This is a genomic window from Nonomuraea sp. NPDC047529 (assembly GCF_040642995.1).
Lineage (GTDB): Bacteria > Actinomycetota > Actinomycetes > Streptosporangiales > Streptosporangiaceae > Nonomuraea.
The window spans coordinates 114,595-172,265 of sequence record NZ_JBEYTJ010000014.1; the positions used below are offsets into that span (position 1 = coordinate 114,595).

Genomic DNA, 57,671 nt, shown 5'->3' on the forward strand with positions numbered 1-57,671 from the left:
ATGCCGTACAGGTCGCGCGGGTCGTGGTGCGGCTCCTCGGGCGCGACGGTGTCCCAGGGGCGGGAGGCCCTGGGGGCCAGCGTCGAGACGATGTCGCGGACGATGGCCAGGGCGTGGGCGTCGTCCTCGGCCAGGTGGTCGGTGACGCCGCTGACCCGGGAGTGCAGGTCGCCGCCGCCCAGTTCCTCGGCCGTCACCTCTTCGCCGGTGGCCGCCTTCACCAGGGGCGGGCCGCCCAGGAAGATCGTGCCCTGGCCGCGGACGATGACGGCCTCGTCGCTCATGGCCGGCACGTACGCGCCGCCGGCGGTGCACGAGCCGAGCACCGCGGCGATCTGCGGGATGCCGCGGGCCGACATCGTGGCCTGGTTGTAGAAGATGCGCCCGAAATGCTCCCGGTCGGGGAAGACCTCGTCCTGTTTGGGGAGGAACGCGCCGCCGGAGTCGACCAGGTAGACGCAGGGCAGGTGGTTGTGCAGGGCCACCTCCTGGGCCCGCAGGTGCTTCTTGACGGTCATCGGGTAGTACGTGCCGCCCTTGACGGTCGCGTCGTTGGCCACGACCACGCACTCGCGCCCGGCCACCCGGCCGACGCCGGTGATGATCCCGGCGGCGGGCGCCTGGTCGTCGTAGAGGCCGCCGGCCGCCAGCGGCGACAACTCCAGGAAGCGGGATCCCGGGTCGAGCAGCCCGTCGACGCGGTCACGCGGCAGCAGCTTGCCCCGCTCGACGTGCCGCAGCCGCGACCGCTCGGGACCGCCGAGCGCCGCCGTGGCCAGCCGTTCGAGCAGTTCGGCGGCCAGGCGCTCGTTGAGCTCGGAGTTGCGCTTGTACGCCTCGCTCCCGGGCTCCACGGCCGACCTCAGCACCGGCCAGTCGCTCATGAGTCCCCTCTCGTCATGGCCGAGATGTTAGTCATCATTAACGTAACCGTCTAGCATGTGAGACGTGACCACTGCCTCCCCACCTACCCGCGAGCGCGGCAGAAGGCGCATGGAAATCCTCGCGGCGGCCGCCCGCCTGTTCGCCGCGCGAGGCTTCCACGGCGTCTCCATCGAGGACATCGGCGGCGCGGTCGGCGTCTCGGGCCCCGCGCTCTACCGCCATTTCAGCGGCAAGGACGCGCTGCTCGCCGAGATGCTGCTCGACGTCAGCTCGCGGCTGCGGGAGTCGGCGGTGGCGGTGGCGACCTCGTCCCGGAGCCCGGCCGAGACGCTCGACGCGCTGCTCGACGTGCAGATCACGTTCGCGCTCGACCAGCCCGCGCTGATCACCGTGCACGACCGCGAGCTGGGCAACGTGCCCGAGCCCGAGCGCCGCGGGATCAGGCGGCTGCAACGCCTCTACGTCGAGGAGTGGGTGACCGTGCTGGCCGAGCTGCACCCGGAGTGCCCGCCGGCCCGGCTGCGCGCGGCGACCCACGCGGTCTTCGGGCTGCTCAACTCCACGCCCCACAGCGCGGGCGAGCTGCCCGCGCACGCCATGCGCCCCCTGCTGCACGCGATGGCCCGCGCCGCGATCGACGCCAGTGTTAACGACCACTAACCGGCCGGCCCGCGTTTCACACCGCACACAGCACCCCGAAAGCCCGTGAACTCTGACAAACGACCATGGATCAGGGTTAAACGGACGGACCACAATCTGTCATGGACTCCGGCAGACGGCGGCGGCGATGACAGACATAATCAGGGGTGTGGCGCGCGACACTGTTGAGACACATTTCATCCAATCCGTTGCGGCGCTGAAGGCAGGCCCCGCCCGAGATCCCGGCGGCCCGGTGCGCGAGGGCACGTCGCTGACCGGCGACCGGTGCAGGACCCTGTTCCAGCGCCAGCTCGACAGCCGCCTGCTCGACATCGCCGCCCGCTGGCTCCGCGAGCAGGACGAAGGCTTCTACACGATCGGGTCGGCGGGCCACGAGGGCAACGCGGCGGTCGCCGCCGCGGCCAGGGCGAGCGACCCGGCGCTGCTCCACTACCGGTCCGGCGCCTTCTACCTGACCAGGTCCGAGCAGGCCGGGCGGCTGCCCGAGCAGGGGCTGCGCGACGTGCTGATGGGTCTCACCGCGGCGGCCGACGAGCCGATCGCGGGCGGCCGCCACAAGGTGTTCGGCCACCCCCACCTGGCCGTCATCCCGCAGACCTCGACCATCGCCAGCCATCTGCCGCGCGCCGTGGGCGTCGCCTTCGCCATCGAGCGGGCCGCCGCGCTCGGCGACCGGTCGGCCTGGCCGCCCGACGCCATCGCCGTGTGCAGCTTCGGCGACGCCTCGATCAACCACGCCAGCGCCCTGTCCGGGTTCAACACCGCCTCCTACGCGACCTTCCAGGGGCAGCCGCTGCCCATCCTGTTCGTGTGCGAGGACAACGGCATCGGCATCAGCGTCCGCACCCCCAAGGGGTGGGTGGAGGCGGCGGCGCGGCGGCCGGGCATCGCGTACTTCGCCGCCGACGGCTGCGACCTGCCCGACGCCTACGACGCCGCCATGCTCGCGGTCCAGCACGTCCGGGCCAACCGCTCCCCCGCGTTCCTGCACCTGTCCACCGTGCGGCTGATGGGTCACGCCGGGTCCGACGTCGAGTCGGCCTACCGCACCCAGCGGGAGCTGCGGGCCGACATGGAGCGCGACCCGCTCCTGCGCACCGCGCGGCTGCTGGTCGAGGCCGGGCTCGAGACGCCGGAGGACCTGCTCAAGGCGTACGAGTCGGCGCGCGAGCACATCCTGCGCATCGCCCTGGAGACCACCCGCGCCCCGCGGCTCGGCTCGGCCGCGGAGGTCATGGAGCCGATCGCGCCGCGCCGCCCCGACCTGATCGCCAACATCAGCCCGACCGCCGGCGAGGGCCCGGTCAGGGAGAAGGCGTTCGCGGGCTCGCTGCCCGAGCTGGAGAAGCCGCTCACGTTGTCGCAGACCATCAACCGCACGCTCGCCGACGCGCTGGTGGTCTACCCCGAGATGACGGTCTTCGGCGAGGACGTCGCCAGGAAGGGCGGCGTCTACGGCGTCACCCGGGGGCTGCAGAAGCGGTTCGGCGGCTCGCGGGTGTTCGACACGCTCCTCGACGAGCAGGCCATCCTCGGCCTCGCGCTCGGCTCGGCCGTGTCCAACCAGCTGCCGGTGCCGGAGATCCAGTACCTGGCCTACCTGCACAACGCGCTCGACCAGATCCGCGGCGAGGGCGCCACGCTGTCGTTCTTCTCGCGCGGCGCCTACACCAACGGCATGGTCGTCCGCGTCGCCGGCTACGCCTACCAGAAGGGCTTCGGCGGCCACTTCCACAACGACAACGCGGTGGCCGCGCTGCGCGACATCCCGGGCCTGGTCGTGGCCTCGCCCGCGCGTCCCGACGACGCCGCCGCCATGCTGCGCACCTGCCTGGCCGCCGCCCGTACGGCCGGATCGGTCTGCGTGTTCCTGGAGCCGATCGCGCTCTACCACACGCGTGACCTGTTCGAGGAGGGCGACGGCGGCTGGCTGGCGTCGTACACGCCGCCGGCACGCTGGCGCGAGACGCACGTGCCCGTCGGGCGGGCGCGCTCGTACGGCGAGGGCCGCGACCTGACGATCGTGACGTTCGGCAACGGGCTGCGCATGAGCCTGCGGGCCGCCGTCCGGCTCACCCAGGAGGGCTACGGCTGCCGCGTCCTCGACCTGCGCTGGCTGGCGCCGCTGCCGGTGGACGACCTGCTGCGGGCGGCCGAGCTGACCGGCAAGGTGCTGATCGCCGACGAGACCCGGCACTCCGGTGGCGTGTCCGAGGGCGTGACGACCGAGCTGCTCGACGCCGGGTTCACCGGGCAGGTGGCCCGGGTGACCTCGGCCGACAGCTTCATCCCGCTGGGCGACGCGGCCAACCACGTGCTGCTGTCGGAGGAGGAGATCGAGCAGGCGGCGCGCAAGCTACTGGGCTGAGCGCGCCCCTCTGATGCAGGCCGGTCTCGACCAGGCGACCGTGGAGTCCGCCGAGATGCGCAGCGGCACGCCCACCAGGAAGCAGTAGCCGGTGTCCGGGTCGAGACCGGCGACGCGGGTGGTGGTGGCGCCCTGGCCGAGAGCGGTGACGGCCTGCTCGCCCGCGCCCGCGGGCGAACGTTGCAGGACGACCGGGTAGCGGCGGGCGTCGGCCGGGAGCGTCCAGCTCAGCTCCACCAGGGCGCCGCGGTCGGCGGTGACCTTGAGCCTGCGGGGGGCGAGCGCGGCGACGTCCCGCTTGCTGATCGGCGGCGGGGTGGTGGCGGCGGTCCTGGCCTCGGGCTGTCGCGTGGCGGCGGAGGTCGGGCCGGTGGGTTGCCGGAGCGACAGGTGGATGGCCAGGGCCGTGCCGCCGATCGCCACGACCGCGACCGTGCCGCCGATCAGCAGGCGTTTCCTGAGGCTCCCCGCTCCGGTGGGCGGCGTCGTGGGGGCCTCCGGCCGGGGGCCGCCGGGGTGGCCCGCAACGCCGGGCGAGTACGGGCCGGGGCCGGAGCCGGGGCCAGGGCCCGGAGGCAGGTGGCTACCGGTCGCGGGCAGGTGGCTGCCGGTCGCGGGCAGGGAGGGGTCGCCGGGGTGCGGTGGGGCGTCCGGGCCGCCGTGCGGGCGGCGTGGGACGGTGGACATCGCGGGCCCCGGCCCCGGGTCCTGGCCCACCAGGTCGGTCACCGACAGCCCCAGCTCCGCCTGCACCTCCTGCAACCGCCGCGCCAGCTCCCTGGCCGAACCGGGCCGCGACCCGGGTTGCCTGGACATCGCCCGCAGGATCGTCCCGAACACCACCGGCGGCACGTCGGCCCGGTTGATCGGCGGCGGGTCGAGGCTCAGCACCCGGTACATCAGCGGCGCGATCGACGGGTCGGCGGGGTTGTGGAAGGCGGGCTGTCCGGCCAGCAGGTGGTAGAGCGTCGAGCCGAGGGAGTAGATGTCGCTCGCGGCCGAGTGCGGCTGCCCGGTGAGCACCTCGGGGGCGGCGTGCAGCGGGGTGAACGCCTGCGAGGTGGCCGAGATCTCGGCGGCGTCCACGACCCTGGCCACGCCGAAGTCGGCTACGGCGAGCTCGCCGTAGCGGGAGATGAGGATGTTCTGCGGCTTGATGTCGCCGTGCAGCACCCCGGCCTCGTGCACGGCGGCCAGCGCGCCGGCGAGCTTGACGCCCGCGCGCAGCACGTCGGGCACCCCGAGCGGCCCCTCCTTGCGGATCTTGTCGCGCAGCGAGCCGTTCTCGAAGAAGTCCATCGCGATGTACGGCTTGCCCGAGCGCGTCACGCCGGTGTCGAAGACGGTCACGATGTTGGGATGGCCGGTCAGGCGGCCGGTGAGCTGGAGCTCGCGCTGGAAGCGGCGCATGGTGCGCTGGTCGACCCGGTCGACCGACAGGACCTTCAGCGCCACGACCCGGTCGAGGCGCTCCTGGTAGGCGCGGTAGACGACGGCGAACCCGCCCTGGCCCGCCTGATCGAGCACCCGGTACCCGGGCGCGTCTTCGGCTGGCAGCACGGCACACACCCCCTGTTGCCGGTGAGTTTAATGTGAAATTTCGGCTTTCAGGGGGTCAGCGGGTTCATCAAGTACGCGCCGAACACCACCGACACGGCGGCCACCAGCAGGAAGAAGAACACGTAGAAGCCGCCGGGCAGGAACGTCAGCCGGGCGAGCTGGTCGGCGTCGGAGTCTCTGGCCTGCCGCCTGCGCCGCTTGCGCTGCAGCTCGACGATCGGCCGGACGCCGCCGAACAGCAGGAACCACGTCGCGACCATGGCCACGGCCTGCTGGACCTCGGCGGGGGCGTACATGGACAGGGCGAACACCGCGCCGCCGGTGACCAGCAGGATCAGCGCGCCGTAGAGGTTGCGGATCAGCAGCAGCATGCACACCAGGAAGAGCAGCACGCCCCAGATCAGCAGCGTGATGCGGCCCTGCTCGGTCAGCCACGCGGCGGCCAGCCCCAGCAGCGACGGCGCCAGGTAGCCGGCGAGCGCGGTCAGCACCATGCCGGGACCGTTGGGGCGGCCCCTGGTCAGCGTGACGCCGGAGGTGTCGGAGTGGAGCCGGATGCCTTCGAGCTTGCGCCGGGTGAGCAGCGCCATGACCGCGTGACCGCCCTCGTGGGCGATCGTGATCAGGCCCCTGGACACCTGCCAGGGTGTGCGGAACGCGACGACCGCGAGCGCGGCCAGAGCCGAGACCAGCACGACCCAGGGGTCGGGGTCAGGCTGAACCTTGATCAGGTGGGCCCAGAGCATGTCCATCGAGGAGAAACACTAGCCGGGTAAAGTCCCGGCTGTGGCCGCAGAACTGCATTCTGACGCGGGCGTTCCGGCGTGGTGGCGCGAGCTGGGGCTGCCGGGCCTGATCGACCTGCATGTGCACTTCCTGCCCGGACGCATGGAACGCCGGGTCTGGCATCACTTCAACCACGGCGGCCCGCTGATGGGCGCCGGCTGGAAGATCGAGTACGAATGGCCGGTCGAGGAGCGGCTGACGCGCTTGCGCGAGATGGGCGTACGGCGTTTCCCGGCCCTGGCGTACGCACACAAGCCGGACATGGCGCGTGACCTCAACGCCTGGACCCTCGACTTCGCCCGCCGCAACCCCGACTGCCTGCCGTCGGCGACGTTCTACCCCGAGCCTGGCGTCGCGGACTACGTGCGCGCGGCGCTGGCGGAGGGCGTCAAGATCTTCAAGGTGCACCTCCAGGTCGGCGGCTTCGACCCGGCCGCGCCGGAGCTGGCCGGGGTCTGGGGGCTGCTGGCGGAGTCGGGCGTGCCCGTGGTCGTGCACGCCAGCTCGGTGCCCGTGCCCGGCGGCCACGTGGGGCCGGGGCCGATCGGCGCGGTGCTGGCCGCCCATCCCCGGCTGCGGGTGGTGATCGCGCACCTGGGCATGCCCGAGTACGAGCCGTTCTTCGAGCTGACCGTCCGCCATGAGCGGGTCGCGCTGGACACCACCATGGCCTTCACCGACTTCTCCGAGCGCGGCATGCCGTTTCCCGCCCGATTGCGCCCGGTTCTGCGTGATCTCGGACTTTCGGGGAAGGTGGTGCTCGGCAGCGATTTCCCGACGATCCCGTACCCCTACGCGCACCAGCTCGACGCCCTCGCCCGCCTGGATCTCGGCGAGGAGTGGCTGCGGGCCGTGTGCTGGGACAACGGTGCGGCCATGATTCGATAGCAAGGTGAACGATCGGCACGTGGCGCTCATCAGCGCCTTCTACGACGCTCTCGGCCGCGGGGACTTCGCGGCCATGGAGCGCTGCTATCACCCCGACGTCAGCTTCGGCGACCCCATCTTCCAGGAGGTCGAGGGCCGGGATCGGGTGATGGCGATGTGGCGGTTGCAGCTCGGCGTGCGCAACGGGCTGAGATCCGGCTACCGCGACGTCCAGGCCGACGAGTTCAGCGGCTCGGCCCACTGGACGGCCAGCTACACCTTCTCCAGCACCGGCCGGGCGGTCGTCAACGAGATCGACGCGCTGTTCAGGTTCGAGGACGACCTCATCGTCCGCCACCACGACGAGTTCGACTTCAGGCGCTGGTCCAGAATGGCTCTCGGCAGACCGCAGGGGCTGCTGTTCGGCTGGACGCCGATGTGGCGCAAGACCATCAGGGATCGGGCGACCCAGGAGCTCAACGGCTTCGCGGCGACCGGGCAGTCATCGCAGTAGACCGGAACGGAGGGGTGCATGGCCAGGGCGAAGGGGTTCAGGCGCAGCGGTGACAACCGCGAGGAGGCGCCGGAGCACTCGATGGACCCGCGTGCCACCGAGGAGCACCCCTATCGGCCCACCGTCATCGACAACGCGATCTACCAGAACGGCGAGCGGGTCGACAATCCCGGCTCGCTCGCCGACGCCTTCGAACGCCTCAAGCAGATGCCGGACAGCATGGCCTGGATCGGCCTCTACCGTCCGAAGGAATGGGAGCTGGTCAAGCTCGCCGAGGAGTTCGAGCTGCACGAGCTGGCGCTCGAGGACGCGATCGTCGGCTCCCAACGGGCCAAGGCCGACCGCTACGGCGACACCCTCTTCGTGGTGCTGCGCGCCGCCCGCTACCTCGACGACGTGGAGGAGGTGGCCTTCGGCGAGCTGCACGTCTTCATCGGCCCCAACTTCGTGATCACCGTGCGCCACGCCGAGGCACCCGACCTGCAGGGCGTGCGCAAGCGCATGGAGTCCGACCCCGAGCTGCTGCGTCAGGGCCCGCAGGCCGTCCTGTACGCCATCCTCGACGCCGTGGTCGACGGCTACGCCCCGGTGGTGGCCGGGCTGCAGAAGGACATCGAGGAGATCGAGGTCGAGGTCTTCAGCGGCGACCCCTCGGTGTCGCGGCGCGTCTACGAGCTGTCCGGCGAGGTGATCGAGTTCCAGCGGGCCACGGCGCCGCTGGTGGGTATGATCCACGCCTTCATCGCCGGAGCCGCCAAGTACGGCGTCAACGACGAACTGCAGAGCTACCTGCGGGACGTCGCCGACCACGCGATCACGGTGACCGAGCGCATCTCGGCCTTCCGCCAGATGTTGCAGAACATCCTGGTGGTCAACTCGACACTGGTGACCCAGGCCCAGAACGCGGAGATGGCCCGCATGACCGAGGCCAGCATCCAGCAGGGCGAGGAGGTCAAGAAGATCTCGGCGTGGGCGGCCATCCTGTTCGCGCCGACGCTGGTCGGGACCATCTACGGGATGAACTTCGACTTCATGCCCGAGACTCATTGGGTGTTCGGGTATCCGTTCGCGATCTTGTTGATGGCGGCGGTGTGCATGGTGCTCTACATGGTCTTCAAACGCCGCGACTGGCTGTAGGTGCGCTTGGCCTGGTGCGCTTGGCCTGGTGCGCTTGGCCTGGTGCGCTTGGTGCGGTTTGCTCGGCCGTGAGGTGGGTGACGGTCGGCTGGTCGTGGGGAGGCCGACCGGTGCGCTGTGGCGTGCTCGGGTGGTGCGGTTCTCCGGTCAGGGGGCTGGGCATCGGTGCGTGCGGTGTTGCTGGTGCACCCCCTGCCGGTAGGCCCGCTCGGTCCGCCGGGTGTCGTTGAAGCGTCCGATCTTGCCCGACCAGCCGACGAAGACCTGACCACGCCCGGCCGGCCTACGCCGAAATCTGGTCCGGTGAGACCGTCACCACCATTGCCGTGGTCGTCCCACCTGCGGCATCACCTCAGGTATTACCTGGGGCATCACCTGCGGCGAGCCGGTGATGACCGGCGACGCGCCGGGTCCACCCCTGCCGGGCCGCCTTCGCCGCCGCCATCGGCCGGCTCGCCGCCCGTCACCCACCGGTCCGGCCACACCGGGCGTCACCCAACGGCGAGAACGTGCAGGTGGGCGTTGCCGATGCCGCGTCCGCAACATCGGCCCTGTTGTCTGCGGCCGTGTGCGGGCCGGCCCTCACCAACCGCCGCGGAGACGCCACGGTTGCGGCCGGCCCGGATCATCGTCCCGGTCAGTAGGTCGCACTCGGCCAGGCCTGGCGCCTCGCAACGGGAGGCGCAGGAGCGGCGGGAGGGCCCGCTCGGGCCCGCCGGTCGCCGTGGCGATGCGCGCCGGTCCGCGCCACTGTTCCTGAAGGGCCGCAGGGTACGGTCGCCCCCTCCGGTGCAGCCATCAGGAACAGGCCCGCATGCCTCAGGCCCGCAGACGCCCGCAGACGCCCGCAGCCATGCTCGTCGAAGCCGCGTACCCCCGCCCACACCCCTGCTCCCCCTTTTCCCTCTCCCTCTCATTCAGCAAATACAACGACATCAAGCGCTTTTGCGCATTTACCGCCATAACCCTCCAATGCAATTCATCCCCATCAAAGCCGAATTGCGCGATGCCTCAATTTCCACTTCGCCTGCACCGACGCGGCGGGCTAATATTCATGGACCCACCCCTCCCCCAAGCGCAACGAAATCGGGTGATGATGGCGACGCAGCAAGAAATAACCGCCGCCCGGCGTCACATCGAACGACTGCGCGACGAACACGCCAACGACCTGACCGCACTCGTCCACCTGGTGGACGGCGGCGCGCTCAAGGGCCCGGCCGGTGACCGCCTCGCCGCCGACCTTCGCACCTGGGACCGCGGCTACAAAGACCTCTTCGCCCGGGCATTGAGGCTGCTCGACACGCTGCACCCGTCCGAGCCGGCCTCATGACCCCTCCCGTGGGCATCGACCCCGCCCTGATGACCCAGCTCATCAACGGCATGAAACGAGCAAGCCACACACTCCCCGACATCGGCCTCCAAGTCGAACGAACCCTCACCGACCTCGGCATATCCCTATGGGGGCCGGCCCACCTGTCATCCATAGGCCGCCAGCTGAACGACCGCGTCCCCACACTCCAGGGCCGTCTCGACCTCATCCTCGCCACCCCCGACCGACGTCTCGGCGAACGCGGCCTCCTCTGGGCGGATGAATCCCCATGGCTGTCGAAATCCCCCGCAGAAGGCACGACCGCCGCCACCGCACTGGCCGCGCGACTCCGTACGAAGATCGCATCCCATTCGCTCGACGCAGAATCCGTCGCCGAACTCGAACGCCACAAGAACGACCCGTTCTTCGCCGTGGCCTTCCTCACCCTGGTGCCGCCACGCGAACTCAAATCTCTCATCGCCCGTACATACTGCTCGGACCTCCCGCCCGGCGACCGCCCCCTCCTCTATGACACGGCCGTCCAGGACCGGTTCCTCACCATGCTCAGCACCCTGCTCGGCACCGCCTCCCACGGCGTCGGACGGATGCGCCTGGCCGCCGACTACGCCGACCGGCTGATCGAGGACATCGACCACCCCCAAGACGCGTTCGCCGTGAAGAGGCTCCTGCAGGACGGCGACTTCGACCACACCTTCCTGCTCACCCTGGTCCGCAAACTCCACGACAAGGACCTGGCCCATCCCCCCGACCTGTCCCTCCCCCGAGACCCCTGGACCCTCCCCGGCCCCAGAGACGTCTCCCCCGGCGACCTCAGCCCCATGGGCACCGCCCTGATCGCCCTAGCCCATCACCCCGCCGTCGCCCAGGACTTCTTCACCGACCCGGCCCGCAAACCCCTCGCCTACCTGATGCGCACCCACCCCTGGCTCGGCGACGCCGACGCCGACCTCGGCTGGGCCCTCCAGGCCGCCACCACGGAGTTCCGCGACCACGACCTGCCACCCGGCGGATCACGCGGCTACAAGTCCGCGCTGATCGCGTCCTGGGCGGTCCGCTTCTGGAGCGACCCCAAGGTCCAGTCCAACCTCCCCTCCACCCGCCCCCACCTCGGCACCCTCCTCAGCCAGTACATCGCCGACGTGCACCGCTCCGCACAGCTCTTCAGCAAGGAGGTACCCGGCGTTGTGAGCGGCCTCGATCCCGACAAGGATCTGCATGGCTGGAAGCCTTACGGTTCAAGGTTCGACGCGGATGAGGCCAAGAAGGCCATGGCTTGGGCCTTCGAAGACGACGAAACCTTCAAAGCCGTCACCGCCGCACATGGTTTGTACGCCGCCAGAATGCTGGACGAGCTCGCGGCCAAGGTGGCCACAGAGGTTGAGCGCGGCTTCACGGCATGGCAAGAGGTACATCCAGAGGCAACACGGCAGCAGCGCGACAACATGCGCCAGGACATCTTGGAGGAGCGCATGGTGCGCAGCGGAGGGGCAGAGTTCGCCGCAGCTACGGGCAGTCTCGGCGTAACCACGTGGATAATCACCAACAGCGCCAACATTTCGTCAATTGCGAAGGCGAAAGCGGACGACATTCGCCTGGGTATCTTCAAGAAGCTGACCGAGCAGGTCGTTGGACTGCTCCCGATGCCATCGGGAAAGTTCGTCGGACTTATGGCCGACACTGCTAAAGGATTCATCTTCGACAAGGTTTCGCCGACTCATGAGGAGCAGGCCCGTTTGGACGCGGACACTGCGCTGGGCGCGACCAAGCATATGTTCACCGATCTGACGGCATCCGTCATGATGCGCCATGGTTTGTTCGGAGAACCGTTCGCTCAGACACATCCGTATTACTTCAAGGATTTCTCTCCTGGAGCGCCAGGTCACTTCATCGAAGATGGTGCCATCAAACCTTGGGGCGAGATGAACGCCGATCAACGTTCCGCCTACGAGGAGTGGCTGTCACTGCACGTGACCGGCCGCGTCTTCGGCACGCCCGATGATGCCGTCGCACTCAGTTTTAAAGAGGCGGAAAAGCACTATGCCGGAGATGGCTCATGAGAAGGCAATCGTCTCTCGTATCCACTGTCGCCCTGCTCACCCTCGTGATGGCATGCTCCTCGTCACCCGATTCGACTCCGGACACCAGGCCCTTGGGCAACGTTACCGCCAACCCGCGAGAGTGTGACCTGATCTCCTCGAATGCCATCCAGATCGCCACCGGCTTCAGGGATTACCGGGCCGTCGGTACGAGAATGAGCGAAGGGCGGTTCGCATCCTGCTCGGTTGCTGATGATCTTGGCTCGGAAGGCAAGTTGGGATTGGTGATCAGAGTCCATGAACCGTCTCCAGTCAGCCCCGAAGGACTGGAGAACACGAAAGTGACCACAGGAGGACATGACCTTCCTGGTCGGCTGAGGCCCGGATTCGCGTCACGACGTAAGGATGCCACCGGCCAACTGGTCGCTTTCGTCTACGGCTGGACACCTGACTACCGGCACCTTCTCAGCATCGAGGTGACGGCAGGGGCGCCGGGGAGGGATTCATTGGCGGATGCGGTGGAGTTTTTTCGGCAGCTCAAGCCGATTTTGCTTGTCCCGGCCTGATGGGGGGCGCCGCCTTGGGGGCCTCGGTGGGAGGGCTCATGGGGGGCAGGTGGGGAAGTCGGTCAGGTGGGGTTCGGCTTCGGTTATGGATTGGCGGAGGTCGGTGAGGAGGGAGGGGAGGCGGGCGGGGGTGTAGCGGGCTGAGGGGATCGAGATGGAGAAGGCTCCTACGGGGGTGCCGCGGCCGTTGCGCAGCGCTGCTCCGATGGCCGAGACGCCCTTTTCGGTGCCGTCGAGGTTGAGGGCGTAGCCGCGGGGGCGGATCTCGTCGAGTTCGCGGAGCAGGGACGTTCGTTCGTGGTCGGGCAGGTCCGGGTAGAGGTCGGCGAGTTGGTCGCTCGGCAGCGCGGACAGCAGGACCTTGCCGCCGGAGGCGCGGTGGGCGGGCAGGATCGTCCCGCGGCGGTCGCCGACGTACAGGATCTGCGGGGACTCGATGCTGTCCAGGAAGCGTACTTCGGCGCCTACTCTGACCATGAGGTTCACGGTCTCCTGGACGCGGGCGCACAGGCCCTCCATGGCGGGCCGGACGCGGGCGCGCAACTCGCGCAGGGCCGAGCCGCCGCCGTCGCCCGCGGCCGAGGCGAGGAAGGGGCCCGGCAGGTACGCGTGGTGCTCGTCCTGGACGGCGAAGTCGCGATAGACCAGCATCGCCAGCAGGCGGTGCGCGGTCGAGCGGGCGATGCCGAGTTCCTTGGCGACGTCGGTGACCTTGAGTCGTCCTTGGTCGCGCAGCATGTGGAGGAGCAGCAGCACGTTGTCGACCGAGCCCAGGGGGTACGCGGGCTTGTTCTTCACAGCAGAACGCTAGTGCAGTATGCGGAATTACTCCCTAGCGTGGGGCAGCATGAACCCGGAGGAGAGGCTGGGTGCGGGCTTCGCCGTCGAGCGTCTGATCCCGTTCTGGGCCCAGGTCGGCGACTTGATGTTCGTACGTCCCAGCTCTGGGGGCCGCAGGCTTGGGCGGGAGTGGAAGACGTTCCATCCGCCGGGCGGACGGGCGGGTGAGCTCGGCTCGGTTGGCGGGGGCGGGGAGCGGCGGGCCGGCGCGTCGGCTGATCTCGGCCTGGGCGGGTTGCCGTACGCGATCCTGATCTTCTGGGCCGGCGTGCGGTGCCAGGCCCGCGCGAGGTCGCGCCCGAGCATCGCTCGCCCCCGGAACGCCTTCCGCCTCGTGGGGGGACGGATAGGCGTGAGAACGGTCGTGATCGTCGACGGCGGGTCGGTTGTGGTGCGGCGCGGCGGCTTCCTGGTTCGCGCCCGGCCGGCGGTTCCCGCGCCGCCACAGCACCATGGGCGCCCCCATGGTGGGGATCGACGGGCTCGGCATCCCATTTGTGCACCACGCGTCGTTCTTTGTGCTCGGATCGGAGCAGGTGAGCGACGCCTCGATGTCGGATGTGTCGCGGTCCGAGCGGTTGCGGGCATGTCCGGAGCTGCGGGTGGTGTCGGTGCGTTGGGCGGGTCTGCGGCTCCGGGCCGTTTCAAGGCTCGGTGCGGGTCCGGGGCTGCGGGCGGTGTCGGGGCTCGGGGCGTGTCTCGGCTTGCTGATCGTCGGCTGTCGCTGGGAGCGCGCCTGCCGGGCTCTGGGCGAGGGGCTGCTGGGTGTGGCCGGGTTGGGGATGTGGTTGCCCGGTTCGGGGAATCGGCGGTCGGCGGGGTCGGCTGCCGTCGGTTGGGGCCGAGCTCTGCCGGCTGCGGGACGGGGTGACGACCGTCGCGGGTGGGGGTTGGGGTTGGGTTGCGAGGGGTTCGGCGGCGGGGGTTGGTCACGTTGGACGGCGGTGAGCGTGTTCTGTCGCGTGGTGATCTCGTCGTCGTGGTGGTGGTCGTCTTCAGTTGTTTGTTTTCCGGCACGCCCGTTTGAGGGCTTGGATCAGTTTCGAGAGGGGCTCGTGTGAAGCTCGCGACGCTGCGACTGCCGCGCCGTACGGCCGCCGTCCGGATCGACGGGGAGCATGCCGTGGAGGTCGGGGCGCCCGACGTCGGGATGTTGCTGGCCGACCCGCGCTGGCGGGAGGTGGCGGCCGCGGCGGACGGCGCGCGGCATCCGTTGTCCACGGCCGACCTGGCGCCCGTGGTGCCGGTGCCGGGGAAGATCATCTGTGTCGGGCTCAACTACCGTGACCACATCCTGGAGATGGGACGGGAGCTGCCGCGGTACCCGACGGTGTTCGCGAAGTTCGCCGAGGCGCTGATCGGGCCGTACGACGACATCGAGTTGCCGGCGGTCTCGGAGGCGATGGACTGGGAGGGCGAGCTGGCCGTGATCATCGGGGCCGAGGTGCGCGGTGCCTCGCGGGAGGAGGCCGAGGCGGCCATCGCCGGGTACTCGGTGCTCAACGACGTGACGGCCAGGGACTACCAGAACCGTACGGCGCAGTGGCTGCAGGGCAAGACGTTCGAGGGGACGACGCCGTTCGGGCCCTTCCTGGTCACGCCGGACGAGATCGGCGGGGCGATGACCCTGCAGTGCGAGGTGGACGGGGAGGTCGTGCAGCAGGCGGACACGTCCGGTCTGGTGTTCCCGCCGGCCGAGCTGATCGTGTACCTGTCGGAGATCCTCACGCTGCGGCCGGGCGACGTCATCGCGACCGGCACGCCCGGAGGCGTGGGGCACGCCCGTAGGCCGCCCCGGTATCTGGCGGACGGGAGCAAGGTCGTCACGCGAATCGCCGGGGTCGGTGAGCTGGTGAACACGGCGCGACGCCTTGTCTGACCTGTTCATGCTGGATGGTGGCACCGCTGTTTCCTGGACCGGTTGCGTGTGGCCGACCTCGATCGGCTCTCGGGCTGAGGCGTTGCCGCGCACGTGGCCGTCCCGTACCTCGATGGACGGGGCGGTGCGTGGCTGCCGACGCGAACCGCGCCGGGGCGGCGCTCAGGGGATGGCCGCGGGGCGGTGGGTGGCGCGGGTGCGCACCGCGAAGGGGCGGGACGCCGCCGACACGTAGGGGCAGGGCGTCGCCGCCGCATGGGGGCGGCGACATGACCGCTGAAGAGGTGGTGTGGCTGCGGGTGTGGGAGGTGTCCGTGCATGGGTCGACTTCGGCGGTCGATGCGAGGGGTTCGGACGCGACGGCCGCCTCCCCCTCCGCGACGCCGCGCGTTCGATGCCGCAGCACCTATCCGTCTGGTCGTCGAGGGAGCGTACGAGCTGGTCCTCCAGGCGCTCGCCAGTGGACGGCGCGGGCCCATGCGTGACGAACCGTTCAGGGCCGGGGACCCGCGTTCCGCTCGGCCGGCTCTACGGCAGGTGAAGGCGTTCGAGGTCGGGATCGGCCGTCCCCGGCACGACGGCGGTCAGCACGTCGGACGCCTTCCCTGACGTGACCGTCACCGCCTCCTCGGCGCGCAGGTAGCCGGAGGAGACGGTGGCCGTCCCCACCTCCATCCCCGTCGCGGGCCACTGCAGCAGCGTGACCCGCCAGTCGCCGTCGCCGAGCACCACGGCGCCCGCCCGCCGCTCGACCACCCGCAGCGCGGGGTCGAAGTGCCACAGGCTGCGCAGCGTCCCGGACGGCACCGAGTCGCGTACGGCCATCACGTCGTCGCCGTGCCCGACCAGGACGCGGCGGGTCCTGGTCACCCCGTAGGCGTCGTCGGCCAGCTCGAACACCTGACGTTCCGGGCCGAGGTCGGCGCTCAGCAGGTGGGTGTCCGTGCCGGGACGGAAGTCCCCGTCCGGGATCGGCACGTTGTGGGCCTGCGGGGTACGGGTCCAGGCGGCGTAGTCGGTCCGCTCGTAGGAGTGGAACCCGGCCTCGACCAGGATGCGGCGGCCCTGGGCGGAGTAGGTGACGCCGAGGTGGTCCTCGTGGCCGTGCAGGCGGCGGCCGGGGCCGAACCTGATCGAGTAGTGGGCCGAGCGCGGGTCGTCCCAGGCGGTCCGGCCGAAGACGTAGCCGGCGTCGAAGACCCGTACGAGGGGGCCGTCGTGGGGGAAGCCGGCGGCGCGGGTGCCGGCCGGGCTGTCGCCGATGGGGGTCAGGCAGCCGTCGGGCTGGGTGGCGTGCGCGACGTAGCTCTCCAGGGCGGTTCTGCGGTCGGTGAGGCGGGTGGGGGGCTGGGCGCCGCTCTCGCTGATGGCGCGCAGGGCCACGCCGAGGCGGCGGTGCACGTACAGGCCGTAGCGGGGGGCCTGCTCGTGCAGGACGCCCTGGGCGTCGACGGCCAGCTCGGCCGAGCCGGTCATCCTGCGTACGGCCAGGTCGCGCCACCTGGCGCGGCCGAGGCGGCAGGCGATGACCAGCAGCCCGATGTCCTGGTCCAGGCCGTGGTTGTGGCCCGCGCGGTAGAGCGCGGGGTCGGCCAGGATCTCGCCGTGCTCGGCCAGGCTCTCCCACAGCAGCGGGGTGCGTACGTGCTCGCTCAGGCAGACCAGCACGGGGGCGCGCAGCGCGACGGCGTGCTCGGCCCACGCCCACTCGCTCACCTCGCGCCCGCCGCGCGGGTTCCGGCTGATCCACTGCGCGGTCACGTCGGCGGCGCGCTCCAGGTACGCCCGTTCGCCGGTGCGCTCGTACGCGGTGACCAGGCGGCCGGCCCAGCGCAGCGTGTGCAGGTTCAGCGACCAGGAGCGGTTGCCGTACGGGTCGGCGGTCCAGTCGATCTCCGTGCCGAGGTCGGCGGGCGGCAGGCCGGCGAACCTGACACGTCCGTCCATCACCTCCGCCACGTCGGCGGCGGGGAACTGGTCGCTCAGGCAGATGGCCCTGCCGGTGGTCGTGCGGGCACGCCAGAACACGTCGCGGCTCCTGTTTTCGGGCGCGCCGAACTCGCCGCGTGGCGGGTCACGCACCTGTCGAGGGTGGGATCAGTGCAGGTCGGGGGCCTGGTCGGTCCAGCCCGCCGTGAGGACGATCTGCGAGCCGCCCGTCCCGCCCGTGTCGGTGCCGGCGAGGACCTGGGAGGTGGCCGGATCGATGATCAACGTCCGCCGGACTCCGGCGGGGAGCGGATAGCTGAACGCCTCGCCGGAGCGTCCCCTGGGGTCGGCGCGGCGTCCCAGGTAGCGGACGTCGGGCAGGTCGGCGAGCGCCCGGTAGGCGGCGGCGCGGACGGCGGGCGGTGACGGCTTGCTCCACAGCAGGCCGCTGAGCGCGTCGGCCAGCAGGTCCGACGAGCCGGTGGGCAACATCGAGGCGACCCGTTCCCTGAGGGCCACGGGGTCGTCGGGCAGCTGCTGGATCTGCCGGAACGTCAGGTCGCGGCCCGCCATGCTGAACGGCGCCCGGCCGGTCACGGGCACGGCACGCCCCGCACAACTCCCCTCGGCGGCCGAACGCGAGGTGCAGGTCCAGGCTTGGCCGGTTCTGGTGGCCCAGAGCTCGGTCAGGCGGTCGCCGTCGTGCAGCCGGCTGATGTGCCAGTAGGCGGCCTGCTGCCCGGAGGCCGCCGTACTGGCCGCCGCGAGCAGGATCGAGCGGCCCGGCGCGGCGGACGGCGTGCCCCGGACCAGCATGAGCGCCACGGCGAGTGCGGCGGCCGTGGCCAGGGACAGCGCCGACAGCCGGGCCAGGCGCCTGCGGCGGCGCGCGGCCGCCACTCGCCGCCACACCCTGGCCTGGGCGTAGGGTGCGGGCGCCGGATGCCCGTACAGGTCACGAACGGCCCCCAGGTCGTCGGGCGCGGGGGGCGGGGTGGGGGTGCGGAGGTGGGGGTCAGGCATGGGTGGCCTCCTCCAGGACGTGGGTGCCGAGCCGGCCGCGCAGCTTCCTGCGGGCGCGGCTGAGGCGTGACCCGACGGTCCCGTACGGGATGCCGAGCGCGGTGGCGATCTCGTCGTGGCTCAGCCCGGCGAGCGCGACGAGCAGCAGCACGTCGCGGTCGCGCCGGTCGAGCTCGGCCAGGGCGGCGGCCAGGTTCGGGCGCAGGCTCTGGGCGCTGACCCGCAGGGCGACGGCTTCCTCGTGGCCGGGCGCGTCGGCGTCGGGACCGCACCGGCCGAGTGCCCGCAGGGTGCGGGCCTCCAGTCTGCGCTGCTTGCCGATGAGGTTCGTGGCGATGCCGTAGAGCCAGGCGCGTACGCCCGCCCGCGACGGGTCGTAGTGAGCGCGCTTGCGGAAGGCCGTCAGGAAGGTCTCGGCGACGATGTCCTCGGCGTGGTCGGGGCCGAGCCGCTGGGCGACGTAGGCGTGGATCTCGCCGAAGTACTGGTCGAACACCTCCTCGAAGCGCTCGTCGAGCGTGCGCTCGCCGGGTGCGCGGGCGGCCCACGGCACCGCCGTCGCGATGGTCTCCCCCGTCATGTCCAGCCTCCGTGCGTCAAGTGGTTCATCTCTTATCACCCGACGCGCCGGATCACTTTCACGAAAGTTCGGCGAGGAAGCGGCGGATGTCCGCGATCTCGTCCTGGACCGGGCCCTCGGGCAGCTCGTCGAACGGCTGCACGCTCACCTGCGCCCCCTTCCTGGACCACACGCCCCTGACCATCCCGCCGGCCAGCACGACCGGCCGCAGGACGCCGCCGCCGGGGAACACCTTCGCGGCGTGCTCGGGGGCCAGGACGCCGTCCCTGCCGCGCCAGCCCATCAGGTACTCGTCGAAGGCGGGCGCGAGGCGCAGCACGGGCTCGCCCGGCTCGGGCGGGTCCTGGGCGGCGCTCGTCCGCCAGGCCGTGCGGGCCTCGCCGAGCGGCAGGCCCGACCAGGCGGCCAGGTCCTCGGGGGTCGCCGGGTGGTGGGCGCGCCGGTAGCGCACGGCCAGCTCCTTCAGCGCCTTCCCGCGGTCGGGCTCGGGGACGACGGGCGCGCCGAGCCAGTCGCCCGCGTGCACGTACGTCGGCTTGCCCGCCCGGGACGGGCCGAGCACGGCCAGGCCGTGATGGGCGGCCAGGGCCATCAGGTGCACGACGCCCTGGCCTCGGGCCCGTCCGGCGAGGCGCTCCTCAAGCTGGGCCTTGGTCAGCGGGCCCTGGCCGGCCAGGGCCCGCTCGGCGAGCGGGAGCAGGTCGTCGCCCGTGACGCCCTCCTGGCGCAGGCGGCGCAGGGCATTGGTGTCGCTGCTGGTGAGGGTGTGGATCCAGGGGAGGTCGTCGGCGTGCACGAAGTGCAGCGTGCCGCGCGGGCCCCACGTCCTGACGATCTCGCGGGCCTGCCAGGCATCCTTGACGGCGGACGGCGTGAGGGTGGCCGAGCGGGCGCGGAAGGCCAGCAGGGCGGAGGGCACGTCCTGGGCCTGGATCGCGGTCAGGTGCCTGACGACGTCGGCCGCGGCGAGGCCGGGCGGGCGGTGCAGGAGCTGGGCCTCGGCGCTTCTCATGGTCTGGATCATCGCAGGAGGAGGCGGTCGCGCAGGCGGGTGGGGAGGGGGGTGCGCGACCGGGCGGCCCGGCGGACGGCGTCGCTGTGGTCCCATGCGCGGGCGGCGTCGGCGTCGGTGACGTCGTCGGGGGCGTACCGGACGAAGTTCGAAATTTCGGCCAACGGCCTGAGATAGGGGGTGATGTCGGGTGGTTGGCCGGTCAGGACGTCCTCGGCAGTCAGCGTCCGCCTGCCGCCCAGCCGCAGGTCGTCGCAGGTCTGCCGCCAGGCGCCGAGCACGCGTTCACCGGGCGCTCCACCGCTCCGCCTGGACCGCCTGCGCCACCAGGGCAGCACGGCGGCCGTCACCACGTACGCCACCAGCAGGCCCCCGCCCACGGCGGCGCCGAGCACCCAGGGGGACGGCCCGCCGCCGGGCCGGACGTCCTCGCTGCGAGCCTTCGGCCGCGACGTGCCGGACCGGTCGCCGTCCCCACGCGTGAACTCGCCTTCCAGCTGCTCGCTCTCCTCGATCGCCGAGGAGACGACGTCGTGATCGTCCTTGGCGCCGCTGCGGCCCGGCGTGGGGTAGAACGGCCGCCAGCCCAGCTTTTCGAACTTGATCTCCGCCCAGGCCATGACGTGCCCCGACTTGACGCGATAGATCCCCCCGGACGCCTGCCCCGGCCGGAAGCCCACCACCACCCGCGACGGCAGCCCGAGCGTCCTGGCCATGAGCGCGAACGTCGCCGCGAACTGCTCCGACGTGCCCCGGTGCGTGGTCCGCAGGAAGAACTCCAGGCCCTTGAGCGAGTGACCGGGCGGCGCGGTGACGTCGTAGGAGGCGCTGGTGCGCAGGTAGCTCTGCAACCGGTACGCCTGCTTGATCGGCGCGTCCGCCCCCTTGGTCGCCTCCTGCGCGAGCTCGCGGAACAGCGCCTCCTGCGGCCCCGGCGGGAACGCGGTCAGCTCGGGGTCGTCGTGCGCCGGGGTGGCCGCCAGCAGGTCTTCCTTGGACGGCTGCGGCACCTTCGAGGTCACCTCGTAGGTGAAGCCCTTGCCGGGGCTCGGGCCCGTCCCCGGGGCGGGGTCGGCCAGCAGGGCGCCGCTCCGCGGGTCGGTGGCCAGCCCGCGTACCCCGGTGACCTCGACCGGCCGTTCGGCGGCGGGCAGCCACGTCCCCGGCAGCCCGGCGAAGGTCACCCGCTGGCGTACGAGCCGCGCGGCCCCCGTCCACTCGCCCTCGGGGATCCGGCCGCCCGTGGGCTGGAAGCGGGCCCCGGACGTCCAGCGCACGCCGTCGTAGCGGTCGAGCACGGCCAGCCGCCAGTTGAGCGGTTTGTCCGCCCTGACGGTGAACAGTTCCCTGTCGGGGATCTGCAGCCAGCCCGACACGCGGTCCAGCGGGCTGACGCTGTCCACCCGCCGGGGCGGCGGCAGGTCCGCGTCCTGCCTCGGGTCGTACGGCTGCGCCGCCACGGGCAGCAGCGGGCCCAGCACCAGGGCCAGGGCCGCCAGCGCGGCGGCGACCGGCAGGCCGCCGAGCAGCCAGAGCGGTGAGCGGTCGTCGCGGATCAGGGCGAGGGCCGCGACGAGCACGAACAGGGCGGCGGCGACCGGCAGGTTCGAGCCCTCGCCGTGCACGCCGAGCAGCAGCGCGGCGGCGTACACCGCCAGGGCGGGGACGGCGGCGGCGATCCTCGTGCGGGTACGGGTGAGGGTCTCGGCGCCGATGACGGCGGCTGCCCAGACGAGCGTGTGCACGAGGACGAGCAGGCGTGGCTCGGGCTGGGCGGGGAGCAGAGTGGTGAGCAGCGCCTGCCAGGCGTTGGCCACGTCGGCGAGCACACCGGGGGCCAGGCCGTGGTAGAGCGGGATCGTCCCGGCGAACCAGGCGACGAGGTCGAGAGCGAGCGCCAGCCACAGGGGGCGTCGCGCGGTGAGCGCCGCCACCAGGGCCGGGGCGACGGCCGCGGGGACGACGGCGAGCAGCAGGTCGCCGCCGGGGAAGACCCGGTGAAACCCCCACCCGGCGACCCCGCAGACCGCGGCCACCACCCCAAGCCCGACACCCCCACGCCACCTCACCCCGGACGCGAAAGCAACGGACCCGGAAGCAACGGACGCAGAAGCAACAGGCGCGGAGACGACAGGCGCGGGGGATTCGGGGGTTCTGGTGCGGTGTGCCCTCGGCGCGGGGCCCGGGGGTGTCATCGGGAGGTCCAGGCGAAGGGGAGGGTGGCGAGGTCGGTGAGGGGGATGACCGTGACGCCGGGCGCGACCGCCGTACCCGGCCCGGTGTGGACGCAGATGACCCGGTCGAACCGCCGCCGGACGCCGGCCGCCCGTCCCACCTCGGCCGCGTCACCGGTGACCAGCACCAGCGACCCGCCCCCACGCGCCACCCGCATCGTCTCCGCCACGCCCGCCGGGCCGGGCCGGGCGAGGGCGAGCCGGTCGAGGATCGTGTCGGGATCGGCCTTGGCGTCGGTCGCGACCCCCTCTCCGGCCTGCACCCGCACCGGGAACCCCGCGCGGGCCGCCGCCACCGCCACGGACGCCGCCGCGTCCACCGCCAGTTCCGTCAGCTCCCGCGTGTCCAGGACGACGGTCGTGGTGGGCAGGCTCGCGTCGATGAGCTGGCGGACCATCAGCGTGCCGGTCCTGGCGCTGGAGCGCCAGTGGACGTGCCGCAGGTCGTCGCCCACGACGTACTCGCGCAGGGTGTGGAAGGTGACCGTGCCGCTGGGGGCGTTGTCGCTGGTGGGCCCCTCCAGGTGGTGGGCCTTGCCGGACGGCGGCACGGGCAGCGCGACGGTGCGCGGGCGGACGAGGAGGGTGACGGCGTCGCCGTACCGGCGCACCCGGCGCGTGAGGCCGAACGGGTCGGCCCGGACCAGCAGCAGCGGCCCGACCGGGATCTCCCCGCGCACGTCGGTGGGCAGCGGGTACGACACCGTGCGCGCGGCGTTCCTGGGCAGCCGCGGCAGGCCGATCAGGTGCTCCGACGCCCCGACGCGGTCCTGGACGCGCAGCCCCGACAGGCCGCGCCGGCCCCGGTTGACCACGTGCAGCACGGCGACCGCCGCCTCGCCCCGCGGCACCTTGAGCGGCGTCACCTCGCGTCGCACCTCCAGGTCGGGCGCGGGGGCCGTCCAGGCGAGCGCGGCGGCCAGCGCGAGCACGCCGCCGGTGGCGAGCACGACCGGCTCGGGGTAGCCCAGCGCGAACCCCGCCGCGTAGAGCGCCGCCGAGCCCGCGAGCGTGGCCCACCCGAGCGGGGTGAACAGGGCCGTGAGCCGCATCTACGCCGCCTGCGGCACCGGCGTCCCGGCGAGGATCTCGCCGAGCGCCGACGCTGCGCCGACCTCGCGCAGCTCGGCCTCGGGCGTCAGGATCAGCCGGTGGGCCAGCACCGGGACGGCCAGCGCCTTGACGTCCTCGGGCACCACGTAGTGCCGTCCGGCGGCGGCCGCCTTGACGCGGGCGGCGCGCAGCAGCGCGAGGCTGCCCCGCGGGCTCGCGCCCAGCCGCAGGTGCGGGCTGGTACGGGTGGCCCCGCACAGCCCGACGATGTAGTCGTAGACGGGGTCGGCCACGTGGATGCGGGAGGCGAAGTCGATCATCCCGGCCACGTCCGTCGCCCGCGCCACCACCGGCAGCCGTTCGACCTGCGGCCCGGTCGGCCCGCCCTTGAGCACCTCGACCTCCGACACGTGGTCGGGGTACCCGACGGAGATCTTCATCAGGAACCGGTCGAGCTGGGCCTCGGGCAGCGGGTACGTGCCGTCCATGTCCACCGGGTTCTGCGTGGCCACCACCAGGAACGGCCGCGGCACCGGGTGCGGCTCGGCGTCCACCGTGACGCGGCGCTCCTCCATGACCTCCAGCAGGGCCGACTGGGTCTTGGGCGAGGCCCGGTTGATCTCGTCGGCGAGCACGATGTTGGCGAACACCGGCCCCTGGTGGAACTCGAACCTCTGGTGCGCCTGGTTGAAGATGGACACGCCGGTGATGTCGCTGGGCAGCAGGTCGGGGGTGAACTGGATGCGCCGCCACTCGGCGTCCACGCTGGCGGCGATCGAGCGGGCCAGGGTGGTCTTGCCGGTGCCGGGGACGTCCTCGATGAGCAGGTGGCCCTCGGCGAACAGGCAGATCAGGGCCAGTTCAATGGCCTCGTGCTTGCCGCGGATGACGCGTTCGATGTTGCCGGCCAGGAGCTGGAACCGCTGGGCGAACTGGCCCGCCATGGCGGCGGACTGTTGCGGCGGGGGTTGCTGCGGGTGGGCGTGGGCGGTCTGCTCGAACTGGTCCTGGTAGTTGTACTGGGTCAACCGAGTCCCCCTCCTCAGTCGGTGCACTCGAAGAGCGGTGGCGCCGGGAACGAGCCGCGGGGCGTGGTCATGAGCGTCTCGCTCAGGTAGGCCACACCGCCGTTCCACTCGATCCTGTTCCAGACGACGCTGGTCTCCTTGCTCTCGTCCTCGGTCACGCTCTGGCCCTTGACCTGGCAGATGACGGTGATCGTGAGGTACTGCCCCTTGGGGATGCGGCCCGCCTCGCCGGTCTTCGTCGCGGCGGGGCGGACCAGCGTGTCCACCACGTTGTTGTTGGCGTTCTTGTACTGCCGCCTCGGATAGGCCAGGTCCACGTCGGCGGTGGCGACGTCGGGGCTCTCCCCGGCCGCGTTCGCGGCCTTGAGCCTGAAGGAGTACTTCGCGTTGTTCTTCAGCCCGTCCACGGTGAACGACGTGCCCTTGATCGCGTCGTTCGCGGCCCCGCCGCTGAGCTGGTACGTCACGTCCGGATCGCCGTTCTCGGGGGCGTTCCAGGTCAGCTCGGCGCCCCGGTTCCTGGGCTTGGCGGCGAAGTTCGACGGCGCGCCCGGCGCCACGCACGGCCTGGCCCCGGCGCTCTGCTCCGACTCCACCTCGCCGCCCTTCCAGTGGGCGACGACGACGAAGGTGTACTCCCGCGCGCAGTCCCCGCCGGTGAACTCGAACTGGAAGGGCCCGTCGCCGGCCACCGACTCCGGTTCCGGCCGTCCCTCGCCGGACGCCTTGAGCGTGTAGCGCTCGACCTCGCCGCCGGCGGACGGGCTGAAGGTGACGATCACCCGGCCGGGGCCCGACCGCGCGGTGACCGCGCCGGGCGCGCCGGGCGCGGTGCCGGTGGTGGGCGTCGGTGTGGACGTCGGGGTCGGGGTGGGGGTCGGCGGGGCCGTCCTGGCCGGGCGGCGGGGCCGTTCGGCGTCCTTCGTCCTGGTCGGGTCGGGTTCGCTGGTCTCGGGCGGGTCGTCCGGCGGCGGCGGATCGGTGTTCGTGGGGTCGGGGCGCGGGGTCTGCTTGGGCTTGGGGGTGTTGGTCGGCCCCGGTACGTCGGAGTCGTCCTTGTCCACGTCGTGCTTGCGGCCCTCGGGGTCGATGACCACGGCCTTGTCGCCGTTCTCGTCGTTGGCCCAGAGCAGGCCGTCCTTGACGAACACGTCCACCGGGCCCGGCCGGTCCGCCACCTGGAGCGTGGTGGGCTGCCCGCCGGCGGCGCTGTCCCAGACGATCAGCGCGCCCCGGCCCTTGTCCGGTACGTACACCTTCGCCCCCAGCACCTGCGGCACCCCGAGCCCCGCGGGGTCGTCGATCGCGAACTTGGTGCTGAGGACGGCGTTCGAGGAGGTGTCGATCACGACGAGCAGCCCCGAGCCGCCCGGCGTCAGCACCGGGACGAGCGGGCCCTCGGTCGTGGCCGGGGTGAGCACGCCGCCCTTGGCCGCCCGCGCGACCTCCTTGGGCAGGGCGATCTCGCCGACGCCGCCGTCCGAGCCGATGGTGACGGCGGTGGCCGCCCGCGTGTTGACCACGACGGGCAGGCCGCCGGCGATGGTGACGGCCAGTTCCTCGCCCGGTTCGCCCACCTTGACGGGGGTCGCGGCGACGCCGCCGGACACCGGCACGACCTCGCCCCTGGCGGTCACCGGCACCCACAGCCGGCCGCCGCCGTCGATGCGGGCCGCGCCGAGCGGTCCCGGCAGCGTGATCGGCGCGCCCACGGCGTTCAGCGTGACCGGGTCGATGCGCTGGACGCGGCCCGCCGCCGGATCGACGGCGTACGCGGTGCCGCCGGAGACGGCGAGCTGCATCCCGGCCGCGCCGAGGTCACGGGTCTGGGTGACGGTGAGCTGGCTGGGCTCGACCCGGCTGACGAAGCCGGTGCGGTCGTCGACGAGCAGCACGTTCGTGCCGTCCTGGACGACGCGCAGCCGTTTGCCGGCCTTGTCGTCGAGGTAGCCGTCCACCTCGCCGGACAGGCCGTTGACGTGCACGACCTTGCCCCGGGCCGTGGTCCACAGCCACGCGCCGACGTCGGCCAGCTTGGGATTGGCGCTGGAGACGCCCACGCCGAACCACGCCGCCGCGGCCACCAGGACCACGGCCGCTCCCCCGGCTATCAAGGCCGTCGCCCGGTCACCTCGGAGCACACGGATGGACAACCGTCACTCACCCCGTATGTACGATCACAGAGAGTTTGCCCCGCTTTTACCGGGGATCACCCTAGCGGGCAGGAGTCCCATCTGCGCCCGTACCGACTGGTAGCCCGCGTCGGGTTCCGAGTCTGTCGGTGTGAAGCCGTACCTTAGTGCGCGTGTCCGAACAGCCCCTGACCCTCGACGCCGCCCTCTCCGAGGAGGCGGTCCTGTCGACCTACCGCCGCATGTTCGCCGCGCTGGCCCGTGACAGCGGCGCGGTGGTCGACGACCCCGCCCTGGTCGACATCGCCGAGACGCTGTTCGCGGCGTTCGCCGAGGCGGGCGAGGAGTGGCTGACGCACGAGCAGATGCGCTTCGCCTGCCGGGCCTACCCGAGCGACCAGTTCGACAACCGCCTGCGGGTGCTCAAGGGGCTCGGCGCGATCCGCGAGGTGTTCCCCAAGCCCAACCAGCTCCGCTACCGCGCCTCGTTCACCAGCGTGGTCGGCCTGATGTTCATCCGCCGCATGATGGACGACGGCGGCCAGTCCGAGATGCACCGCCTGCTCGCCCTGGAAGACCTCAACGTCGCCGACCCCCGCACCACGATGGAGGAGGCCCGGCAGAGCGCGGTCAACCTGGCCCGCGCGTTCCGCCTGTGGGCCCTGGAGCTGATCACGCTGACCACGGGCACGATCGAGGAGCTGCGCGAGCAGGCCCCCAAGCTGTGGGGCACCGAGGAGATCGCCCGGCGCGCCCAGGGCCTCCACGGCACGATCCTGACCCGCTGGCCCGAGCTCGACCGGGTCTGCACCGACCTGCGCGCGTCCATCTACTCCTACAGCGACGCCTCGCGCCGCGCCGCCGGCCGTCTGGCCGACTCGGCGGGTACCACCCGCAACCTGACGCTGCTGCCCACCGAGACGTGGCGCACGTTCTCCCAGACCGCCTCCAAGGAACGCCTGGCCTCGGTCCTCGACGGGTTCGTCTTCGACGCGCCCGCGCCGTGGCACGATCCGGCCGCCGTCGCGCGGGCGGTCGACGAGGCGCCGCGGCCGGCGCCCGTCCAGCCCACTCCCCCGCGTTCGGCACTGCCCGACCCCGGGCCGGAGGGCTCGCTCGACTCCTCGCCCGGGGCCGCCGTCGAGCGCCTCACCCAGGTGGCCGAGTCGCTGCTCGGCACGGCCTCGCGGGTCGCGCTGGCCGACGTGATCGGCTCCGACTGGCCCTCGGCCCGCCGCCTGCTCGCCGACCTGACCACCGCCGACCTGCGCCCCGAGCTGCCCTACCGGCTGGCCTGGTCCGACGGCCTGACCGTCGATCCCGACGGCGAGCCCGCGTGGCTCTCCCACGGCTACCTGGAGCGCACCTCATGACGTCCACCGGTTCTTCCGCGGGCCAGGCGCTCGCCCACGCGCGGGCGCGCTCCGGCGGGCCGCTGCGGCTGGGGGCCGGGGTGCCCGCGCCCGCCGGGATGACCCGGCTGACCCGTCCCGACTCCACCGGGCACGCGCTGCCGGTGTGGCCCGACGGGGTGACACCGTCGCTGCTGGAGGAGTACCAGGTCGCCGCCGTGCCGGTGGAGCGGGCCGGTGAGACGCGGCGGGTGCTGGCGGCCACGCTCAAGTGCTGCTGGAACGATCTTTCCGTCGATCCCTGGCCGGGCGATCCGGCGCCCGTCGAGCTGGTGCTCGACACGTACCGGGCGTTGATCGGGCGTACCGACGACCTGATGCGCAACTGGGCGCGGGGCGCGCTGCGGCGGCTGCACGACTCGGCGTGGATCGTCCTCGACGACGGGGTGGTGACGCTCGGGCCGCGCTGCGCGCTGTGGCCGGTGGAGTCGCACGCCCAGTTGCAGGAGCTGGTCCGCCGCCTGCCGGAGCCCGAGCGGCCGGAGCTCACCGTGGTGGCCGACGCCGACATCGTGGCCGCGGCGGTCCTGCCCCTGCCCGGCGCCGGTGGGCGGGCCGAGCCCGGCCTGGCGGAGTTCGACGACCTGCTGGGGGCCTACGACGAGCGGCGGCGGGCCGAGCTGGTGGCGGCGTTCATGGTGGTCGAGCACGCGGCCGATCCGGTCCCGGAGGGCCGATTCGCCGCGCTGCGCGATCCGGCGCTGCGCCACACGCTGGGCGAGATGCTGGCCCGCCGCGGCCGCGCCCTCATCCAGCTCCGCGAACGCTGGACCTCGGGCTACGACGACACCCACACGGCCGCCCTGGCCCGGCCCCAGGCCCCCGAGCCCCCGCCCGTCTCCCCGGCCGGAGATCCGCCCGCCCCCGAGGAAGAGGCCGAGAGGTCGGCGGATGCCGGGAGTGCGGGGCTCGGGGTCAGTGAGCGTGCGGTGCTGACGCTGGTGCTGGTGCACTCGGTCGCGATCCCCAGGGCCGAGGGCCTGCTGCCGGAGGACTCGTGGCTGTCGCCGCACCCCACCCCGGTCGACGAGCTGCGCCGCCACACCCAGGTCCCGATCGGCGAGCTGGAGTCGGCGCTGCGCACGCTGCGGCACGCCGGCCTGCTGGCCCAGGTGAAGGCCGGCGAGGAGGCGGGCGGCTACGTCCCGGGGCCGCAGTTCCACCGGCTCACGCCGGCGGCCAGGCGGCGGTTGCAGGAGGAGCTGATCCTGGCCGCCGGCCCGCACACGCCGCTCGCGGCAGCCGTACGCGCCCGCAGGTCGGCGCAGTGAACGTCATGACAGATGGAAGGGTTACGGGGGTTCGGGTGTCGCAGATGGAGAACGTCGTCGGAGACCGGGTGCTGATCGCCGTGCAGGCGGTCAACATCTCACGGCTCTCGACCCATCCGGTGCCCACGGTCCCCGGCACGCTCATCGTCGTCGCGGGCGCGGGCCCCAAAGACTCCAACGGCGCGGGCAAGTCGTCGTTCATCGCCTCGATCACGGCGCTGCTCGGCGACGAGCAGTGGCGGTTCGCCTCGGGCGCCAAGGCGGTCTCCGAGCTGCTCTTCAACGCCGAGCTGGCCAGCGGCGCGGGCGCCCGGCAGTGGGCGAGCGCCGACCACGGCTACATCGTGGGCGTCTTCGGCCCGCCCGGCATGGACTCCTTCTCCCCACCACCCGCCCCGGCTCCGGTCGAGCAGGTCGCCGGGCAGGACCTCACCCTGACCGAGGAGGGCGAGGAGGGCGAGGAGGACAGCGCGGAGGACAGCGCGGAGCTGTTCGAGGTGCCCGACACCTCCGGCGGGGCGATCACCGTGTGGCTCAAGGTCAACCAAGAGGCCCCCCACCTGGAGATCCGCTGGCGGGAGGGCGTCCACCTGGCCGCCTCGCCGTCCGAGGCCGAGCGGGTGGCGCGGGCCGACGAGATCTGGGCGTCGCTGCCCAGGTCCGCCGGCAAGCGCGACGTCGTGGCCCGCGACCTGACCAAGGTGCTCTACGGCGACCGGGTCAGGTGCGTGTCGTTCCTGTCCACGTCCGTGCGCAGCAAGGTCGCCACCAACCTGCTCTCCCAGCCGCTCAACGAGATCTCCCCCGAGCGCGTCTTCGAGGCCATCGCCGCGCTCACCGGCCTCGACGCCGAGCTGGAGCAGGAGCGCGAGGCCCGCCGCGACGAGCACGCCAAGCGGGTGCGGGCGGCGCAGGCGGCCGACCGGCTGGCCGAGTTCGAGGTGGAGTCGAAGGCGCTGCTCGGCACGTTCGACCGGCGCGACCAGGCCCGGGTGCGCCTGGCCGAGGCGTTGCGCTGCTGGCGCGGCAGGCAGGCGCGCAAGCTCGCCGACGCCGCCGCCAAGGACGAGCTGCTGGCCGCCGACCTCGGACGCCACCGCGCGGCCGGCGAGTCGGCGGCCGAGGCGATCGCGCTGGTCAAGGCCGAGATCACCACGCTGCGCGAGGATACCCTCGACCGCCAGGTGTCCCAGGCCCGCAAGGAGCTGGCCGCCCTGCAGGCCCGTACCACCAAGCTCGACGCCGACCGCGCGGTGGCCGAGAACTCCGCCGACGAGCTGCGGGCCGCGATCCCGGCCCTGGAGGAGACGCGCAGGTTCGCCGACGGGCGCGACGTGCCCGCCGCCGAGGGCGAGCTGCGGGAGGCCGGGCTCCGGCTCAACCAGGCGCTCAAGGCGCTCGGCGTGGCCGACCAGGAGGTGGCCTCGGCGCGGGCGGCGCTCGACGACGCGGAGGGCGGCCCGGCCGCGGCCCAGCTCGACGCCCTGTCGGCGGCGGGCGTCGGGGCGACCGGCCTGCTCGACGCTCTCGACGTGGCCGAGCAGGCCCGCGACGCCGCCCTTCCCGGCGGTGGCCTGCGCGGCTGGCCGCACGAGCACGCCGTCATCGTCGACGCCGCGCGGCTCGGCGAGGCGGCCCGCGCCCTGGCCGGCCTGCCGGGGTCCGTGCTGGTCAGCGCGGCCGGGGTGAGCGTGGTGGGGGCGTTCGACGGGGTGGCGACCGGGCGGGAGGCCCGGATCAAGGCCGCCGGGCAGCGGCTCAACCGGGCCGAGGACGCGCAGGAGAGCGCCGCGGCGGTGGTGCGCGAGGCCGAGGAGGCCGTCGCCGAGGCGCAGCGGCGGCTGGAGGGCGCGCGGGCCGGGGTGCGGCTGGCGGAGCTGGAAGACCGGCTCGCTGAGCGGCGTGAGCGGCTCGTCGGGCTCAACGCGGCGATCGAGGAGCTGGCGCCGAAGGTGGCCGAGGCCGAGCGGCAGGCGGGCGCGCTCGACTTCCGGGCCCGTACCCGGGACATGGAGATCGAGCGGCTCGACGGGCGGCGGCAGCGGCACGAGAGCGAGCGGGTGCAGGCCCGCGAGCAGGAGGCCAAGGTCACGGGCGAGCGCGAGGCGCTCAGGCTCGACGCGCTGGCCGCCGACTGGGGCGGCACGGTGGAGACGGCCCGCGAGTGGATCGCGGCGCTGGCCGAGGAGGAGCGTGCGCGGGCGGCCGAGGAGTGGTGGCGGATCGCCGAGCGCCACTTCGACCAGGCGCTGCGCGACACCTTCCCCGAGGAGGACGCGGAGATCCCGGAGGAGCTGGCGTTCCTGCTGTCCGAGCGGGGCGGCAGCACGGCGCGCGAGCAGGCGACGTTCGCGGCGGTGTGCGGGGCGCTGGCCTCCTACCTGCGCGGCCAGGAGGAGTACGAGAAGCACCAGCGGCGGCAGATCGAGGCGCAGGTCGTCTCCCGGCAGCGCGACCTGGCGGCGGCGGCCCGGGGCGCGGAGGAGGCGGCGCAGTCGACGGCCGTGCACCGGGCGGCGCTGACGGCGGCGATCAAGGCGCGGCTGACGCGGGTGGCCGAGGAGTTCGAGAAGCTCGACACCTCCTACGGCGGCTACGGCGCGACGCTGGAGTTCCCGGTGCCGCCCGCACCCGCCGACCCCGAGCAGCGCTGGCAGTGGCGGGTGACGCCGAAGTGGCGGCGGGGCGAGGGGCAGGGGTTCGTGCCGTACAACCGGCGGGCCAACACCGCGCTCATGGACGAGAAGGCCGTCAAGCTGGTGTGCGCGGCGGCCATCGCCTCCTCCGGCGGCGGCCATCTGTGCCTGGTGCTCGACGAGCTGGGCCGCAACCTGGGCAAGGAGCACCGCAGGGAGGCGGTCGCGCTGTTCCGGCGGATCGGCGAGACGTACGGGATCACGGTGATCGGGGCGTTGCAGGACGACATGGAGCCGTACGCGATCGACGCCTGCGGCCAGTACGTCAAGCTGCGGCGGTCGTCGGACGCGATGCCGTACAACGAGCCGCCGGTGATCGTGGGCCATGACCAGCACGCCGAGCGGGTGCGCTCGCTGGCCGCGTACGTCGACCGGGGTCAGCCGGTCGAGCACGCGGTCTAGCAGGCCCGCGGGGCAGGTGCGCGGGGGCGGGTGGGTCAGGCGGCGCGGTCGAGGTCGTCCGGGGCCAGGGCCTGGCGGAAGTCCTCCTCCGCGTGCTCGATGGCGGCGAGCTGCACCGCCTCCCGCCGGAACACCATCGACAGCCCCCAGTCGGCCAGCACCCGCGCCTTGTGGTTGAACGTCGGCACCCACGCCAGGTGGTAGGCCCGGTGCGCCAGCCAACCCAGGAACCCGGTCAGCCTGATCGAGTACACCTGGGCCACGCCCTGGTGATGACCGAGCCCGGCCACCGACCCCAGGTACGCGTGCCGGTACGCCTTCAGCTTCCGCCCCCTGACGTATGCCACCAGGTTGCGGGCCAGCAGCTTGGCCTGGCGCACCGCGTGCTGGGCGTTGGGCGCGGTGAACCGTCCCGGACTGGTCAGGTCGGGCACCGCCGCGCCGTCGCCGGCCGTGAACGCGTCCTCCAGGCCCGCCACCGTGAGGTATTCGGTGGCCTGCAACCGTCCGGCGGCGTCCACGGGCAGCCCGCTGCCGGCGGCGAGCGGGCTGGGCCGGCCGCCGGCCGCCCACACCAGCGTCCCGGCCTCCAGCGACGTGCCGTCCGACAATGTCGCCACGCCGCCCTCGGCCGAGGCCAGCCGGGTCTCCAGCCGCACGTCCACGCCCCGGGCGCGCAGCGCGTCCACGGTCCAGCGGCCGAGGTCGGGGTGGAGTTCGGGCAGGATGCCGCCGGTCGCCTCGACCAGTGTCCAGCTCAGCTCGGCGGGCGCGATCCCGTCGTGGTAGCGCAGCGCCTCGTCGGCCAGCCCCTGCATCTCGGCCAGCGCCTCGGCGCCCGAGAACCCGCCGCCGACCACCACGAACGTCAGCGCCCTGCGCCGCACCTGCGGGTCGTCGGTCGAGGCGGCCGCGGCGAGCTGGGTCAGGACGTGGTTGCGCAGGTGCACGGCCTCGCCGAGGCTCTTGAACCCGACCGCGTGCTCGGCCAGCCCGGGGATGGGCAGCGCGCGGGTGATCGACCCGGCCGCCATCACGAGGATGTCGTACGTGAGCGTCCTGGCCGGCCCCTGGACCGGCTGGAACCGCGCGGTGCGGTTCTCGTGGAACACGCGGGTGACGCGGCCCGTGAGCACCTGCGCGCCCTTGAGCACCCGGTTGAGCGGGGCGACGACGTGGCGGGGCTCGATCGTCCCGCCGACCGCCTCGGCCAGGAACGGCTGGTACGTCATGTACCCCCGCGGATCGACCACGGTGACCGTCACCTCGCCCGACCGGATCAGCCGCCGCAGCCCGAGGGCCGTGTACATCCCGACATATCCACCGCCGACGATCAGAATGTGCTTGCTCATCGCCCGCTCCTCCTTCATCAGGTTCTGCATCAGGAGGACGAGACAGCCCCGGCGAATGTGACCGGAAAAATAGGGTTATTTGAGTGATGTGCCGCCGGTCTCCGGCAGGGCGAGCAGGCACAGCAGGCTCAGCAGGGCCATCGCCGAGACGTACAGGCCGACGCCCATGACGCCGAGGGCGCTCGTCTGCAGGCTGGTGGCGACCAGCGGCGGCACCGCGCCGCCCAGGACGCCGCCGAGGCTGTAGGCGACCGAGGCGCCGCTGTAGCGGAACTCCGTCCTGAACAGCTCGGGCAGATACGCCCCCATCGGCCCGAAGATCAACCCCATCAGCCCGAGCGCGCCGGCCAGCGCCAGCCCGGCCAGGACGACCGACCCGGTCTCCATCAGCGGGAACATCACCAGGCCCCACGCGACGGCGGCGGCCGTGCCGGCGAGGAGGGTGCGGCGGCGGCCCAGCCGGTCGCTGACCACCGCCGAGACGACCGTGCCCGCACCCATGAACAGCACGCCGATCATGGTCAGGCTCAGCATGGTCGTCTTCGGGATGCCGAGGGTGGCGGTGCCGTAGGACAGGCAGTAGGTGGTGGCGGTGTAGAAGAGCGTGTAGGCGACGGTCATCGCGCCGGCGGCGAGCAACACCCGCCGCCACTGGTGGCGCATCAGGCCGGCGAACGGCACCTTGGCGATGCGGCGCTCGTCCATGGCGGCCCGGAAGACCGGCGTCTCGGAGATCCTCAGGCGCACGTAGAGGCCGACGACGACGAGGAGCAGGCTGGCCACGAACGGCAGCCGCCATCCCCAGTCGCCGAACTGCTCGTCGGTCAGCGTCTCACCGAGGATCAGGAACAGCCCGTTGGCCACGATGAACCCGGCCGACGGGCCGAGCTGGGGGAACATCGCGTACAGACCGCGCTTGCCGGGCGGGGCGTGCTCGGTGGCCAGCAGCGCCGCGCCGCCCCACTCGCCGCCCAGGCCGATGCCCTGGGTGAACCGCAGCAGCACCAGCAGCACGGGCGCGGCCACGCCGATGGCGGCGTAGCCGGGCAGGAGGCCGATCGCCACCGTCGACAGGCCCATCACCAGCAGCGAGACGACCAGCATCGACTTGCGCCCCACGCGGTCGCCCCAGTGGCCGAACACCGCCGACCCGAGCGGGCGCGAGACGAACGCCACCGCGAACGTCGAGAACGCGGCCAGGCGGCCGGCCACCGGGTCCATGCCGGGGAAGAACGCGGTGTTGAGCACCAGCGCGGCGGCGGTCCCGTAGATGTAGAAGTCGTAGAACTCGATCGCGGTGCCCATGAGGCTGGCCATGGCGATCCTGGTCGTGCTGGGCGCCGCGGCCCGGGGGGAGGTCTTCACATTGCTTCTCACTATCCGGACTGACATCTTGTCAAGCGGTACAACGACGCTACCACCTGCGCAATGTCACACAGCCGCCCGATAGATTCGACCGCAAACGTCACTTTTTGGGAGGTTCACACCTTGGCCGTCGAACTGGTCATCTTCGACTGTGACGGGGTGCTCGTCGACAGCGAGCGCATCTCGGTACGTGTGGGCACCGCCGCCCTGCGCCGCCTGGGCTGGACGATCGACGAGACCGAGTACGCCGAGCGCTTCGTCGGCTGCAGCAACGAATACTGGGACGAGCAGGTCGGCGAGACGCCCCCGGGCTGGCGCGACCAGATCACCCAGGAGTACCTGGCCGCGATGGCGGCCGAACTGTGCGCGATCGAGGGCATCGAGTCCGCCCTCGACCGCCTGGACATCCCCAAGTGCGTGGCCTCCAACGGCCGGCACGCCAACGTCCGCAAGAGCCTGGAGCTGACCGGCCTCGCCCGGCACTTCGACGGCCGCGTCTTCAGCGCCGAGGACGTGGCCCGCGGCAAGCCCGCCCCCGACCTGTTCCTGCATGCGGCGGCTACGATGGGCGCGGCCCCCGAGGGGTGCGTGGTGATCGAGGACAGCCCGTTCGGCGTGCGGGCGGCGATGAGCGCGGGGATGCGGTGCCTGGCGTTCGCGGGCGGCCTGACGCCGCCCTCGCGCCTCACCGGCCTGGGCGCCACCCTCTTCCACGACCCCACCACCATCCCCGACCTGATCACCACCCTCCCCTGACGCCCCGGACCGGCCCCCCCTTCCTCGCGACGCCCGAACCAGCTCCCGGCCCGCCCCAACCTGACGCCCGCCTCCCCAGCTACCCCAGCGGAGGCGGGGCGGGGCGGCGGGGCGACTGGTGGGTGGGCATATCGGGGCTGCCCGGGATGCACGAGCAGGGCGTCACGCCTCGCCGTATCGGGCGGGTGGGCAGGTGGGGTCGAGGCGGTCGGCGGTGCGGCGTAGCGAGTGTGCGAGCCGGGCCCGTACGGCGACCCGTTCCGGATCCGGTCTGCGCGGCGCCCCCGGCAGGGCCGCGTCGAGCGAGTCGCGGAACCCCATCGCCGTCCGGTGCGCGAGAACCTGCATGGCATCCATGTCTCTCCTCCTTAATCAATTAAGACCTTAATCAATTAAGAACGCACCGGCAAGGCCGTTCGATACGGTTGGACGATGGCAAGGGTCACCCTGCAGACGATCGCCGACAGGCTCGGCGTGTCCCGCGCCACCGTGTCGTACGCCTTCTCCCGGCCCGACCAGCTCAGCGACGGGCTGCGGCGGCGCATCCTGGAGGTGGCCGACGAACTCGGCTACGCGGGCCCCAACCCGACGGCGCGCTCGCTCCGGCTCGGCCGCGCCGGCGCGCTCGGCCTGCTGTTCAGCGAGACGCTGGCCTACGCCTTCGCCGACCCGTACGCGCTCGGGTTCTTCCGGGGGCTCGCCACGGCGGCCGAGGAGGCGGGCGTCGGCCTGCTCATCCTGCCGCTGCCGCACGGCGACCGGCGCAGCGACACCGTGCGTGACGCGGTGGTCGACGCGTTCTGCGTGGTCTCGCTGCCCGACGGCCATCCGGCGCTGGCCGAGGTGCTGGCCAGGAAGCTGCCCGTCGTCGTGGTGGACGAGCCGTACGTGCCCGGCCACCCCTTCGTCGGCATCGACGAGCCCGCCGCCGGGGCCGCCGCCGCCGCGCACGTGCTCGGCCTCGGGCACCGGCGGGTCGCGGTGGCGATGGTCGGCCTGCACGACGACGGCCACACCGGCTGGGCCGACCGCGCCCGCCAGGAGGGCGCGGTGTTCGCGGCGATGCGCGCCCGGCGCGGCGGCTACCAGGCCGCCTGCGAGCAGGCCGGCCTCGACTGGGACGACGTGCCCTGCTACGAGGTCGCCAGGAACTCGCGGGAGGCGGGCAGGAAGGCCGGCCACGCGCTGCTGCGGCTGGACCCCCGCCCCACGGCGATCCTGACCAACACCGACGTGCTCGCCCTCGGCGTTCTCGACGCCGCCGCCGACCTGGGCCTCGACGTGCCGGGCGAGTTGTCGGTCGTCGGGTTCTCCGACAGCGCGGCCGAGGAGGCGGGGCTCACCACGATCCGGCAGGCCAAGCAGGAGATCGGGGAGGCGGCCGGGCGGCTGCTGCTGTCGGGGGCCGCGGCCCGGCCGGAGCGGCGGCTGTTCCCGTACGAGCTGATCGTGCGCGCCTCGACCGCGCCGCCGGCTAGCTGACCAGTGTCGAGCCTCTGCGGGTCTTGCCCACCTTGAGCTGCACGGGGATGCGCGTGCGCAGCTCGCCGACGTGGCTGACGATGCCGACCGCGCGGCCGCCGTCGCGCAGCCCGTCGAGGATGTCGAGCACGTCGTCGAGGGTGTCCTCGTCGAGGGTGCCGAAGCCCTCGTCCACGAACAGCGTGCCGACCTCCGCGCCGCCCGCCTCGGCCGTGACCACGTCGGCCAGGCCGAGCGCGAGCGCGAGCGAGGTGATGAAGCTCTCGCCGCCCGACAGGGTCGCCGGGTCGCGGTCGACGCCGGTCCAGGCGTCGGCCACCTTCAGGCCCAGCCCGCCGCCCGAACGCGCCCGCGATCCGGCGGTCTTGCGCAGGTCGTGCCGGAGCAGGTAGCGGCCGGACGACATGTGGTCGAGGCGTTCGTTGGCGGCGTCGACGACCTGCCTGAGCCGCTCCCCCAGCACGAACGACGTCAGGCTCATGTTCCACTGGTTGTCGCCGGACGTGCCCGAGGCCAGCGCCGCCATGCGTTCGGCCAGCCGGTGCCGCTCGGCCGCGGGGCGCCACCGCTCGATGCGCGCCGCCAGCTCCTCGCGCAGCTCGGCGAGGCGTCCGGCCCTGGCCACCGCCCGGTCGCGCTCGCTGGCCAGCCGCGTGTACGCCTCCTCCGCCGTGTCCCGCTCGGCCCCGGCCGCCGCCAGGTCCGGCTCGGGCTCGGCGGCGGCGGCGACCAGCTCGGGGTCGGCCAGCAGGGCGGTGACGGCGGCGTGCTGGTCGTCCAGCCGCCGCAGCAGCTCCGCCCTGCCCTCCCGCTCGGCCGGGCTCCGGTACGCCTCCTCCGCCTCCCGCGCGTCGGCGAACCCGGCCTCGGCCGCCGCCCGCTCGGCCGCCTCGACGGCGGAGTCGAGTTCGCCGGCCGCCGCGACCGACGCCCTGGTGGCCTCCAGCGCCTCCCGCAACAGCTCGGCCTCGTCGTGGAGCCTGGACAGGCGGGCCGTCAGGGTCGGGTCTCCGCCCCGGGCCGCGTCGAGCCGTGCCGTCAGCCGCCCGGCGTCGCCGCTCAACTCCTCCTGCCTGGTACGTCCGGCCGCCAGCCGCGCCGTGACGCGCCGACCCTGTTCCTCGAGCTCGGCACGTTCGCGGCCGAGCGCGGCCACCTCGGCCGCCGCACCCGGTTCCCTGGCCGCCACCGCCGCCAGCCGCCGCAGCTCCTCCTCGGCTGCCCTCAGCACCCGCACCCCGTCGACCTCGGAACCCGTGTCGGCGTCGGCCGTCCCGGGCCCGTCCGCCGCGAGGGGGCCGTCCGGCTGGGAAGGGTGGAGGGTCTGGGCGAGCCGGGTGTGCAGACGAGTGCGCTCGGCGGTGAGCCGGGTGCGATGGGCGTGGTGGGCGGCGAGCGCCTCGGCGATCTCCCTGGCCTGGTCTCTGACGTGGTCGCGCTCGCCTTCGAGGCGGTCGAGCGCGTCGGCGAGGACGGGCTCCCGGTCGGCGACCGACCGCAGCCGGGCCAGCTCCCGCTCGGCCGCGAGCACGCGTTCGGAGGCGGAGTCGGCGGACAGCCCCTCGGTGGCCTCCGAGGCGTCGGCGAGCCGGGACTCGATCGAGGCCAGAACGCGCTCGGCGGCCTCCCGGTCGGCCGCGGCCGACTCGTGGGCGGTCTCGGCGGCGTGCTCGTCCTCGGGCGAGGGGGCGCTGGGGGCCGGTGAGGCGGGCATGGGGTGGTGCTCGGAGCCGCAGACCGCGCACGGACGCCCGTCGGCCAGGTCGCGGGCCAGCTCCGCCGCCATGCCGTCGATCCTGGCCTGGCGCAGGTCGAGCCAGCGTTCGCGGGTCTCCTGGGCGCGGTCGACCAGGGCCTGGTGGGCGGCGGCGGCCGACTCCAGCTCGGCGGCCAGGGCGTCGCGGCGGTGCGCGGCCTCCAGGGCGGAACGGGCGGCGTCGAGCTGCGCGGCGGCGGCGGGGACGGCCGCCGCCTCGGCGCGCACCTCGGCCAGGGCGGCGCTCGCCTCGGCCAGCCGGGCGGGGAGCTCGGCCTCGGCGGCCGACACCTCGGCCTCGCGCCGCGCCAGCGTTTCGAGCTCGCCGGCCAGGGCGGTGAGCTCGCGGTCGACGTCGATCAGGTCGGCGGCGGCGTCGCGTACGGCCTGGGCCGCCGGGATGCGCGCCGCGGCCACCCGCGCGCCGGCGAGCCTGCCCTCGGCCTCCTCGATCAGCCCCGGCAGGACGCCGAGCCGCGCGGCCACGGCCTCGTCGGCTCCGACCAGCTCGGCCAGCTCCTGCTCCACCCGCAGCAGGTCGCGCCGGACGACCGACAGCCGGGCCTCCTCGGTGAGCAGCTCGGACAACCGGGCCGGCTCGGCCCGCCGCTCCCGTTCCAGGCTCTCCAGCTCCTCCACCGACGGCCCCCCGCCGCCCGCGGGCCCGCCGTCGCGCCGGGCCGGTGGGGTGAGGAGGTGGCGGGCGCGGGCCAGGGCGTCGGCGACCATGGCGCGGGCCTTGGCTGCGGCCTCGGCGCGCTGCCCGGCGGCCGTGACCAGCGGGAGCACCCGGTCGGCGCGGACGGCGTCGTCGAGGACGGCCTGGAGGTCGGCGCGTTCGTCGGCGCGCTCGTCGAGGGTGCGGCGCAGGGTCAGGGCCTCGGCGTGGCGGCGCCGGCGTTCGGCGAGGGCGGCGGCCTGCTCGAACCGCGACCGCGCCGCCCGCGCGGCCTCGCCCGCGGCGGCGTGCCGCTCCTCGCACCGGTGGACGACGGCCCGCGCCGCGTCGAGCAGCGCGCCCGCCCACGCGAGCGGATCGTCGTCCGCCGACGGCGGCCCGCCGACGGCGAGCACGTCGAAGAGGGCGGGCCCGGCGGCCTCTTCCAGGCGCTTGACGGCGAAGGCCACCTCCCGCCCCAGCTCCTGCTCCTCCCGCCCCGTGGCCCGCCGCAGCTCGGCCAGCCATGACTCGGCCTGGGTGAACACCTTGACGGTGAACAGCCGCTCCAGCAGCCGGGAGCGGTCGTCGCCGTCGGCGCGCAGGAACTTGGCGAAGTCGCCCTGCGGCAGCATCACCACCTGGCAGAACTGCTCGGCGTTCATCCCGAGCAGCCCGCCCACCAGGTCGCCCGCCTCGTCGAGCCGGGTCGTGAGCCCCTGCCAGGCCGACCCGTGGCGCTCCTCGACGACGACCTTGGCCTTCTCCTCGGTGAACCCGGCGCCGCGCAGCTTGGGACGCTGCCAGGACGGCGACCGCCGGATGCGCAGCGACCGGCCCCGGATCGAGACCTCCAGCGTCACCGACGGCCCGGTGCCGGCGGGCGCGTGGTCGCAGCGCAGGCTGCGGGCGCTGTTGCGCTGGCCGGGCACGACGCCGTAGAGGGCGAAGCAGAGCGCGTCGAGGATCGTGGTCTTGCCCGCCCCGGTGGGCCCGTGGATGAGGAACAGGCCGGCCTCGGTCAGGGCGTCGAAGTCGACCGTCTCGGTGCCGGGGAAGGAGCCGAAGGCCGTGAGGGAGAGCCGGTGGGGTCGCATCTACGCCATCACCTCCTTCACCCGCGACGCCTCGATCGCCCGTCTGAGCAGGTCTTCCTCCTCGGGCGCGGCGGGCTCGCCGCGCACCTCGCGGACGAAGTCGAGGGCGACCTCCGCCTCGGGCCGCCCGCTGACCTTCACCGGCCCGGCGGCCGGCGCGGCGCCCACCGGCTCGAAGGACAGCGCGAGGGCGTGCGGGAAGCGGGCGCGCAGCCGGTCCATGGCCTGCTTGGGACGGACGGCGTCGGTCAGGGTGATCTGCAGCCAGTGGTCTTCGTAGGAGGCGAAGGCGGGCTGCGTGAGCAGGTCGTCGAGGTCGCCTCGGAGCCGCCCGACCGGCCGGGGCACGGGCGCGGGCACGAACTCCGCGCCCGACCCGAGTGTGACCAGCCAGCAGCCCTTGACGTGGCCGGTCTCGGAGAAGGAGTAGGCCAGCGGGGAGCCGGAGTAGCGGACGGTCTCGGACATGCGCTGGCGGCCGTGCAGGTGGCCGAGCGCGACGTAGTCGACGCCGTCGAAGGCCGACAGGGGCACGTGGGAGACGCCGCCCACGCTGATGTCGCGCTCGCTGTCGCTGGCCTGCCCGCCGGTCACGAAGCAGTGGGCCAGCACGACGGCGGCCCGATGGCGTACGGCGTCGGCGCGGACGCGGCTCATCGCGTGGGAGAGCGCGGCGGTGTGGCCGCGGTCGGGCAGCTGCCAGGGGGCGCGCACCAGCTCCGGTTCCAGGTAGGGGATGCCGTAGAAGGCGACGTCGCCGACCAGCACCGGCTCCCACGACCGGTCGGGCTCGGTGCGGACGTGCACCCCCGAGGACTCGAACAGCGCCGACCCGAACCCCAGCCGCAGCGCCGAGTCGTGGTTGCCGCTGATCAGGACCACCCGCGCCCCGGCGGCGCGCAGGCGGGCGAGCGCGTCGGAGAGCAGGGCCACCGCGTCGACCGGCGGCAGGGCGCGGTCGTAGACGTCGCCGGAGACGGCCACGACGTCGACGCGCTCGGCGCGCACCGTCTCGACCAGGTGGTCCACGAACGCGGCCTGCGCCCCGAGCAGGCTCTCCCGATGGAAGGAGCGCCCGAGGTGCCAGTCGGAGGTGTGCAGGATCCGCATGTCGCAGGAAGCTAACATCTCTCACCGACAAATGCGGCCCCTCCCGTCACAGAAGCCGGGAGTAGGCTGGATGATCGGCGGGCAAACCAACGCACATGGGGAGGCCGATGCGCACTGGCCGTGGCACCTTGAGCGTCGCCGCCGGCCTGGTGCTGGTGGCTCTTGCGTCAGTCGGTTACGTGCTGCCGCCCGCGTTCGACCCGCCGCCCCTGAAGGCGGACCCGGCGTTCGCGGCGATCCCGGCGCAACCGGCGGACGAGCTGCGCCCGGTGGTCTCCGCCGACCCCGTGCGGCGGGAGGAGATCTCGCTGCCGGCCGAGGGCCAGCGTCTGGAGGGCACCTTACGCGTGCCGCTCACGCCCGGCCCGCACCCGGCGATGGTGTTCGTGTCGGGATCGGGCAACGGGTCGCGGACGGAGTTCACGCCGCAGGCGGAGTTCCTGGCCAGGGCGGGCGTGGCGACGATCGCGTTCGACAAGCGCACGGTCGGCTACGACTTCCGGGAACGCGATTTCGGCCTGCTCGCCGACGACGCGCTGCGCATGGTGGAGTACCTGCGCACCCGGCCGGAGGTGGACGCCGCGCGCGTCGGGCTGTGGGGGGTCAGCGAGGGCGGCTGGGTCGTCCCGATCGCGGCGGCCAAGAGCGCGGCGGTGGGCTTCACGGTGCTCGTCTCCTCGCCGAACGTCTCGCCGCTGCGGCAGGTCGCCTGGGCCCTGAACGAGCAGCTGGTACGGCTGCACGCCCCCATCGGCGCCCGTGACCTGCTGACCAGGGCGATGGGCGGCGTCGGCTTCAACTTCCTGCGCTACGACGCGATGCCCGCCTTACGGCAGGTCAGGCAGCCGGTCCTGGCGTTCTACGGCACGACCGACCCCTCGATCCCCTTCGTGGAGTCCACCAGGGCGCTGGTCACGGCGCTCACCGAGGCGGGCAACGACCGGTACACGATCCGTTTCATGGACCAGGGCGACCACGCGATGCGGGTCAACGGCGGCCCGTTCACCAGGGGTTACCTGGAGACCCTGGCCAACTGGATCACCGGCCTGCCCGCCACCGCCAGGCCGTCCGTGCACATGGCGGGCAGCACGCCGGTCCAGCGGTTCGAGGCCAGCGACGTGCCCGCGGCCCCCTGGTACGCCGGCGGCACGATGCTCGGGCTGACCATCTGCCTGGCCGCCGTCGGGTACGTGGCGGGCCCGGTGGCGGCGATGGTCGTCCGGCTGCGCGGCCACGGCAGGCCGCCCGTGGAGACCAACGCCCGGTTGTGGCCGCCGATCCGGCGCAGGCTGCGCAGGATGGCGTGGACGGGCCTCGGCCTGCTGGCGTCGGTCGTGGCGTTCATCACGCTGCTGGTGCTGTTCTCGGTGAACCAGGCGGGCGCCTGGCCGGCCGTGCTGGCGGGCTGGCTGGTGGTCCGCGTGCTGGCCGTGCTCATGCTGGTCCAGGAGGTCACGGCGGTGGCCGCGTACGTGTCGGCGCTGCGCGAGGGCATGCAGCCGACCCGGTGGCAGTACGTGGCGATCGGCGGCGTGCTCGGCGGCACCGGGCTGCTGCTGGTGGCGGCGGCCTACTACGGCCTGTTCGCGTTCCCCTGGTAGGCGTTCATCCAGCGGTCCAGCTCGGCGAAGACCTGCTTGCGCGCGGGCTCGGCCGACAGCACCAGGTCGTGCAGGCCGTCCTGGATCCGCACGCAGGTGACGTGGGGGCCGATCGAGGTGGCCCAGCGGGCCATGTGGGCGGGGTCGAGCACGATGTCGGCCGAGCGCGCCTCGGGCACGAAGTCGCGGACCCGCAGGCCGGTCGAGGAGGCCAGGACGAGCACCGGCACGTCCACCGCCAGTCCCCGGTGCAGCCGCCGCTGGGCCCGCCGGACGGCGGCCAGCCACATGCCGTGCACGGAGAACCCGACCAGCGGCTTGAGCTCCAGGTCGTAGTCCCATTCGCCCTGCTCGGTGCGGTGCAGGCTCTGGCCGTAGGCGGTGCTGATGCCCAGGGGCAGCGGGCGGCGGACGTAGGACATCGGGGTTTTGAGCAGGTCGGCGGCCAGCCGGAGCGGGGCGGGCACGTTGAGGTCGAGGAACGGGCTGTTGAGCACGAGCCCCTGCACCAGCCCCCGGCCGCGGACGCGGTCGGCCCACAGCGCGGCGATCAGGCCGCCGGTGGAGTGGGCGTTGACGGTCAGCTCGTCGTGGTCGCGGCGGATGAGGCGGACTGCCTCGTCGATCTCGGGGAAGTAGTCGGTGATGCTCCTGATCAGCCCCCTGGTCTGGTGCGGGAGCAGTGAGCGGCCGTACTTGCGCAGGTCGAGGGCGTAGAAGTCGATGCCGCGCTGGACGTAGTAGTCGGCCAGATGGTCCTGGAAGAAGTAGTCGGTGAACCCGTGGACGTAGAGCACCGCCCTGCGCGAACCGGCCTTCCTGGCAATCAGGGTCGCGACGACCTCGCCCTCGAAGTCGGGCTGCATGGGGAGAACGGTGATCTCGTACATATCAGACAGAATATGGATTGTCCGGCCATGAGGGGATGCCGGGCGGAAGGTTGGTGCTTACCTTCATCGGGAAGTCGGCCTGGCGCTTCTCCAGGAACGCCGTCACCCCCTCCACCGTGTCGGCCGCGCCGCCGAGTTCGGCCATGAGCCTGGAGTCGGCCGCGTGCGCCTCCCACGGCGAGGCCGCCGACAGGCCCGACCACATCAGCCTGCGCACGACGGCGACGGAGACGGCCGAGGTGTTGCCGGCGATCTCGCGGCCCAGCGCGTACGCGGCGGGCAGCAGCTCGTCGTCGGGCAGCACCCGTGACACCAGGCGGCCCTCCAGCGCCTCGGCGGCGGGGAAGATCCGGCCGGTCACGGCCCACTCCATGGCCCGGGAGATGCCGACCACCCGGGGCAGGAACCAGCTCGACGCCGCCTCGGTGACGATGCCGCGCCGGGCGAACACGAACCCGAACCTGGCACTCTCGGCGGCCAGCCGCACGTCCATGGGCAGTGTCATCGTGACGCCCACGCCCACCGCCGGGCCGTTGATCGCGGCGATGACGGGCTTGAGCGAGGCGGCGATCCGCAGCGCGACCGTGCCGCCGCCGTCGCGCGGCGCGCCGTCGACCAGCTCGGCCTTCTCCCCATGGCCGGGCGCCCGGTGGTCGAAGGTGTCGCCGCCGCCGCTCAGGTCGGCCCCGGCGCAGAAGGCGCGTCCGGCCCCCGTGACCACCACCGCGCGCACGTCGTCGTCGGCGTCGGCGAGGTCGAACGCGCTGATCAGCTCGGCGCGCATGGTCAAGGTGAACGCGTTGAGCCGCTCGGGGCGAGACAGTGTGATGGTGGCGACGCGATCGGCCACGTGGTACTCGATCTCGGAGAAGGCCATGACCCGAATCTTATTCGGTTACCGATGTTCACCCTCCGATAAAGACATATTTCGCATCCAATGCGTAGGCTGCCCGCGCTGTTCGTGCCTGCGGGTTACGGTGGACTTCGGGGAAACGGGGATGGCGTGCAGGATGGCATGCAGGGCAGGAGACCGGTGAGCGCGGCAGCGGTCCTCGGCTGGCTGGCGCTCTCGGCGCTGGCGCCCGGGGCCGCCCATCTGCGCGCCGGCCGGCGCCGGACCGGCCTGATCCTGCTCTCGTGCTACGTCGCCGGGCTGTTTGCACTGCTGGCGGTGGCGCTGACGACCGACAACCTGCTGGGTTCGCTGACCCAGGACTCGTGGCTGACCGCGATCGTCGTCGGGGCCGTGTCGCTGGGCGTCGCCTGGTTCGTCGTGATCGTGCACTCCTTCGTGGTGCTGCGTCCCGGACGGCTGCCGCAGAGCGGCCAGATCCTGGCCGGCACGCTGGCCGGGCTGCTCGCCGTCGTGGTGGTGGTGCCGTTCGGGGTTGTCGCGAACAACGTGTGGACCTACCAGAAGACCCTCGGCGACATCTTCACCGGCCCCGAGCCGGTCGAGTCCCCCGTCCAGGCCGGGCAGAAGCCGCCGGAGGACCCGTGGACCGGGCGGGAGCGGGTCAACCTCCTGCTCCTCGGCGGCGACGCCGACGACAACCGCACCGGCGTGCGCACCGACAGCATGAACGTGGCCAGCATCGACGTGAAGTCCGGCAACACCGTGCTGGTCAGCCTGCCGCGCAACCTGGAGAACGTGCGCTTCCGCCCCGGCACGCCCATGGCCCAGCGGTTCCCCGGCGGCTTCCGCCTGCCGGCCGACCCCGGCGGCGGCCGCAGCGACCTGCTCAACAGCGTCTGGGAGTACGCCGACGCCCACCCGGAGATCTTCGGCGGCCGCCGGCACCAGGGCCCGCAGGTGCTCATGGAGACCATCGGCTACACCCTCGGCCTGGAGATCGACTGGTACGCCCTGGTCAACATGTGGGGCTTCGCCCGTCTCATCGACGCCATCGGCGGCATCACCATCACCGTCGAGCAGGACGTCGTGTTCGGCAAGTACAACGAGGGCCTGGTCAAGGCCGGCACCAGGAAGCTCAAGGGCGCCGACGCGATGTGGTACGCCCGCTCGCGCACGTTCAGCGACGACTACACCAGGATGCGGCGGCAGCGCTGCGTGCTCGGCGCGCTGCTGGGCCAGGCCGACCCGGCGACCGTGCTGGCCCGGTTCAACCGGATCGCGCTGGCCGCCAAGGAGCTGATCAGGACCGACATCCCGCGCTCGATGCTGACGAACCTGGTGCCGCTGGCGCTCAAGGTCAAGAACGCGAAGGTGACGAGCCTGCAGTTCGTGCCGCCGCTGATCAGCACCGGTTACCCCGACTGGGACAAGATCCGCGAGCTGACCGCCAAGGCCGTCCGCGACTCGACCGCGGCCACGTCCGCCGTCGCGGCCTCGGCGACCCCGTCGGCGTCGGACGGCACGTCCTCCCCCAAGCCCGGCAAGTCCGCCGAACCGGGGAAGTCCGGGCCGCCGACGAAGGGGCTCACCGAGGGGTGCGGGGCGGGCTGAGTCCGCGCGAGACGCTCCGGAGCCCCGGTCACCGATGGCATCCTGGACGGACCGGCAAATCTGGAGGAGATTCGCGATGTCCCACCCCCTCGGCACGTCACCCGCCATCCGGCACACCCCTCTCGACGCCGACGAGAGAGCGCGGGCCGAGGCCGGCTTCGTCCCCCTGGTGGCCCAGCAGCTCGCCGAGAACGGGCGGTTCAGGGTGAGCGCCGACACCCCGGAGCTGGTGGAGGTGTTCCAGGGGGTCGCCCGCAAGGTGGGCGAGCTGCTCGGGCGGCCCGTGGTCAGCTACTCCAACGGCCGGTACATGGTGATCACCTTCGGTCAGGGCTCAACGGGCGGCTGAGGCCGGAAGGCGTTCCAGGAGGGCGCGCAGGATCCGGTGGGGGTGCGTCCACAGCAGGGCGCCGCCGACGCCGGGCACGACGTGCCGCACGGCTCCCGGGATGCGGGCGGTCAGCCCCTCCCCCTGGTCGGGCGAGTGGGTGGCGTCATGCTCGCCGTACCAGACGTCGACCGGCACCGTGATCGACGACAGGTCGATGCCCCAGCGGCCCATCGCCAGGACGGTGTCGCGGGCGTAACCGGCCGGCCCCTGCGCGAACGCCTCCCCCAGCGCCTCGCGGTACCCGTCGGCGAACTCCGGGCCCTGGTAGACGGCCAGGTCGCAGGCGGGGCTGCCGCCCATCACCAGGTCCCACATGGCCTGCGGGGTGAAGCCCGCGAAGACCTGCTCGGCGGCCTGCGGGTCGTGCGTGGACAGCTCCGTCAGCCGCCGCAGCTCGTCGGGCAGCGCGTCGGCGAAGCGCGGGGCGGCCACCTCGTCGGCGGCGGAGACCAGGGCCAGCGCGCCGACCACGCCGGCGGCGGCGCAGGCCAGCGCGAACGGCGCGCCCTGCGAGTTGCCGACCATGGCGGGACGCCCGAGGCCCAGACGCCCGGCGAAGACCTCCACGTCGGCGGCGAAGTCCGCGAACGTGCGGCCCGGCGCGGGGGTGGAGGCGCCCAGTCCGGGCCGGTCGAGGGAGATCAGGCGCACGCCGAGGTCGCCGGGCGCCGCCGCGCCCATGCCGAGCCGGCGGCTCGTGGCGGCCCCCGGGGAGAGCAGGACCGGCGTCCCGTCCGCCGGCCCCCATTCGGCCCAGCCCAGAAGCCGGCCGCCGGGCAGCCGTTCCGCGCCGGTGCGGGCAGGGCGTTCGATCAACGTGGTCATGCGCCCATCATCGCGTGAGCACCTCGGGGGGCATCCACCGGTTTTCCGGGCGCGCCGGAGCCGCCGACGGGTGAATCCGCAGGTCATCCGGCACACTTGGCTTGTGCTCATCGATCTGGTCCCGCCCTTTGAAGGGCGTCACTGCGAGACGACCACCGCCGGCACCCTGCTGCGGCACGCGGGCGTGGAGTTGTCTGAGTCGATGCTGTTCGGGCTGGGCGAGGGGCTGAGCTTCGTCTACTGGGACAGCGGCTCGCTGGACGTCCCGCTGATCGGCGGCCGGGTCAAGCCGCACGCGATCACCGAGAAGCTGGCCTCGGCGCTCGGGTTCACGTTGGACACGCAGGAGACGTCCTCCCCCATCACGGCCTGGTCGAACGTACGCCGCCACCTCGACGAGGGCACCCCCGTCGGGCTCCGGCTCGACTGCTACCACCTCGACTACATCAGGACGCCCTACCACTTCGGCGGCCACTACGTCGCGATGGTCGGCTACGACGAGGGCCACGCCCACCTCGTTGACACCGCCCAGCAGGGCACGCGCAACCGGGTGCCGCTCGACTCGCTCGAACGCGCCCGCGCGGCGACCGGGCCGATGACGGCGCACAACCTGTCGTACACGGTGGGGCCGTGCGCCGAGCCCGACCTGCCGTACGCCATCAAGGAGGCCGTCCGGTCCACCGCCGCCGCCTTCCTCAACCCGGCGATGAGGAACGTCGGCTACCGGGGCATCGAGCAGGCCGCCGCGCTCGTCCCCACCTGGCTGGAACGCGGGCCGACCGCGCAGCTCACGCGTACGGCCAACCTCATGGAGCGGGGCGGCACCGGCGGCGCGTTCTTCCGCAACCTCTACACCGAGTTCCTGGCCGAGGCCCAGACGATCGCGCCCGGCAAGGCCCTGGAGACGGCCTGCCAGGCGTACATGGCGCTGGCGCCCAAGTGGAGCCAGGTGGCGGACCTGCTGGCCCAGTCCGGGGAGACGGGCCGGCAGCAGCCGCTCGACGAGGCCGGGTCGCTGCTGTACGACCTGGCCGAACGCGAGCGGCTGGCGATGGAGACGCTGTACGAGGTGTCCTGAGCTTCCCGCCGGACGCTCAGGACGCGGGTCAGCGGGGGCGGCGGAAGGTGGCGCGCCAGCGGTGGCGACCGCCGTCGCGCAGGTCCTCGATCCGCTCCGCCGTCAGCCCGCCGGTCGCGAACGCCGCGATCTCCGAAGGCGTCAGCGGCCACGGCGGGCCGCCGACCGGGCCGCCGTGCTCGCGGCCCGACGCGATCACCAGCAGCGTGCCCCCGGGACGGACGAACGCGGCGACGCTCTCGGTGGCGGGGGCGTGCAGCGCCTCGGGCAGGGCCTGCACCGTCATGATCTCCACGACCAGGTCGAAGGCGTGCCGCCAGGCGGCGGGCGGGTCGAGCAGGTCGGCGGTGACGTACTCGACGGCACTGTCCGGGAAACGCTCGCGGGCCAGGCGCACGGCCGACTCGCTGACGTCGAAGGCGACCGTCGCGTAACCGAGGGCGGCCACGTGCTCGGCGTCGTCGCCCAGGCCCGCGCCCACCACGAGCGCCCGCCCGTCGCCGGGCTTCCGGTCGGCGGCCCACTCCACGAGCAGGAAGTGCGGGGTACGCGTGTCCCACGGCACGATCGCGTCGCCGGTCGCCGACTCGGCGTAGAGGCGCTCGAACCAGCCGGTCGGATCGCCGTCCGCGAGCGACCGGGCGGCCAGCCGCCGGGCGTCGGCGTCGGGGTCGAGGTCGGAGTCGGCGGCGGGGTCAGGGGCGGTCATGCGTGGAACGACTCCTTGGCGAGGCGGCTCAGGCGGCTCTCGTCGATCGTGTGGCCCAGGCCGGGCTGGGTGAGCGGGACGGCGATGACGCCCGCGTTCGCGCCGACCAGCGGCGTGACGATCTGGTTCTGCTTGGGCGGCTGGGTGACGTCGCACGGCAGCGTGCAGCCCGGCAGGCTCGCGACCGCCACCGTGGCCGCCCTGGCCAGGCCCGCTCCCTGACCGCCCGTGCACTGGATGTCCCAGCCCGCGGCGGCGGCGCGGTCGTGCGCCCGGCGGGCCTCCGAGAGCGACGGGAAGGCGGTGGGCCGCAGCAGGAGGACCCTGGCGGCGCGCAGGGTCAGGTAGTCGTCCAGCTCCGCGGTCGAGCGCACCTCGACGGCGACCGAGGCGGACACGTCGTCCTGCAGCGCGGCGTGCGCGTGGACGTCGCCGAGCGGGAAGGGCCGCTCGATGACCTCAAGGCCGTAGGAGTCGAGGGCGACGAGCTGGCCGAGGTCGGAGTAGGCGTTGCCGCCGTCGACGGCCAGGGTCAGCGCGGGGTAGGCCTGCCGCACCGCGCGTACGGGCTCGACGTCCCAGCCGGGCCTGATGTCGAGGGTGACGTGCCCGTAACCGGCGCAGACCTGCTGGTTGACACGGGCGACCAGGCTCTCGACGGACGGGTCGGGCGCCAGCCGCACGGTGGCCATCACCGAGGTTCGGGTGCCGCCGATGGCGTGCGCGAGCGGCACGCCGCGCATCCTGGTCCACAGGTCCCAGCAGGCCATGTCGACGGCCGGGTCGCCGCTCGGCACGGCGTCGGGGTGCTCCCAGTCGACGCCGATCAGCAGCGCGGCCAGTGACTCCTCCAGCCGCGACCAGGCTTTGGGCTCGGGTGAGACGGCCTCGCCCCAGCCGGTCATGCCGCCGTGGTCGGTGAGCTTGACGAGCAGGCTCTCCGTCCTCGCGCCGTACGGCAGGACCAGCCGGAAGACCTCCAGCTCCCGCACTCGCGGCATGAGAACCCCCCTTTAGCCATGACGAGAGAGTCGTCGCGCCTGGTGAAGGCCGTCCACGCCGATGCGTTTGGCAGCGTTCTCAGCACTTTGACGTTCTCATCACTATGACGCGGTCCCTTCCATAGTGCCTGCCTTGGCGGACTGCACAAAACGGGGGGCCAGCACGAAGGCCAGGACGGCGAGCACGACGGTGAATCCGAGCCCCACTGCGTAGTTCTCGCCGGTGGCGGTGAACAGGGCGCCGCTGACCGCGACGGCGACCACGGTGAACACCGACTCACCGACGCCCACGGCCGCGCTGTTCTGCCCCTCCTCGCCCTCCTTGGACATCTCCAGCACCAGCACGGACACCGTGGGGTGCAGCGCGCCGATGCCGAGGCCGGAGATGGCCATGGCGACGTAGGCGACCGCGATGGGCAGGGAGTCGACGAGCACGAGCGACACCAGCGTGATGCCGACGGCGATCATCGCGGCGCCGCCGCGGATGGCGGTCATGTGGCTGATCGTGCCGCGGCCCTTGATCCAGGAGCCGGTGGACCAGCCGAGTGCGCCGACCGTGAGGACGACGCCCGCGCCGGTGGCGGTCAGGCCGCGCTCGTGGATCAGCATGAGCGGGATGAGCACCTCGGCTGCCATGAGCGAGCCGTAGGCCAGGCCGCGCAGCACGGGAGCGGTCGGCAGGCCGCGGGCGGCGCGCAGCGAGCCGGGCAGCAGCAGCTTGGGCAGGGCCACGATCAGCAGCACGATGCCGGCCACGAGCAGCGGCAGGCCGGCCAGCTCCAGGGCGCTGCCGTACTGGATGAGGGCGGCGGCGACGGCGGTCAGCATGGCCCAGACGAGCTTGCGGCCGAGGCCGGGGGCGGGTTCGGCGGAGCCGCGCTCGGCCGAACGGCCGGCGGTGCCGCGCCACAACAGCAGGGCCGAGGGGATGACCAGGGCGGAGACGCCGAGGAAGATCCACCGCCAGCTCACGTTCTCCACGACGAACCCGGCGATGGCCGGGCCGATCATGGAGGGCACCACCCAGGCGGCCGAGAACAAGGCGAACACCTTGGGATGCATGGCCCCCGGGAAGACCCGGGCGACCAGCACGTACAGGGAGACCTGGATCAACCCGGCGCCGAGCCCCTGCACGAAACGGCCCGCGACCAGCACCTCCATCGTCGGTGCGAACCCGGCCACCAGGAGCCCGGCCACGAAGGTGGCCACGCCGACGGCGATCGGCTGCACCGGCCCCCGCACGTCGCTCCACCGGCCGCCGAGCACGGTCGCGATCACGCTGGCCGCCAGAGTGGCGCTGAAGGCCAGGTTGTACAGGGCCATGCCGCCCAGGTCGCCGGCCACGATGGGCATCGCGGTCGCCACCGCCATCGCCTCGAAGGCCACCAGCATGACGAGCGCGACCAGGCCGACGCTGAGCGCCCGGTACTGCGCGGACAGCACGCCGGCCGGGGCCGGGGCGACGTCTTCGATCGGTTCAACAGTCGTTGTCATGACCGTAAAAGTAGGGGGAACCGCGCGTCGGCACATCGGGCGCGGGGCCTAGGCAATTGGGCCTAAGGCATGCGGGACTCGATGCCGTCGAGGAGCAGTTCGAGGCCGTAGCGGAAACGTTCCTCGCCGTCGGCGGCGATCAGGTCGTCGATGTGCTCGACCAGGTACGGGAAGCGGTCGCGCGGCAGGGCGCGGTAGTAGTCGGCGATCTGGGTCGCGAACGCGGTGAAGTACTCCTCCGGCGTGGACATGTCCGAGGCGCGCAGCCGGCTGATGTGCACCGAGCCCTCGTAGGCGTCGCCGATGAGGTAGAGGGACAGGCGGTCGAGGCACAGGGCGGCCTCGCGCGGCGGCATCCCGGCCTCCACCATCAGCCCGTACACGAACTCGCCGGTGCGCAGCGAGTTCTCGCCCGTGGGGATGTTCGCCAGGGCCGCCCTGGCGACCTCGGCGTGCTTGTTCAGCACCCGGTAGACCTCCAGCGCGTACGCCCTGAGCTGGTCCTTCCACCGGCCGGGGTCGCGCTCGGGCAGCCGGATCTCGCCGAGGACGCGGTCGTAGACGAGTTCGAGCAGCTCCTCCTTGTTCGCGACGTGCGCGTACAAGGAGGCGGGGCCGGTGTCGAGCTCCTGGGCGACGCGTCTCATGCTCAGCGCGTCGAGCCCTTCGGCGTCGAGGACGCGCAGCCCGGTCTCGACGATGAGGTCCTGGCTGAGCTGCCGCCTGATCGGCGCGGGCTTGCGGGACTTGCGCCACGGCGGCACCGGCACGGCTTCTTCCTTGCTCCCCATGGCGAACACTGTACTTGACACGAACGCTGTTCGCTACTAAAACGGTGTTCGTAACGAACAGTGTTCGTATCAAGAACAGCGTTCTTAAGGAGTTCCCCCGATGACAGTGACCAACTCGGCGCAGGCCACGGAGGCCGTCGCGCCCTACCGGTGGCGCTGGGCCGCCCTTTTCGTGATCCTCGCCGCCGAGGTGATGGACCTGCTCGACGCGTTGATCACCACGATCGCCGCCCCCACCATCCGCGCCGACCTGGGCGGCAGCGACAGCCTCGTGCAGTGGCTCGGCGCCGGCTACACGCTGGCCATGGCCGTCGGCCTGGTCACCGGCGGGCGGCTCGGTGACCTGTTCGGCCGCAAGCGCATGTTCCTCATCGGCGCCTTCGGCTTCACCGCCGCCTCGCTGCTGTGCGGCGTGGCGGGCAGCCCCGAGATGCTGATCGCCAGCCGGGTGCTGCAGGGCCTGTTCGGCGCCGTGATGTTGCCCCAGGGCCTCGGCCTGATCAAGGAGATGTTCCCGCCGCAGGAGATGGGCAAGGCGTTCGGCATGTTCGGGCCCGTCATGACGATCTCGTCGGTCGGCGGCCCCGTGCTGGCCGGCTGGCTGGTCGACGCCGACTTCTTCGGCACCGGCTGGCGCATGATCTTCCTGATCAACCTGCCGCTCGGCCTGGCCGCCGCGCTGGCCGGCATCCGCTTCCTGCCCGAGTACCGCCTCTCGAACGCCACCAGGCTCGACCTGGTCGGCGTCGGCCTGGTCTCGGTCGCCGGATTCCTGCTGATCTACCCGCTGATCCAGGGCCGCGAGCTCGGCTGGCCCGCCTGGACGTTCGTCTCGATGGCCGCCTCGCTGGTCGTCTTCGCCCTGTTCGGCAGGTACGAGTCGCGCCGCGCCGCCTCCGGCAAGGACCCGCTGGTCACCCCCAGCCTCTTCCGCAAGCGGGCCTTCTCCGGCGGCCTGGTGGCCGGCCTGGCGTTCTTCTCCGGCATGATCGGCCTCAGCCTGGTCTTCAGCATCTACATGCAGGCCGGCCTGCACTTCAGCCCGCTCAAGGCCGGCCTGGCCAGCCTTCCCCAGGCGGTCGGCGGCGTGATCGGCTTCGGCCTGGCCATGTCCGGGCTCCAGGAGAAGCTGGGCCGCGGCCTGCTGCAGATCGGCGTGGTCGTCATGGCCGCCGGCGCGGCCGTGCTCGGGGTGACCATCCACCTGGCCGGCACCGACGTCGGCGTCTGGCAGCTCGCCCCCGGGCTGGCGCTGGTCGGCATCGGCATGGGCCTGACCATGGCGCCGTTCTTCGACATCGTGCTGGCCGGGGTCGAGCCGCACGAGTCGGGGTCGGCCTCGGGCACGATGACCGCCGTCCAGCAGCTCGGCGGCGCGCTCGGCACCGCCGTCCTCGGCACGCTCTTCTTCAACCTGCTCAAGGATCAGTGGAGCTTCGGCTCGGCCATGCAGGTGACCGTCTGGGTCGAGATCGGGCTGCTGGCGATCACCTTCGCCCTGTCGTTCCTCATGCCGCGCAAGGCCCGCCCCGAACAGGCCGGCCACTGAGCGCTGACCCGGCCGCGGCTCCCCTGCGGGGGTGGAGCCGCGGCCTCGGCCTTTCTCAGCCGCCGGCGTGACGCTCGGCCCACCGGGTGAGGTCGCGGCGTTCGACGGCGGCGGCCATCAGGTCGGGGAAGGCGTCGGGGGTGCAGGCGAAGGCGGGCACGCCCATCGCGGCCAGCGCGGCGGCGTTCTCGTGGTCGTAGAAGGGCGCGCCCTCGTCGGAGAGCGCGAGCAGCACGATCACCTGCACGCCGGCCTGCGTCATCGCCGCCACCCGGCGCAGCATCTCCTCGCGCACACCGCCCTCGTACAGGTCGCTGATCAGGACGAAGATCGAGTCGGCCGGACGGGTGATGAGCCCCTGGGAGTAGGCGATGGCCCTGTTGATGTCGGTGCCGCCGCCGAGCTGGGTGCCGAACAGCAGCTCGACCGGGTCGTGCAACTGCTCGGTCAGGTCGACCACCGCCGTGTCGAACACCACGAGCGACGTCTTCAGCGACCGCATCGAGGCCAGGACCGCCCCGAACACGCTCGAATACACCACCGAGGCCGCCATCGAACCGCTCTGGTCGATGCAGAGCACCACCTCGCGCTGCACCGACCGCTGCCTGCGCGCGTAGCCGACCAGCCGCGACGGGACGACCGTGTTCCGCTCCGGCAGGTAGTTCTTGAGGTTCGCCCGGATCGTGCGGTCCCAGTCGATGTCGGCCACCCGCTTGGGCCGGTGCGTACGCGCGGAACGGTCGAGCGCGCCCGTCACCGCCGCCCGCGTACGGTCGGCGAGGCGGCGTTCGAGCTCCTGGACCACCTTGCGCACCACGGCCCTGGCCGACTCGCGGGCCTGGGCGGGCATGACCCGGTTGAGCGCGAGCAGCGTGCCGACCAGGTGCACGTCGGGCTCGACGGCCTCCAGCATCTCCGGTTCGAGCAGCAGCCTGGTGAGGTTCAGCCGCTCGATCGCGTCCTTCTGCATGACCTGGACGACCGTGGACGGGAAGTACGTCCGGATGTCGCCCAGCCAGCGGGCCACCCGCGGCGCGGACGCCCCGAGGCCGCCCTCGCGACGGCTCTGCCCCTCGCGGCCGTCCTGGTCGTAGACGGCGGCCAGGGCCGCGTCCATCTGCGCGTCGGCACCCTCCAGGGCGCGGCCGGTGCCGTCGGCGTCGCCGCCCCCGAGCACCAGCCGCCACCTGCGCATGCGCTCATCCACGGTCTCTCCCGATGATCGCCAGCACGGTCGCCACGGCTCCCGCCGCGCGCCGCTCGTCCACGTCCGGCTCCGCGCCGCCGGGGTCGCCCGTGCGGCCCGCCGCGCTCACCCGCTCGCCGACGGCCCGCCGCTCCGGCGCGGCGAACCCGCCGAACGTGCGGCGCAGCAGCGGCAGCACGTCGGTGAACTGGTCGGCGGGCAGCGCGGTCAGCCAGGCGTCGACCAGGCCCAGCAGGCGCGGGTCGTGCACCAGGAGCAGGCCGCCACCGGACAGGAAGCCCTCGACCCAGGCCGCCGCCCTGACCGGGGTCTGGCCCCGGGACATGGCCCTGGACATGCGGTCGCCCGCGTCGTCGAGCTCGCCGCAGTCGAGCAGGAGGCGGGTGAGCCGGCCCTCGATGAGACCGTGCAGGTCAGGCCGGTCGGCGATGCCCCGCAACGTGCCCAGCCACCGCCCGCCCGGCGACGCCCCCTCACCGGCCGCGTCATCAGCGGCCTCGGCGGCAGGTTCGGTGAGGAGGGCGACGGCGGCGTGGACGGCGTCGACGTGCTTCAGCAGCCCGGCCGCCGCGTCGTCGTCGAGCGCGGTGACCGCCACCGGCAGCCCGACGCAGATCCGGTCGAGCATCGAGCGCACGATCACCGCCAGCCCTTCGGCCGAGGTGCCGCGCACGTCGCCGTAGCGGTGGGCGCGCACCATCGCGGGCAGCGCCGCCATCAGGTGCGTGACGTCGGTGTCCAGCGCCGCCTTGGCCGACAGCGCGGCGAGCACGCCGGGCAGCGCCTTCGGCAGGTCGGCCAGCAGGCACAGCTCCACCAGCGCGGTCAGGTCGGCGAGCGCCGCCGACGTAGCCCCGGCCAGGTCGCGGGCCCGCTGCGCGGCCGCGGCGGCGACGGTGGTGCCGAGGGCGGCGTGCTCGATGAGCGCGAGGTCGTGCTCGGGCCGCCACTGCAGCGTCCACGACTCCCTGAACGTGCCCTTGCCGCGCGCCTGGCCCGGCGTGCCCCAGCCCACCTCCAGCATCCGCAGCCGGTGCAGCAGGTGGCTGCGCTCCAGGTCGAGCGGCTTGCGCAGGTCGAGGTCGAGCTCCCGGTCGAGGGCCTCGGGCCGGAGCTTGAGCCGCCGCCGCTGCTCGCGCAGGTCGCGCTGGAGCGGGACCATCGGGGTGCCGTCGGTGACGTGGCCCAGCCGGTCGCCGACGACCATGCGCCGCTGGATCAGCTCGACGGCCAGGTCGTCGCCCTCGCACAGCACCGCCCGGGCCGCCTCGGTGACCTCGCCCAGCCCGGCCAGCGGCCTGCCGCGCAGCCCCGCCAGGGTCGCGGCCAGGCGCACGGACTCGATGACGTGCGCGGACGAGACCGGCAGGCCCTCCTCGCGCAGCACGGCGGCGGCCTCGGTGAGCCAGCGCTCGACCGGCCGGTCGGGGGCGGCGAACAGGTGGTGGTACCAGCCCGGCGAGGTGATGCCCGCGCCGTAGCCGCTCCAGGAGGCCAGCCGTCCGTACGTCCACGGCACCCAGGTCAGCTCGGCCTTCACCTTCGGCATCCCGCGCAGCAGCGCGTTGTCGGCCGAGGCCGGGGGCAGCGGACCGGTCAGCGCGGGCACGTGCCAGGCGCCGCAGACCACCGCGATCGTGCCGAACCCCTCCTTGATCGCCGCGCGCAGCGTCCTGCGCATGTACGCCTCGCGCCTGGCCTCCCGGCCGGTCGGCTCGTGCCCCTCGCGCACGGCGGCCATGGCCTCGGCGATCGCCTCGAAGGGGGTGTCGCCGCGGTGCTCGACGACGTCCTCCCACCAGCGTTCGGGGTCGTCGTGCCCGGCGGCGGCCGCCAGCGCGCCGATGGGGTCGGTACGCAGCCCGTCGCCCCCCGCCTCGGCCTCCTCCTCG

The 57,671-nt window shown here is 72.9% G+C and carries 45 protein-coding genes (2 of these 45 only partly in view); 19 read left to right on the plus strand and 26 right to left on the minus strand.

Annotated elements, in window-relative coordinates:
• On the minus strand, positions 1-884 hold the 5' portion of the coding sequence (locus ABZ815_RS23390; RefSeq protein WP_357701169.1) for a carboxyl transferase domain-containing protein. The gene continues 685 nt to the left of window position 1, outside the view; the window shows 884 of its 1,569 coding nt (coding positions 1-884); it begins with the start codon at positions 882-884; the stop codon falls past the left edge of the window.
• A gap of 109 nt (positions 885-993) precedes the next feature.
• On the opposite strand from ABZ815_RS23390, the gene ABZ815_RS23395 reads away from it, so the two are divergent.
• Complete coding sequence (locus ABZ815_RS23395) at positions 994-1,545, plus strand: TetR/AcrR family transcriptional regulator (RefSeq protein WP_357701346.1); 552 nt, start codon at positions 994-996, stop codon at positions 1,543-1,545.
• A gap of 232 nt (positions 1,546-1,777) precedes the next feature.
• The gene (locus ABZ815_RS23400) at positions 1,778-3,913 is read left to right on the plus strand and encodes a thiamine pyrophosphate-dependent enzyme (protein ID WP_357701171.1); all 2,136 of its coding nucleotides are present in this window, start codon (positions 1,778-1,780) and stop codon (positions 3,911-3,913) included.
• On the opposite strand, the gene ABZ815_RS23405 is transcribed toward ABZ815_RS23400, so the two are convergent.
• Together ABZ815_RS23405 and ABZ815_RS23410 are read right to left on the minus strand one after the other, a co-directional pair.
• Complete coding sequence (locus ABZ815_RS23405; protein WP_357701173.1) at positions 3,902-5,473, minus strand: protein kinase; 1,572 nt, start codon at positions 5,471-5,473, stop codon at positions 3,902-3,904. The two genes, ABZ815_RS23400 and ABZ815_RS23405, sit on opposite strands and share 12 nt — an antisense overlap.
• 47 nt (positions 5,474-5,520) lie before the next feature.
• Positions 5,521-6,225 carry a M50 family metallopeptidase gene (locus tag ABZ815_RS23410; protein WP_357701175.1) on the minus strand — a complete coding sequence of 235 codons (705 nt, stop codon included), beginning with the start codon at positions 6,223-6,225 and terminating at the stop codon, positions 5,521-5,523.
• Between the two features lie 34 nt (positions 6,226-6,259).
• Between ABZ815_RS23410 and ABZ815_RS23415 the strand changes: the two genes are divergently transcribed.
• The 6 genes from ABZ815_RS23415 to ABZ815_RS23440 all read left to right on the plus strand — a co-directional run bounded on the left by ABZ815_RS23415 (position 6,260) and on the right by ABZ815_RS23440 (position 12,709).
• A complete protein-coding gene (locus ABZ815_RS23415; RefSeq protein WP_357701177.1) occupies positions 6,260-7,147 on the plus strand; it encodes an amidohydrolase family protein in 888 nt (295 codons plus the stop codon).
• Between the two features lie 4 nt (positions 7,148-7,151).
• A complete protein-coding gene (locus tag ABZ815_RS23420) occupies positions 7,152-7,640 on the plus strand; it encodes a nuclear transport factor 2 family protein (protein WP_357701179.1) in 489 nt (162 codons plus the stop codon).
• Positions 7,641-7,658: 18 nt separating this feature from the next.
• The gene (locus tag ABZ815_RS23425) at positions 7,659-8,777 is read left to right on the plus strand and encodes a magnesium and cobalt transport protein CorA (RefSeq protein ID WP_357701181.1); all 1,119 of its coding nucleotides are present in this window, start codon (positions 7,659-7,661) and stop codon (positions 8,775-8,777) included.
• Positions 8,778-9,870: 1,093 nt separating this feature from the next.
• Positions 9,871-10,107 carry a hypothetical protein gene (locus ABZ815_RS23430; protein ID WP_357701183.1) on the plus strand — a complete coding sequence of 79 codons (237 nt, stop codon included), beginning with the start codon at positions 9,871-9,873 and terminating at the stop codon, positions 10,105-10,107.
• A gap of 8 nt (positions 10,108-10,115) precedes the next feature.
• Entirely contained in the window at positions 10,116-12,164 is a 2,049-nt protein-coding gene (locus ABZ815_RS23435; protein WP_357701185.1) for a hypothetical protein, read from the plus strand.
• A gap of 92 nt (positions 12,165-12,256) precedes the next feature.
• Positions 12,257-12,709, plus strand: coding sequence for a hypothetical protein (locus tag ABZ815_RS23440; protein WP_357701187.1), 453 nt, complete (start codon positions 12,257-12,259; stop codon positions 12,707-12,709).
• A gap of 36 nt (positions 12,710-12,745) precedes the next feature.
• Here the strand turns inward: ABZ815_RS23440 and ABZ815_RS23445 are convergent, their stop codons facing one another.
• On the minus strand, positions 12,746-13,507 hold the full coding sequence (locus ABZ815_RS23445; protein ID WP_357701189.1) for an IclR family transcriptional regulator: 762 nt from the start codon (positions 13,505-13,507) through the stop codon (positions 12,746-12,748).
• A gap of 1,099 nt (positions 13,508-14,606) precedes the next feature.
• Between ABZ815_RS23445 and ABZ815_RS23450 the strand changes: the two genes are divergently transcribed.
• On the plus strand, positions 14,607-15,428 hold the full coding sequence (locus ABZ815_RS23450) for a fumarylacetoacetate hydrolase family protein (RefSeq protein WP_357701191.1): 822 nt from the start codon (positions 14,607-14,609) through the stop codon (positions 15,426-15,428).
• 528 nt (positions 15,429-15,956) lie between these two features.
• Here ABZ815_RS23450 and ABZ815_RS23455 read toward each other — a convergent pair.
• The 8 genes from ABZ815_RS23455 to ABZ815_RS23490 form a co-directional block, all read right to left on the minus strand.
• Entirely contained in the window at positions 15,957-17,510 is a 1,554-nt protein-coding gene (locus ABZ815_RS23455) for a heparinase II/III family protein (RefSeq protein WP_357701193.1), read from the minus strand.
• Positions 17,511-17,525: 15 nt separating this feature from the next.
• Positions 17,526-18,380, minus strand: coding sequence for a hypothetical protein (locus ABZ815_RS23460; protein WP_357701195.1), 855 nt, complete (start codon positions 18,378-18,380; stop codon positions 17,526-17,528).
• Positions 18,373-18,960, minus strand: a complete 588-nt coding sequence (locus ABZ815_RS23465) for an RNA polymerase sigma factor (RefSeq protein ID WP_357701196.1) — start codon at positions 18,958-18,960, stop codon at positions 18,373-18,375. The genes ABZ815_RS23460 and ABZ815_RS23465 overlap by 8 nt, the downstream gene beginning before the upstream one ends.
• A gap of 58 nt (positions 18,961-19,018) precedes the next feature.
• Positions 19,019-19,972, minus strand: a complete 954-nt coding sequence (locus tag ABZ815_RS23470; RefSeq protein ID WP_357701198.1) for a winged helix DNA-binding domain-containing protein — start codon at positions 19,970-19,972, stop codon at positions 19,019-19,021.
• An 8-nt stretch (positions 19,973-19,980) separates the two neighbouring features.
• Positions 19,981-22,011 carry a DUF3488 and transglutaminase-like domain-containing protein gene (locus tag ABZ815_RS23475; protein WP_357701200.1) on the minus strand — a complete coding sequence of 677 codons (2,031 nt, stop codon included), beginning with the start codon at positions 22,009-22,011 and terminating at the stop codon, positions 19,981-19,983.
• Between the two features lie 152 nt (positions 22,012-22,163).
• A complete protein-coding gene (locus tag ABZ815_RS23480) occupies positions 22,164-23,258 on the minus strand; it encodes a DUF58 domain-containing protein (RefSeq protein WP_357701202.1) in 1,095 nt (364 codons plus the stop codon).
• A complete protein-coding gene (locus ABZ815_RS23485; RefSeq protein ID WP_357701204.1) occupies positions 23,259-24,287 on the minus strand; it encodes a MoxR family ATPase in 1,029 nt (342 codons plus the stop codon).
• A gap of 14 nt (positions 24,288-24,301) precedes the next feature.
• Positions 24,302-26,380 (minus strand): hypothetical protein, encoded by a 2,079-nt coding sequence (locus ABZ815_RS23490; RefSeq protein ID WP_357701206.1) that lies wholly within the window; start codon positions 26,378-26,380, stop codon positions 24,302-24,304.
• A 212-nt stretch (positions 26,381-26,592) separates the two neighbouring features.
• On the opposite strand from ABZ815_RS23490, the gene ABZ815_RS23495 reads away from it, so the two are divergent.
• Genes ABZ815_RS23495 through ABZ815_RS23505 form a run of 3 tightly spaced genes read left to right on the plus strand, consistent with a single transcriptional unit; the run spans position 26,593 to position 32,200 of the window.
• On the plus strand, positions 26,593-27,792 hold the full coding sequence (locus ABZ815_RS23495; RefSeq protein WP_357701208.1) for a hypothetical protein: 1,200 nt from the start codon (positions 26,593-26,595) through the stop codon (positions 27,790-27,792).
• Positions 27,789-29,102 (plus strand): hypothetical protein, encoded by a 1,314-nt coding sequence (locus tag ABZ815_RS23500; protein ID WP_357701210.1) that lies wholly within the window; start codon positions 27,789-27,791, stop codon positions 29,100-29,102. The genes ABZ815_RS23495 and ABZ815_RS23500 overlap by 4 nt, the downstream gene beginning before the upstream one ends.
• Positions 29,103-29,146: 44 nt before the next feature.
• Positions 29,147-32,200 (plus strand): chromosome partitioning protein ParA, encoded by a 3,054-nt coding sequence (locus ABZ815_RS23505; protein ID WP_357701211.1) that lies wholly within the window; start codon positions 29,147-29,149, stop codon positions 32,198-32,200.
• Positions 32,201-32,235: 35 nt separating this feature from the next.
• On the opposite strand, the gene ABZ815_RS23510 is transcribed toward ABZ815_RS23505, so the two are convergent.
• A complete protein-coding gene (locus ABZ815_RS23510) occupies positions 32,236-33,552 on the minus strand; it encodes an NAD(P)/FAD-dependent oxidoreductase (RefSeq protein WP_357701213.1) in 1,317 nt (438 codons plus the stop codon).
• A 75-nt stretch (positions 33,553-33,627) separates the two neighbouring features.
• Positions 33,628-34,917 (minus strand): MFS transporter, encoded by a 1,290-nt coding sequence (locus ABZ815_RS23515; protein WP_357701215.1) that lies wholly within the window; start codon positions 34,915-34,917, stop codon positions 33,628-33,630.
• 123 nt (positions 34,918-35,040) lie between these two features.
• Between ABZ815_RS23515 and ABZ815_RS23520 the strand changes: the two genes are divergently transcribed.
• On the plus strand, positions 35,041-35,673 hold the full coding sequence (locus ABZ815_RS23520) for an HAD family hydrolase (RefSeq protein ID WP_357701217.1): 633 nt from the start codon (positions 35,041-35,043) through the stop codon (positions 35,671-35,673).
• 162 nt (positions 35,674-35,835) lie between these two features.
• On the opposite strand, the gene ABZ815_RS23525 is transcribed toward ABZ815_RS23520, so the two are convergent.
• The gene (locus tag ABZ815_RS23525; RefSeq protein WP_357701219.1) at positions 35,836-36,030 is read right to left on the minus strand and encodes a hypothetical protein; all 195 of its coding nucleotides are present in this window, start codon (positions 36,028-36,030) and stop codon (positions 35,836-35,838) included.
• A 75-nt stretch (positions 36,031-36,105) separates the two neighbouring features.
• On the opposite strand from ABZ815_RS23525, the gene ABZ815_RS23530 reads away from it, so the two are divergent.
• Positions 36,106-37,155 carry a LacI family DNA-binding transcriptional regulator gene (locus tag ABZ815_RS23530; protein WP_357701221.1) on the plus strand — a complete coding sequence of 350 codons (1,050 nt, stop codon included), beginning with the start codon at positions 36,106-36,108 and terminating at the stop codon, positions 37,153-37,155.
• Here ABZ815_RS23530 and ABZ815_RS23535 read toward each other — a convergent pair.
• Both ABZ815_RS23535 and ABZ815_RS23540 read right to left on the minus strand, forming a co-directional pair.
• A complete protein-coding gene (locus ABZ815_RS23535; protein ID WP_357701223.1) occupies positions 37,148-40,666 on the minus strand; it encodes an AAA family ATPase in 3,519 nt (1,172 codons plus the stop codon). The genes ABZ815_RS23530 and ABZ815_RS23535 overlap by 8 nt on opposite strands.
• Complete coding sequence (locus ABZ815_RS23540) at positions 40,667-41,776, minus strand: exonuclease SbcCD subunit D (RefSeq protein ID WP_357701224.1); 1,110 nt, start codon at positions 41,774-41,776, stop codon at positions 40,667-40,669.
• 107 nt (positions 41,777-41,883) lie between these two features.
• Here ABZ815_RS23540 and ABZ815_RS23545 point away from each other — a divergent pair, with 107 nt between their 5' ends.
• Positions 41,884-43,377, plus strand: coding sequence for a prolyl oligopeptidase family serine peptidase (locus ABZ815_RS23545; protein WP_357701226.1), 1,494 nt, complete (start codon positions 41,884-41,886; stop codon positions 43,375-43,377).
• Here ABZ815_RS23545 and ABZ815_RS23550 read toward each other — a convergent pair.
• Both ABZ815_RS23550 and ABZ815_RS23555 read right to left on the minus strand, forming a co-directional pair.
• Entirely contained in the window at positions 43,350-44,267 is a 918-nt protein-coding gene (locus ABZ815_RS23550) for an alpha/beta hydrolase (protein ID WP_357701228.1), read from the minus strand. The two genes, ABZ815_RS23545 and ABZ815_RS23550, sit on opposite strands and share 28 nt — an antisense overlap.
• 1 nt (position 44,268) lies before the next feature.
• Positions 44,269-45,144: an enoyl-CoA hydratase-related protein gene (locus tag ABZ815_RS23555; protein WP_357701230.1), complete on the minus strand. Its 876-nt coding sequence runs from the start codon at positions 45,142-45,144 to the stop codon at positions 44,269-44,271.
• Positions 45,145-45,300: 156 nt separating this feature from the next.
• Between ABZ815_RS23555 and ABZ815_RS23560 the strand changes: the two genes are divergently transcribed.
• Both ABZ815_RS23560 and ABZ815_RS23565 read left to right on the plus strand, forming a co-directional pair.
• Positions 45,301-46,734: an LCP family protein gene (locus tag ABZ815_RS23560; protein ID WP_357701232.1), complete on the plus strand. Its 1,434-nt coding sequence runs from the start codon at positions 45,301-45,303 to the stop codon at positions 46,732-46,734.
• A 76-nt stretch (positions 46,735-46,810) separates the two neighbouring features.
• Entirely contained in the window at positions 46,811-47,083 is a 273-nt protein-coding gene (locus ABZ815_RS23565; RefSeq protein ID WP_357701234.1) for a hypothetical protein, read from the plus strand.
• Here ABZ815_RS23565 and ABZ815_RS23570 read toward each other — a convergent pair.
• The gene (locus ABZ815_RS23570; RefSeq protein WP_357701236.1) at positions 47,069-47,950 is read right to left on the minus strand and encodes an alpha/beta hydrolase; all 882 of its coding nucleotides are present in this window, start codon (positions 47,948-47,950) and stop codon (positions 47,069-47,071) included. The genes ABZ815_RS23565 and ABZ815_RS23570 overlap by 15 nt on opposite strands.
• A gap of 103 nt (positions 47,951-48,053) precedes the next feature.
• On the opposite strand from ABZ815_RS23570, the gene ABZ815_RS23575 reads away from it, so the two are divergent.
• Positions 48,054-49,028 (plus strand): BtrH N-terminal domain-containing protein, encoded by a 975-nt coding sequence (locus ABZ815_RS23575; RefSeq protein WP_357701237.1) that lies wholly within the window; start codon positions 48,054-48,056, stop codon positions 49,026-49,028.
• A 28-nt stretch (positions 49,029-49,056) separates the two neighbouring features.
• Here ABZ815_RS23575 and ABZ815_RS23580 read toward each other — a convergent pair whose 3' ends face one another.
• From ABZ815_RS23580 to ABZ815_RS23595, 4 genes are all read right to left on the minus strand, one after another.
• Positions 49,057-49,737, minus strand: coding sequence for a class I SAM-dependent methyltransferase (locus tag ABZ815_RS23580; RefSeq protein WP_357701239.1), 681 nt, complete (start codon positions 49,735-49,737; stop codon positions 49,057-49,059).
• Positions 49,734-50,738 (minus strand): enolase C-terminal domain-like protein, encoded by a 1,005-nt coding sequence (locus tag ABZ815_RS23585; RefSeq protein WP_357701241.1) that lies wholly within the window; start codon positions 50,736-50,738, stop codon positions 49,734-49,736. The genes ABZ815_RS23580 and ABZ815_RS23585 overlap by 4 nt, the downstream gene beginning before the upstream one ends.
• A gap of 102 nt (positions 50,739-50,840) precedes the next feature.
• A complete protein-coding gene (locus ABZ815_RS23590; protein ID WP_357701243.1) occupies positions 50,841-52,232 on the minus strand; it encodes an MFS transporter in 1,392 nt (463 codons plus the stop codon).
• A gap of 62 nt (positions 52,233-52,294) precedes the next feature.
• A complete protein-coding gene (locus ABZ815_RS23595; protein WP_357701245.1) occupies positions 52,295-53,023 on the minus strand; it encodes a TetR/AcrR family transcriptional regulator in 729 nt (242 codons plus the stop codon).
• A gap of 100 nt (positions 53,024-53,123) precedes the next feature.
• Here ABZ815_RS23595 and ABZ815_RS23600 point away from each other — a divergent pair, with 100 nt between their 5' ends.
• A complete protein-coding gene (locus ABZ815_RS23600) occupies positions 53,124-54,572 on the plus strand; it encodes an MFS transporter (RefSeq protein WP_357701247.1) in 1,449 nt (482 codons plus the stop codon).
• 55 nt (positions 54,573-54,627) lie between these two features.
• Here the strand turns inward: ABZ815_RS23600 and ABZ815_RS23605 are convergent, their stop codons facing one another.
• Both ABZ815_RS23605 and ABZ815_RS23610 read right to left on the minus strand, forming a co-directional pair.
• On the minus strand, positions 54,628-55,767 hold the full coding sequence (locus ABZ815_RS23605) for a VWA domain-containing protein (RefSeq protein ID WP_357701348.1): 1,140 nt from the start codon (positions 55,765-55,767) through the stop codon (positions 54,628-54,630).
• A 4-nt stretch (positions 55,768-55,771) separates the two neighbouring features.
• On the minus strand, positions 55,772-57,671 hold the 3' portion of the coding sequence (locus ABZ815_RS23610; protein ID WP_357701249.1) for a DUF5682 family protein. It continues 326 nt past the right edge of the window; 1,900 of the gene's 2,226 nt are visible here — the last part of the coding sequence; its start codon lies beyond the right edge, outside the window; it ends in the stop codon at positions 55,772-55,774.

Excerpts from the sequence above, each read along its gene's own strand:
- ABZ815_RS23540 (WP_357701224.1), bottom strand. The coding sequence starts at position 41,776 with ATGCGGATCCTGCACACCTCCGACTGGCACCTCGGGCGCTCCTTCCAT.
- ABZ815_RS23480 (WP_357701202.1), bottom strand. The coding sequence starts at position 23,258 with ATGCGGCTCACGGCCCTGTTCACCCCGCTCGGGTGGGCCACGCTCGCG.
- ABZ815_RS23525 (WP_357701219.1), bottom strand. The coding sequence starts at position 36,030 with ATGGATGCCATGCAGGTTCTCGCGCACCGGACGGCGATGGGGTTCCGC.
- ABZ815_RS23600 (WP_357701247.1), top strand. The coding sequence starts at position 53,124 with ATGACAGTGACCAACTCGGCGCAGGCCACGGAGGCCGTCGCGCCCTAC.
- ABZ815_RS23605 (WP_357701348.1), bottom strand. The coding sequence starts at position 55,767 with ATGCGCAGGTGGCGGCTGGTGCTCGGGGGCGGCGACGCCGACGGCACC.
- ABZ815_RS23570 (WP_357701236.1), bottom strand. The coding sequence starts at position 47,950 with ATGACCACGTTGATCGAACGCCCTGCCCGCACCGGCGCGGAACGGCTG.
- ABZ815_RS23550 (WP_357701228.1), bottom strand. The coding sequence starts at position 44,267 with ATGTACGAGATCACCGTTCTCCCCATGCAGCCCGACTTCGAGGGCGAG.
- ABZ815_RS23500 (WP_357701210.1), top strand. The coding sequence starts at position 27,789 with ATGACGTCCACCGGTTCTTCCGCGGGCCAGGCGCTCGCCCACGCGCGG.
- ABZ815_RS23430 (WP_357701183.1), top strand. The coding sequence starts at position 9,871 with ATGATGGCGACGCAGCAAGAAATAACCGCCGCCCGGCGTCACATCGAA.
- ABZ815_RS23555 (WP_357701230.1), bottom strand. The coding sequence starts at position 45,144 with ATGGCCTTCTCCGAGATCGAGTACCACGTGGCCGATCGCGTCGCCACC.
- ABZ815_RS23565 (WP_357701234.1), top strand. The coding sequence starts at position 46,811 with ATGTCCCACCCCCTCGGCACGTCACCCGCCATCCGGCACACCCCTCTC.
- ABZ815_RS23410 (WP_357701175.1), bottom strand. The coding sequence starts at position 6,225 with ATGGACATGCTCTGGGCCCACCTGATCAAGGTTCAGCCTGACCCCGAC.
- ABZ815_RS23395 (WP_357701346.1), top strand. The coding sequence starts at position 994 with ATGGAAATCCTCGCGGCGGCCGCCCGCCTGTTCGCCGCGCGAGGCTTC.
- ABZ815_RS23425 (WP_357701181.1), top strand. The coding sequence starts at position 7,659 with ATGGCCAGGGCGAAGGGGTTCAGGCGCAGCGGTGACAACCGCGAGGAG.
- ABZ815_RS23530 (WP_357701221.1), top strand. The coding sequence starts at position 36,106 with ATGGCAAGGGTCACCCTGCAGACGATCGCCGACAGGCTCGGCGTGTCC.
- ABZ815_RS23505 (WP_357701211.1), top strand. The coding sequence starts at position 29,147 with ATGGAGAACGTCGTCGGAGACCGGGTGCTGATCGCCGTGCAGGCGGTC.
- ABZ815_RS23580 (WP_357701239.1), bottom strand. The coding sequence starts at position 49,737 with ATGACCGCCCCTGACCCCGCCGCCGACTCCGACCTCGACCCCGACGCC.
- ABZ815_RS23590 (WP_357701243.1), bottom strand. The coding sequence starts at position 52,232 with ATGACAACGACTGTTGAACCGATCGAAGACGTCGCCCCGGCCCCGGCC.
- ABZ815_RS23465 (WP_357701196.1), bottom strand. The coding sequence starts at position 18,960 with ATGACGGGGGAGACCATCGCGACGGCGGTGCCGTGGGCCGCCCGCGCA.
- ABZ815_RS23595 (WP_357701245.1), bottom strand. The coding sequence starts at position 53,023 with ATGGGGAGCAAGGAAGAAGCCGTGCCGGTGCCGCCGTGGCGCAAGTCC.
- ABZ815_RS23510 (WP_357701213.1), bottom strand. The coding sequence starts at position 33,552 with ATGAGCAAGCACATTCTGATCGTCGGCGGTGGATATGTCGGGATGTAC.
- ABZ815_RS23535 (WP_357701223.1), bottom strand. The coding sequence starts at position 40,666 with ATGCGACCCCACCGGCTCTCCCTCACGGCCTTCGGCTCCTTCCCCGGC.
- ABZ815_RS23470 (WP_357701198.1), bottom strand. The coding sequence starts at position 19,972 with ATGAGAAGCGCCGAGGCCCAGCTCCTGCACCGCCCGCCCGGCCTCGCC.
- ABZ815_RS23585 (WP_357701241.1), bottom strand. The coding sequence starts at position 50,738 with ATGCCGCGAGTGCGGGAGCTGGAGGTCTTCCGGCTGGTCCTGCCGTAC.
- ABZ815_RS23545 (WP_357701226.1), top strand. The coding sequence starts at position 41,884 with ATGCGCACTGGCCGTGGCACCTTGAGCGTCGCCGCCGGCCTGGTGCTG.
- ABZ815_RS23460 (WP_357701195.1), bottom strand. The coding sequence starts at position 18,380 with ATGCCTGACCCCCACCTCCGCACCCCCACCCCGCCCCCCGCGCCCGAC.